Annotated in this window: 62 protein-coding genes (1 of these 62 only partly in view); 61 read left to right on the forward strand and 1 reads right to left on the reverse strand. The window is 48.8% G+C overall.

The genetic code is table 11. From position 1 onward, the window contains the following. The first annotated feature begins 336 nt into the window (after window positions 1-336). The 16 genes from flgM to BUA14_RS17490 all read left to right on the forward strand — a co-directional run bounded on the left by flgM (window position 337) and on the right by BUA14_RS17490 (window position 15,133). Window positions 337-612 carry a flagellar biosynthesis anti-sigma factor FlgM gene (flgM, locus tag BUA14_RS17415; RefSeq protein ID WP_072773786.1) on the forward strand — a complete coding sequence of 92 codons (276 nt, stop codon included), beginning with the start codon at window positions 337-339 and terminating at the stop codon, window positions 610-612. Window positions 613-638: 26 nt separating this feature from the next. Beyond that, entirely contained in the window at window positions 639-1,118 is a 480-nt protein-coding gene (locus BUA14_RS17420; protein WP_072773787.1) for a flagellar protein FlgN, read from the forward strand. Between the two features lie 12 nt (window positions 1,119-1,130). Next, window positions 1,131-2,882 (forward strand): flagellar hook-associated protein FlgK, encoded by a 1,752-nt coding sequence (flgK, locus tag BUA14_RS17425; protein ID WP_072773788.1) that lies wholly within the window; start codon window positions 1,131-1,133, stop codon window positions 2,880-2,882. Between the two features lie 25 nt (window positions 2,883-2,907). Further along, window positions 2,908-3,891 (forward strand): flagellar hook-associated protein FlgL, encoded by a 984-nt coding sequence (flgL, locus tag BUA14_RS17430; protein WP_072773789.1) that lies wholly within the window; start codon window positions 2,908-2,910, stop codon window positions 3,889-3,891. Window positions 3,892-3,972: 81 nt separating this feature from the next. Continuing rightward, window positions 3,973-4,524 carry a DUF6470 family protein gene (locus BUA14_RS17435; RefSeq protein WP_072773790.1) on the forward strand — a complete coding sequence of 184 codons (552 nt, stop codon included), beginning with the start codon at window positions 3,973-3,975 and terminating at the stop codon, window positions 4,522-4,524. Window positions 4,525-4,544: 20 nt separating this feature from the next. Continuing rightward, window positions 4,545-5,003 (forward strand): flagellar assembly protein FliW, encoded by a 459-nt coding sequence (fliW, locus tag BUA14_RS17440; RefSeq protein WP_072773791.1) that lies wholly within the window; start codon window positions 4,545-4,547, stop codon window positions 5,001-5,003. A gap of 1 nt (window position 5,004) precedes the next feature. Then, window positions 5,005-5,238 (forward strand): carbon storage regulator CsrA, encoded by a 234-nt coding sequence (gene csrA, locus BUA14_RS17445; protein ID WP_072773792.1) that lies wholly within the window; start codon window positions 5,005-5,007, stop codon window positions 5,236-5,238. Window positions 5,239-5,347: 109 nt separating this feature from the next. Continuing rightward, window positions 5,348-5,746, forward strand: a complete 399-nt coding sequence (locus tag BUA14_RS17450) for a flagellar protein FlaG (protein WP_072773793.1) — start codon at window positions 5,348-5,350, stop codon at window positions 5,744-5,746. 267 nt (window positions 5,747-6,013) lie between these two features. After that, window positions 6,014-7,816 (forward strand): flagellin N-terminal helical domain-containing protein, encoded by a 1,803-nt coding sequence (locus BUA14_RS28775; RefSeq protein WP_072773905.1) that lies wholly within the window; start codon window positions 6,014-6,016, stop codon window positions 7,814-7,816. Between the two features lie 134 nt (window positions 7,817-7,950). Beyond that, complete coding sequence (gene fliB, locus BUA14_RS17460) at window positions 7,951-9,195, forward strand: flagellin lysine-N-methylase (RefSeq protein ID WP_072773794.1); 1,245 nt, start codon at window positions 7,951-7,953, stop codon at window positions 9,193-9,195. 10 nt (window positions 9,196-9,205) lie between these two features. After that, window positions 9,206-9,595, forward strand: coding sequence for a DUF8042 domain-containing protein (locus BUA14_RS17465; RefSeq protein WP_072773795.1), 390 nt, complete (start codon window positions 9,206-9,208; stop codon window positions 9,593-9,595). A gap of 205 nt (window positions 9,596-9,800) precedes the next feature. After that, entirely contained in the window at window positions 9,801-12,326 is a 2,526-nt protein-coding gene (gene fliD, locus BUA14_RS17470) for a flagellar filament capping protein FliD (protein ID WP_072773796.1), read from the forward strand. Between the two features lie 85 nt (window positions 12,327-12,411). After that, a complete protein-coding gene (fliS, locus tag BUA14_RS17475; RefSeq protein WP_072773797.1) occupies window positions 12,412-12,810 on the forward strand; it encodes a flagellar export chaperone FliS in 399 nt (132 codons plus the stop codon). Then, a complete protein-coding gene (locus BUA14_RS17480; protein ID WP_072773798.1) occupies window positions 12,807-13,139 on the forward strand; it encodes a hypothetical protein in 333 nt (110 codons plus the stop codon). Before fliS ends, BUA14_RS17480 begins: the two co-directional genes overlap by 4 nt. A gap of 39 nt (window positions 13,140-13,178) precedes the next feature. Further along, complete coding sequence (locus BUA14_RS17485) at window positions 13,179-13,556, forward strand: flagellar protein FlaG (RefSeq protein WP_072773799.1); 378 nt, start codon at window positions 13,179-13,181, stop codon at window positions 13,554-13,556. Window positions 13,557-13,648: 92 nt separating this feature from the next. Further along, the gene (locus BUA14_RS17490) at window positions 13,649-15,133 is read left to right on the forward strand and encodes a cell wall-binding repeat-containing protein (RefSeq protein WP_072773800.1); all 1,485 of its coding nucleotides are present in this window, start codon (window positions 13,649-13,651) and stop codon (window positions 15,131-15,133) included. Window positions 15,134-15,145: 12 nt separating this feature from the next. Here the strand turns inward: BUA14_RS17490 and BUA14_RS17495 are convergent, their stop codons facing one another. Further along, window positions 15,146-16,192, reverse strand: a complete 1,047-nt coding sequence (locus BUA14_RS17495; protein WP_072773801.1) for an HD-GYP domain-containing protein — start codon at window positions 16,190-16,192, stop codon at window positions 15,146-15,148. Window positions 16,193-16,402: 210 nt separating this feature from the next. On the opposite strand from BUA14_RS17495, the gene BUA14_RS17500 reads away from it, so the two are divergent. The 45 genes from BUA14_RS17500 to BUA14_RS17720 form a co-directional block, all read left to right on the forward strand. Continuing rightward, window positions 16,403-17,050, forward strand: coding sequence for a DUF4097 family beta strand repeat-containing protein (locus tag BUA14_RS17500; protein ID WP_084078698.1), 648 nt, complete (start codon window positions 16,403-16,405; stop codon window positions 17,048-17,050). Window positions 17,051-17,524: 474 nt separating this feature from the next. Further along, on the forward strand, window positions 17,525-19,714 hold the full coding sequence (locus BUA14_RS17505; protein ID WP_015945061.1) for a chemotaxis protein CheA: 2,190 nt from the start codon (window positions 17,525-17,527) through the stop codon (window positions 19,712-19,714). Between the two features lie 65 nt (window positions 19,715-19,779). Next, a complete protein-coding gene (locus tag BUA14_RS17510) occupies window positions 19,780-20,223 on the forward strand; it encodes a chemotaxis protein CheW (protein ID WP_014795285.1) in 444 nt (147 codons plus the stop codon). Next, the gene (locus BUA14_RS17515; protein WP_072773802.1) at window positions 20,210-21,424 is read left to right on the forward strand and encodes a protein-glutamate methylesterase/protein-glutamine glutaminase; all 1,215 of its coding nucleotides are present in this window, start codon (window positions 20,210-20,212) and stop codon (window positions 21,422-21,424) included. The genes BUA14_RS17510 and BUA14_RS17515 overlap by 14 nt, the downstream gene beginning before the upstream one ends. A gap of 5 nt (window positions 21,425-21,429) precedes the next feature. Further along, window positions 21,430-21,960, forward strand: a complete 531-nt coding sequence (gene flgC, locus BUA14_RS17520; RefSeq protein ID WP_015945059.1) for a flagellar basal body rod protein FlgC — start codon at window positions 21,430-21,432, stop codon at window positions 21,958-21,960. A gap of 7 nt (window positions 21,961-21,967) precedes the next feature. Further along, on the forward strand, window positions 21,968-22,312 hold the full coding sequence (fliE, locus tag BUA14_RS17525; RefSeq protein WP_005816234.1) for a flagellar hook-basal body complex protein FliE: 345 nt from the start codon (window positions 21,968-21,970) through the stop codon (window positions 22,310-22,312). A 126-nt stretch (window positions 22,313-22,438) separates the two neighbouring features. Next, window positions 22,439-24,052: a flagellar basal-body MS-ring/collar protein FliF gene (gene fliF / locus BUA14_RS17530; protein ID WP_178371729.1), complete on the forward strand. Its 1,614-nt coding sequence runs from the start codon at window positions 22,439-22,441 to the stop codon at window positions 24,050-24,052. 1 nt (window position 24,053) lies between these two features. Continuing rightward, window positions 24,054-25,058, forward strand: a complete 1,005-nt coding sequence (gene fliG / locus BUA14_RS17535) for a flagellar motor switch protein FliG (RefSeq protein WP_005816231.1) — start codon at window positions 24,054-24,056, stop codon at window positions 25,056-25,058. Beyond that, window positions 25,042-25,911, forward strand: coding sequence for a FliH/SctL family protein (locus BUA14_RS17540; RefSeq protein WP_072773803.1), 870 nt, complete (start codon window positions 25,042-25,044; stop codon window positions 25,909-25,911). The genes fliG and BUA14_RS17540 overlap by 17 nt, the downstream gene beginning before the upstream one ends. Beyond that, window positions 25,895-27,196: a flagellar protein export ATPase FliI gene (gene fliI, locus BUA14_RS17545; RefSeq protein WP_072773804.1), complete on the forward strand. Its 1,302-nt coding sequence runs from the start codon at window positions 25,895-25,897 to the stop codon at window positions 27,194-27,196. Before BUA14_RS17540 ends, fliI begins: the two co-directional genes overlap by 17 nt. 18 nt (window positions 27,197-27,214) lie before the next feature. Continuing rightward, entirely contained in the window at window positions 27,215-27,658 is a 444-nt protein-coding gene (locus tag BUA14_RS17550; RefSeq protein ID WP_072773805.1) for a flagellar FliJ family protein, read from the forward strand. Further along, on the forward strand, window positions 27,655-27,867 hold the full coding sequence (locus BUA14_RS17555; RefSeq protein ID WP_072773806.1) for a flagellar FlbD family protein: 213 nt from the start codon (window positions 27,655-27,657) through the stop codon (window positions 27,865-27,867). Before BUA14_RS17550 ends, BUA14_RS17555 begins: the two co-directional genes overlap by 4 nt. Further along, window positions 27,867-28,292 (forward strand): flagellar basal body-associated FliL family protein, encoded by a 426-nt coding sequence (locus BUA14_RS17560; RefSeq protein ID WP_072773807.1) that lies wholly within the window; start codon window positions 27,867-27,869, stop codon window positions 28,290-28,292. The genes BUA14_RS17555 and BUA14_RS17560 overlap by 1 nt, the downstream gene beginning before the upstream one ends. A 105-nt stretch (window positions 28,293-28,397) precedes the next feature. Further along, the gene (gene fliM, locus BUA14_RS17565; protein WP_026183958.1) at window positions 28,398-29,393 is read left to right on the forward strand and encodes a flagellar motor switch protein FliM; all 996 of its coding nucleotides are present in this window, start codon (window positions 28,398-28,400) and stop codon (window positions 29,391-29,393) included. Next, window positions 29,386-30,639, forward strand: coding sequence for a flagellar motor switch phosphatase FliY (gene fliY / locus BUA14_RS17570; RefSeq protein ID WP_072773808.1), 1,254 nt, complete (start codon window positions 29,386-29,388; stop codon window positions 30,637-30,639). Before fliM ends, fliY begins: the two co-directional genes overlap by 8 nt. A 52-nt stretch (window positions 30,640-30,691) precedes the next feature. Then, the gene (locus BUA14_RS17575) at window positions 30,692-31,054 is read left to right on the forward strand and encodes a response regulator (RefSeq protein WP_005816218.1); all 363 of its coding nucleotides are present in this window, start codon (window positions 30,692-30,694) and stop codon (window positions 31,052-31,054) included. A gap of 1 nt (window position 31,055) precedes the next feature. Continuing rightward, window positions 31,056-31,538 (forward strand): flagellar biosynthetic protein FliO, encoded by a 483-nt coding sequence (gene fliO / locus BUA14_RS17580; protein ID WP_072773809.1) that lies wholly within the window; start codon window positions 31,056-31,058, stop codon window positions 31,536-31,538. After that, on the forward strand, window positions 31,535-32,314 hold the full coding sequence (fliP, locus tag BUA14_RS17585) for a flagellar type III secretion system pore protein FliP (RefSeq protein ID WP_072773810.1): 780 nt from the start codon (window positions 31,535-31,537) through the stop codon (window positions 32,312-32,314). Before fliO ends, fliP begins: the two co-directional genes overlap by 4 nt. A 17-nt stretch (window positions 32,315-32,331) precedes the next feature. Then, a complete protein-coding gene (gene fliQ / locus BUA14_RS17590) occupies window positions 32,332-32,604 on the forward strand; it encodes a flagellar biosynthesis protein FliQ (RefSeq protein ID WP_072773811.1) in 273 nt (90 codons plus the stop codon). Window positions 32,605-32,622: 18 nt separating this feature from the next. Further along, complete coding sequence (gene fliR, locus BUA14_RS17595; protein WP_005816212.1) at window positions 32,623-33,405, forward strand: flagellar biosynthetic protein FliR; 783 nt, start codon at window positions 32,623-32,625, stop codon at window positions 33,403-33,405. Next, window positions 33,402-34,454 (forward strand): flagellar biosynthesis protein FlhB, encoded by a 1,053-nt coding sequence (flhB, locus tag BUA14_RS17600; protein ID WP_072773812.1) that lies wholly within the window; start codon window positions 33,402-33,404, stop codon window positions 34,452-34,454. The genes fliR and flhB overlap by 4 nt, the downstream gene beginning before the upstream one ends. Window positions 34,455-34,491: 37 nt before the next feature. Next, window positions 34,492-36,558: a flagellar biosynthesis protein FlhA gene (gene flhA / locus BUA14_RS17605; protein ID WP_072773813.1), complete on the forward strand. Its 2,067-nt coding sequence runs from the start codon at window positions 34,492-34,494 to the stop codon at window positions 36,556-36,558. After that, window positions 36,548-37,786 (forward strand): flagellar biosynthesis GTPase FlhF, encoded by a 1,239-nt coding sequence (gene flhF, locus BUA14_RS17610; protein ID WP_072773814.1) that lies wholly within the window; start codon window positions 36,548-36,550, stop codon window positions 37,784-37,786. Before flhA ends, flhF begins: the two co-directional genes overlap by 11 nt. Further along, entirely contained in the window at window positions 37,779-38,663 is an 885-nt protein-coding gene (locus BUA14_RS17615) for a MinD/ParA family protein (protein WP_072773815.1), read from the forward strand. Before flhF ends, BUA14_RS17615 begins: the two co-directional genes overlap by 8 nt. Window positions 38,664-38,710: 47 nt before the next feature. Then, complete coding sequence (locus BUA14_RS17620; protein WP_015945045.1) at window positions 38,711-39,355, forward strand: flagellar brake protein; 645 nt, start codon at window positions 38,711-38,713, stop codon at window positions 39,353-39,355. Between the two features lie 2 nt (window positions 39,356-39,357). Beyond that, window positions 39,358-39,954, forward strand: a complete 597-nt coding sequence (locus tag BUA14_RS17625; RefSeq protein ID WP_011460745.1) for a chemotaxis protein CheC — start codon at window positions 39,358-39,360, stop codon at window positions 39,952-39,954. Next, window positions 39,951-40,433, forward strand: a complete 483-nt coding sequence (locus tag BUA14_RS17630; protein WP_072773816.1) for a chemotaxis protein CheD — start codon at window positions 39,951-39,953, stop codon at window positions 40,431-40,433. Before BUA14_RS17625 ends, BUA14_RS17630 begins: the two co-directional genes overlap by 4 nt. Before the next feature lie 3 nt (window positions 40,434-40,436). Further along, on the forward strand, window positions 40,437-40,820 hold the full coding sequence (locus BUA14_RS17635; protein ID WP_072773817.1) for a hypothetical protein: 384 nt from the start codon (window positions 40,437-40,439) through the stop codon (window positions 40,818-40,820). A 26-nt stretch (window positions 40,821-40,846) separates the two neighbouring features. Then, window positions 40,847-41,593, forward strand: coding sequence for a FliA/WhiG family RNA polymerase sigma factor (locus tag BUA14_RS17640; RefSeq protein WP_005816198.1), 747 nt, complete (start codon window positions 40,847-40,849; stop codon window positions 41,591-41,593). A gap of 128 nt (window positions 41,594-41,721) precedes the next feature. Continuing rightward, a complete protein-coding gene (locus BUA14_RS17645) occupies window positions 41,722-43,371 on the forward strand; it encodes a flagellar hook-length control protein FliK (protein WP_143153479.1) in 1,650 nt (549 codons plus the stop codon). 9 nt (window positions 43,372-43,380) lie between these two features. Beyond that, window positions 43,381-43,935 (forward strand): flagellar hook capping FlgD N-terminal domain-containing protein, encoded by a 555-nt coding sequence (locus tag BUA14_RS17650; RefSeq protein ID WP_015945041.1) that lies wholly within the window; start codon window positions 43,381-43,383, stop codon window positions 43,933-43,935. Between the two features lie 55 nt (window positions 43,936-43,990). Then, window positions 43,991-45,271: a flagellar hook protein FlgE gene (locus BUA14_RS17655; protein ID WP_015945040.1), complete on the forward strand. Its 1,281-nt coding sequence runs from the start codon at window positions 43,991-43,993 to the stop codon at window positions 45,269-45,271. Between the two features lie 82 nt (window positions 45,272-45,353). After that, on the forward strand, window positions 45,354-46,343 hold the full coding sequence (locus BUA14_RS17660) for a flagellar hook-basal body protein (protein ID WP_015945039.1): 990 nt from the start codon (window positions 45,354-45,356) through the stop codon (window positions 46,341-46,343). Window positions 46,344-46,348: 5 nt separating this feature from the next. Next, the gene (flgB, locus tag BUA14_RS17665) at window positions 46,349-46,750 is read left to right on the forward strand and encodes a flagellar basal body rod protein FlgB (protein ID WP_015945038.1); all 402 of its coding nucleotides are present in this window, start codon (window positions 46,349-46,351) and stop codon (window positions 46,748-46,750) included. A 38-nt stretch (window positions 46,751-46,788) separates the two neighbouring features. Then, window positions 46,789-47,544: a flagellar basal-body rod protein FlgF gene (flgF, locus tag BUA14_RS17670; protein WP_015945037.1), complete on the forward strand. Its 756-nt coding sequence runs from the start codon at window positions 46,789-46,791 to the stop codon at window positions 47,542-47,544. Between the two features lie 18 nt (window positions 47,545-47,562). Next, complete coding sequence (locus tag BUA14_RS17675) at window positions 47,563-48,018, forward strand: chemotaxis protein CheW (RefSeq protein WP_015945036.1); 456 nt, start codon at window positions 47,563-47,565, stop codon at window positions 48,016-48,018. Window positions 48,019-48,037: 19 nt separating this feature from the next. Next, on the forward strand, window positions 48,038-48,880 hold the full coding sequence (locus BUA14_RS17680; protein WP_072773819.1) for a lytic transglycosylase domain-containing protein: 843 nt from the start codon (window positions 48,038-48,040) through the stop codon (window positions 48,878-48,880). Between the two features lie 251 nt (window positions 48,881-49,131). After that, entirely contained in the window at window positions 49,132-50,211 is a 1,080-nt protein-coding gene (locus BUA14_RS17685; protein ID WP_072773820.1) for a sulfate ABC transporter substrate-binding protein, read from the forward strand. Between the two features lie 62 nt (window positions 50,212-50,273). Then, window positions 50,274-51,122: a sulfate ABC transporter permease subunit CysT gene (cysT, locus tag BUA14_RS17690; protein ID WP_015945033.1), complete on the forward strand. Its 849-nt coding sequence runs from the start codon at window positions 50,274-50,276 to the stop codon at window positions 51,120-51,122. Window positions 51,123-51,136: 14 nt separating this feature from the next. After that, window positions 51,137-51,997: a sulfate ABC transporter permease subunit CysW gene (gene cysW / locus BUA14_RS17695; RefSeq protein WP_072773821.1), complete on the forward strand. Its 861-nt coding sequence runs from the start codon at window positions 51,137-51,139 to the stop codon at window positions 51,995-51,997. Next, window positions 51,994-53,067, forward strand: a complete 1,074-nt coding sequence (locus tag BUA14_RS17700) for a sulfate/molybdate ABC transporter ATP-binding protein (RefSeq protein ID WP_072773822.1) — start codon at window positions 51,994-51,996, stop codon at window positions 53,065-53,067. Before cysW ends, BUA14_RS17700 begins: the two co-directional genes overlap by 4 nt. 54 nt (window positions 53,068-53,121) lie before the next feature. Continuing rightward, window positions 53,122-54,357, forward strand: a complete 1,236-nt coding sequence (locus tag BUA14_RS17705) for an ROK family transcriptional regulator (protein WP_072773823.1) — start codon at window positions 53,122-53,124, stop codon at window positions 54,355-54,357. Window positions 54,358-54,415: 58 nt separating this feature from the next. Then, complete coding sequence (locus BUA14_RS17710) at window positions 54,416-55,168, forward strand: phosphoadenylyl-sulfate reductase (RefSeq protein WP_072773824.1); 753 nt, start codon at window positions 54,416-54,418, stop codon at window positions 55,166-55,168. Continuing rightward, complete coding sequence (cysD, locus tag BUA14_RS17715; protein ID WP_005816177.1) at window positions 55,165-56,046, forward strand: sulfate adenylyltransferase subunit CysD; 882 nt, start codon at window positions 55,165-55,167, stop codon at window positions 56,044-56,046. The genes BUA14_RS17710 and cysD overlap by 4 nt, the downstream gene beginning before the upstream one ends. Window position 56,047: 1 nt before the next feature. Continuing rightward, window positions 56,048-57,671: the 5' portion of a GTP-binding protein gene (locus BUA14_RS17720; protein WP_015945027.1), read on the forward strand. 173 nt of this gene lie beyond the right edge of the window; only the first 1,624 of its 1,797 coding nucleotides appear in the window; it begins with the start codon at window positions 56,048-56,050; the stop codon falls past the right edge of the window.

The following is a 57,671-nucleotide window of genomic DNA, read 5'->3' on the forward strand; positions in this document are numbered from 1 at the left end:
ATTTCACGATGCTGTGCTATAGGATATGCTCCTCACCGGCTAAGTGTGACGGATAGTTGCCCTGATTCGGATTTGCAACCGGTCTTAATCCGGCAAAGGGATAATATTTGCCCCAAATTACCAACCGGTTGATAATTTGGGGCAAATTCGATATGGTCAGGTGTCACCTGATAAATGGAATACAAAATTATTTCGACAAAGAGATGGTTATGATATCTGGAGAGAAACAGAGAAATCCTAACATCTGATGACTTAATCATGCTAAATAACCCCTCATCTTCTTAAAGAGAATGCCGATAATAAAGATAAGATAGTGTGTACGGGAGTGGATTCAATATGAAAATAGATGGAACATCAATGTCCTCGATCGGCAGCATCCAGGCAACCAACCGAGTGGCATCCATCACCCCAAAAGCTGCAATACCCGGTCAGGAACAGGATGGGATTAAAGTCTCCGGCAGGGGACAGATCTATCAAAGCCTCTTGCAGAAAGTCAGAGAGATTCCTGAAGTTCGTGAAGAACGGATTCGTGAAATTACAGAGCAGATCAATAAAGGTGAGTTCAAGATTGATGCCCAAGTCATTGCTGGTAAGCTGCTCGATCAGGAATGAGCGAACGATCAGAAGGAGGTTCTACGGTGCCTGAGATTAAGCAATTAAATGAAAATTTACAGCAACAAGCGGCTCTCTACCAAGAACTCAAACAATATGCCCAAATGAAGCAAGAGGCACTGCTCAGAAACGATCTTCAAGAAATTGAAGCCACGACTATCCGGGAAGAGCAGCTTCTTCTCGAAGCCACCCGTTTGGAAAAGGAGCGGCTTCTCTGGACTGAGCGGGCAGCCCGGTACCTGGGGAAAGCACCTGAAACCATTACCTTAAAAGAATTAGCTGAGCGTTTTCCGGAGTTAACCGATGTGAGAGCTGAACTGGAAAACGTAGTGATGAATTTAAAAGAAGTCAATGAACTCAATAACCAGCTTCTTAAGCAGGCCATGAAAGTGACGAACTTAACCGTTAGTATTATGACCGCACAACCCAACGGCAGCACCTATAACCGCCCTGGGGAAAAAGAAAGTGAATCCAAAACGGTTCGTTTTCTCGATCGAAGTATTTAGAGGAGGATTCGTATGCGCTCCACATTTTCCGGCTTAGAGTTAGCCAGACGGGCCTTGGAATCCCAGCAGATTGCTTTGGATACCACAGGGCATAATATTGCCAACGCCAACACCATAGGTTATACACGCCAAGTGGTTAATTTGCAGGCGACATTACCCGATAGCATCCCCGGCATGGGGCATTACTTAAGCATCGGTACAGGGGTCACCGTTCAGAGCATCGACCGGGCCCGGGATATTTTTATCGATCGGCAATTCCGCTGGGAGAATTCCAAACATGACTACTGGGCAACCCGTGAAAATACCCTGGCGCAGATCGAAGGGCTCCTCAATGAACCTTCGGATAACAGCTTGAGTAATGATTTGACCCAATTTTGGAGTGCCTGGAGTGTACTGGCCAATAATCCGGAAAATTTAGGCGCCCGTTCCGTCATTTTGGAGAGAGCGGCCACTCTCGCCGATACTCTCCATCATATCGATCAGCAGATTACTGAGGCACAAAAGAGCCTCGACTCCAGCGTGCGGGTTCAGATCGACCAGATTAATAGCTATGCCAACCAGATCCAGGAGCTGAATTTTCAGATTAAGAAGGTGCAAATCACCGGAGACAATCCCAATGACCTGTTGGATAAACGGGATGCCCTGATCGATGACCTTTCCAAGCTGGTCAATGTCCGGGTCGTGGAAAGCCGGGATCCTAACTTTACAGATCGGGAAGTCAATATCTTTAAATTGTACATCGGCAATGAAAAAGCCACCAACCAGATCCTGGTCGATGATACCAAGGCTTATCAGCTGGCGACACCCGAGACAACCGACGCAGACGGGTTACCCTTTGCCGAAGTGAAATGGGCTGCGGGGCATCCTCAAGCCGGTGCTTCCGTGGACTTGGGTGAAGGTCAAGGAGAGCTTCAGTCCAGCATCCTGATGCGGGGTTCCGGATTCGAGTATTCTGCAGGTGATACCAAAGCCACTGCTCATCTGGCCTATCTGCGGGATCAGTTTAATCAATTGGCCAGAGGTATCGCCGAAGCGTTGAATGCCATTCATAGGACAGGGATAGATAAGGAAGGCAATTTGGGGGAAGATTTCTTTACCTCTGCCGATGGAAACCCGATTAGCGCCGGTAATATTAAAGTGAATCAAGATCTCATCGATGACCCATGGAAAATTGCTACCGGAAAAGATAACTTCGGCGATGGAGAAATCGCCAAAGCTCTTAGTTCTCTTGCTACAGGATGGACAGGGCTTACGGATCTATACCTGAAGAACCCTGCAGGAAATACTGTTCTTATCGATCCGGCCACTGGAGCGATAACCACGGATACGGCCGCTGGACGGCCTATGGCTTGGGCAACGAGTGCGGATACTCCATTGGAGTACCCTGTAGGACACCCTTTAGAAGGAGACCCCATTCTTATCGATCCGGCCACTGGGACCATAACCACGGATACGGCCGTCGGGAGACCTGTTGTCCTGGCTCAGACTCCGCCTTTATCGGCATCTTCCATCGGTGATTATTATGGGGCAGCTCTCGCCGAACTGGGGGTCGATGCCCAGCAAGCCACCCGGATGAAGGAAAGTCAGGCCGTCCTTGTCACCCATATGTATAATCAGCGGCAATCCGTGGTCGGAGTAAACATGGATGAAGAAATTACGAACCTGATCAAATTCCAGAAGAGTTATACTGCGGCAGCGCGGATCGTGACCATGCTGGACAGTATGCTGGATACTATCGTCAATGGCATGGGTGTTACCCGTTAGAACAATGGAAGGATGGTGAACCGCTTTGCGAATTTCCAATAATATGCTTTCCCGCAATCTACTTCTTAATCTCTGGGCGGCTCAAGGCCGCATGGATAAACTGCAGAATCAAATGTCCACTGGACAAAAAATTAACCGTCCCTCTGACGATCCCGTGGGGGCGGAGAATTCTCTGCGTTTTAAAAGCAACATATCCTACCTGAACCAACTGAAGGCCAATGCCAAGGAGGGCATAGCTTACATGGATACTACAGATGACACCATGGCTGAGATGACGGAGATGATCCAGCGGGCCAAGGAATTGGCTTTGCGGGCCTCCAATACGGGTACCGTGAGCGATGAGGATCGTAAAAAGATCGCCATTGAAATCGATCAAATCCGGGAGCATGTCATTGAGTTAGCCAATACCAAAGTAGGTACCAAATATATTTTTGGCGGGACAGCCAATGTAGAACCCTTTCCCAAAGGAGCTACCGGCTGGCAAGGTTCCGATGATACGAAGAAATTCCAGGTGGGCGGCGATTTAAGTATCGAAGTCTCAGTCAACGGGCATGATTTGTTTGGAGCAGGCTGGGAATATGTCGAAAAGACCCCTTCCACCGATCCTCCCACCTACGAGTACCAGGAGACCGGTGCTTCAGGGATTGCCATGTTTGATACCCTGGCTCAATTGAGCAAAGCCCTGAACGAGTCGAACATCAATGGAGTGGATGATGGCACGGGGACAGAGGAAGACGGCGTGCAGGTCTTGCTCAGCAAGCTGGAGCTGCAAGCGGATCACATCTCCGATGTGCGCGCTCAACTGGGTGCACGGCAAAATCGCATGGATTCAGTCTATACTCAGCTCGATTCCACCGCTGCCAATCTTGGTGATTCACTTGCTACGGTTCTTTACGCTGATATCGCGGAGACTCTGGTGAACTTTAAGACTCAGGAAAGCATTTATGAGGCTGCCCTTGCCGTGGGAACGAAGATCATTCAGCCTTCCTTGGCAGATTTTATGAGATAAATGGGAACTTAGGTAAATGGCGTTAAAATGAATAAAGGATAGAGCTGATAAAACATTGATCGCCAAAGGGGGGTGTCGTGTTTGCTCCAACTCAGCATGAGGAGTTACCCCATTCGCCTGGAGTATACGATCCAGAATGCCCGGTTAGCTATGAAGAAACATCTTCCCATGGTTGAGATGGAGAACATCCCTCCCCAGCTGCAGATCAGCCAACCGGCCGGGAAATTGACCATTGACAGTACCGACTATTACCATTCCATAGGCCTTAAAACCTGGGCCGCTCTTTCCCGGGAGAACTATGATCGCGGCAGACAGGCCGCCTTGGAAGGGATCGCCGCTATCGTGGAAAAGGGCAACCGCTTGGCGCAGATTAGTAATCCGGCCACTAATGCCATTGCCGACATGGCTTTTGAATCCTGTTTCGCGGCAAAAGGCGAGCTCAGCTTTGAACCCATCATTGCTCCCTCTGTCCGCTATGAAGCCAGCCCGGCTCAGATCGAAGTTATTCCGGGCAAAATTAATTACAACTTGGTAAGGGGCAGAGTCGATGCCGATTACCAACCTGGAAAAGTGGGCATCCAGGTGACTCAGTATCCCCGGCTCGATATTTCCGTAGTCGATGTTAGAGTATAGCTTTTCAAGGAGGAAACGCAATGAAGATAGAATCCACACGATTTGGCACCCTTGAAGTGACTTCCGAGCAGATCATTCATTTTCCCCATGGAATTCCAGGCTTTCTCGTCGAGAAAGCCTTTGTTCATTTGCCCCATGATGAAGACAGTCCTTTTTCCTTCCTGCAATCCACGGCAGAAGCGGATTTGTCCTTTCTGCTGGTGGATCCTTTCCCCTTCATTCCGAAGTATGAGTTTGTCCTTGATGATGAATTGGTTAGGGAATTGGAGCTTTCCGAAGAGAACCCTCCTCAGATTTTTTTGATTGGCACCGTAAAAGAAAAAATCACTGATATGACCGTCAACCTCCTGGCACCCATCGTCGTCAATAGAGGTAAGGGTATCGGCAGACAGATTATCTTGGACAAAACGGAGTACTCTATCCGCCACAAGCTTTTTCCTGAGGACCAAGCTCAGGGAACTCCTGAAGGAGGCGAGTAAGATGCTGGCACTCACCCGCAAAGCAGGAGGGCGCATCGTCATCGGCGATAACATCGTCATCACCGTCGTCGCTATTAAAGGAGACAGTATCCGCCTCACCATCGATGCCCCGAAAGAGATCAAAATCTACCGTGGGGAAATCTATGATGCCATTGCTGCGGAGAATAAAGAGGCGGCTATCCCTGCGGATTTATCAGAGTTGACTGTTTTAAAGGAGCTTCATATCAAAAAATAGACTAAAAGAGAGGAAATCAGGCAATTACCTGATTTCCTCTCTTAAGTATTGTTCTTGTTTTGCCGATAATCTAAATAAGATAGCGTAAAAAGGGAGAAGGGGTGGTCATATGGATGTGGTTGCAGCAAAACAAGTGCCGGCACAAGTGAATATGAACAATTATCTATCCAATCCGGAGGTGGCAAAGCCTGATGAACTGTCAATGAATAAACCTGCAGCGCCCAATAAATCGGAAGCAGGGAAAAATCAATCCCAATCTGAAGACAAGGGAAAAGAAGAGCTGACCCGTGAGGATGTTTACGACTTGACCGAACATCTCAATAAATTTATGGTCAAGGTCAATGCGGATCTGCGATTTGAAATGCATGAGGGAACCCAGCGGCTTATGGTCAAATTTATCGATATAAAAAATAATCAGGTGATCAAGGAATTCCCGCCCCATGAGTTGCTGGATACGCTGGCGGCCATAAGGGATTACGTTGGTATACTGTTGGACAAGAGAGTTTGATTTGCCTGTAGGAATGAGTGTTTGTATTAAACCTTATAATTGCCAGATACAGAGTGAAATATTAAGAAAAGAAGAGAAAAATTCAGAGAAATAGCGTTTTGAGACACTATTTGAAGTACTAAGAGCTAAAGAAAGCCAAAGATTTTACGATACTAATAGTAAGCGGGATAGATGTTTCCCCTGCCGGCCGGAGGACGGAAACCTATCATCTGCAGAATACATGCATGGGCAAGGATGCCCGGCATCAAAATCAAGGAGGAAAAAACTATGATTATTAATCACAATATGTCGGCTATTAATACCTATCGCCAACTGACCGTCAACAATGGTCAAACCAGCAAGTCCCTGGAAAAGCTTTCTTCAGGTCTGCGTATCAACCGCGCCGGTGACGACGCTGCCGGTTTGGCCATCAGTGAGAAGATGCGCGGTCAGATCCGAGGACTTGATCAAGCTTCCCGTAATGCCCAGGACGCTATCTCTCTCATTAATACGGCCGAAGGTTCCTTAAACGAGACCCACAGCATTCTCCAGCGGATGCGGGAGCTGGCTGTTCAAGCTTCCAATGATACCAACACAGAAGATGACCGCATGGAAATCCAAAAGGAAATCAACCAGCTTACCTCTGAAATCAACCGGATTGGCAATACCACTGAGTTCAACACCATGAAGCTTCTGGACGGCACCAAGGCCATTACAACGGAAACTACTGCTGCCACGACAAAAGATATTGCTACGATTGTGGCTGGAAAAGGCGGAGATGTTACCGTAAATAAAGCCGTAGGAGTAACCGCGGGTACCGGATGGGATGAAGCAACTACTCAAGTTACTATCGGGGTAGATAGTAATGCCGATGAAAAGGTACAGTGGGATAAGATTGATTTAACAGCAGCCGGAGGCGCAAAGGTAACCCTAACAAAGGCGGCCGGCGGTGACCTGAAAATTGCAATAGCTGCAACGGATAAGGACGGAAATGAAGTTGCCCATGAGATGACCGTCACGGCCAAGAATCTGGAAGCCGCGGCAAAGAATGGGGTGTACAAGGCCGAATTCCACGGAGTATCCTTCGATTTAGATGTGGATAAGTTTAAGGAAATTGCCGACGGTCAAACGACTGAGATTGATTTGACTACGAGATTTGGCACTACCGATGATGAGAAAGACGTTAAGGGTACCTATGGCTTGAAAAGCGATTATAAGAGTGGGTATGCAGATTTTACCAACTTTAAAATTGATGGAGCCAACGCTGCCTTAGCTGGAGTAGCTAAACTGGAAGTTGAACTTGGTGGCGCTGGAACTGAAGTTACTGTAAAAGGATATGCTGCGGACGGCACCACCGTGTTATTAAATGATAAAATAACACTTCCGACTGCTCTTGACTCTGGCGACAGCTTTTCCTATGAGGAAAATGGCATTAAATTCACTTTTGACATAAGTGATGATGCAGCCGGAGATCCTGTTTTGGCCTTTAAGACCAATCAAATTGATATTTCCGATCTGGCTGCTACCTTTGGCTCGAAGAAGGTTGTGGATCAGGAAGCAACAACTACAGTAACAGCCGATAATTCCCTGAAGATGCAGACCGGTGCTAACGCCGGGCAGGCGATGGCTATTGACATCTCGGATATGAGATCCGTTGCTTTGGCCGTATCCTCCACTACAGCTTCTGCTACTAAAGAAGTAATTGACAGCATGGGAGAAAAGGTAACAGCCCATTATACCGCAGTATCTAATGTTACTAAAGGAACCGACAATGAGGCTATCGAATATGCTCTTGATGTCTCCACAGCAGCTAAGGCTTCCGCTGCCGTTAAGGTGATTAACGACAGCATTACGGCTGTATCCGCTGAACGTTCCAAGCTGGGTGCGTTCACGAATCGTTTGGAGCACACCATCAACAACCTGGGAACCTCCAGTGAGAACCTGACAGCTGCTGAGTCCCGCATTCGTGACGTGGACATGGCGAAAGAAATGATGAACTTCCAAAAGAACAACATCCTTTCTCAAGCAGCTCAGGCTATGCTGGCTCAAGCTAACCAACAGCCCCAGGGCGTTCTTCAATTACTCCGTTAATTCGGCAGGGAGATTTCTTAAGGTAAATTCACATAGGAAAATCATGTTTAAGGAGTCAGGGACGCTTGTCTCTGACTCCTTTTATATATAGTAGTATACAAATCCGCAGTTTAACCGGTGAGGAGAGCTAGACTATGTCAGATAATATCCGCAAATTACTCCAGCCCCAGTATCTCAGCACATTCCAATGCATCGGCCCTGCCTGTGAGGACAGCTGTTGTATTGGCTGGCGGGTTCAGATAGACAAAGAGACGTATCAGCGGTATCGGGAATGCCTGGATACGGATCTCCGGCCCCAAATGGATGCTAAAGTCAAACGCCACCGCACCAATGCCGGAGAAAGTAATTACGCCAAAATCAAGCTCAATAAAGATGGCAGATGTCCCTTTATCGATGCCGACAAGCTGTGCTCCATACAGCGTAAACTAGGGGAAGACTATTTGTCTGTGACCTGCTCCACCTATCCCCGTATGGTCAATACGGTCAATCATGTGCTGGAGAAATCCCTTACCATGTCCTGCCCGGAGGCTGCTCGCTTAGCCCTTTTGGATCCCCGGCTGATGTCCTTTGATGAGACGGTGGAAGAAGGAAGCAGGCGCCGGCACGGCGGCAGGGTTATCGATACTGCTGATTATAAGACCATCTATACTCCTTTGAAGTATTTCTGGGAGCTCCGGGTCTTTATCATTGCTTTGATTCAGAATCGCGCTTATCCCCTCTGGCAACGCTTGATTATTTTGGGTTTGTTCTGCCGTCAGTTGGAGGCATTTATTGATGAAGGGAAAGTGCAGGAGATACCGCTTTTGATCGGACGCTATATCAATTATCTTGAGCAAGGTGATTTTAGGGAGGAATTGAATGCTGTCCCCCATGAGCTGACCATTCAAATGGAGCTGATGAAGGAGATCGCCGATGAGCGTGTGGCCTCCGGTGTGACGAGTAAGCGTTTCATGGAGTGCTTTGCGGAATTTCTCTTGGGTATCCAATATACTGCCGGGTCTGCCAAGGAAGAAATCGGTCAGCGTTATGCTCAGGCTGCTCAGGACTATTATCACCCTTTGATGGAACAGCATGAGTACATTTTAGAAAATTATTTGGTGAACTATGTCTTTAAGAACCTCTTTCCCTTTGATGGAGAGAAGCGTGTCTTTGATAATTACGTAAAGTTAATTGTTCACTATGCGATGATAAAACTGTTCCTCATCGGGATGGCCGGGTGCCATAAGGAGAATTTTAACACCGATCATGTAGTGAAACTCATCCAATCCTTTTCGAAAACAGTGGAACATAATGCTGCTTATCTTAAGAACATTCTAACTTTACTCAGGGCCAACGGCTTTAACACTATGCCCTATATGGCTATTTTGATTAAGAATTGAGCTGGTGGATATGAATCAGGGGACCAGTCAAAGGGCTCAAATTATCCATTATAGCTTGGAGCTTCTGCCGACGATTGAAGAAGCGCTGTTACATATGCAGAAGCAGCTCGAGGAGCTTCGCCTGGAGGAATCAGCGGTATTATTGACGGATGTCTCTCAGGCTATTGGGAAGATCGTCCATTATTCCCTGCCCATGCTCAATGAGAGCCGTGATCAGTTCATGATGGATGCCATCATAGGCCTTCGTGAGAGCATGGAGTTAATTGCGGATGCCTATGAGGACAGCAATCTGGCGGGGATACAGGACGCTTTAAGGGGAAGGCTCATACCGGCCTTTGTTCATTGGCGGTATGAGCTGCTTAAAAGCCTTGGGCCGGCGATAGCAGAATGTTGCAATTAAGATGGCAACACCTGTCCCAAATACGAAAGTGCTTTCGTATTTGGGACAGGTGTTGATGGCTGCGTAGAATCTGGGCTGGTTAACCTTAATCTACATTAAAATATCTTCAAACCCTTCAGAAAAAATGATTTTGATCCGATACTATAAATGGAAGTAAGCATTTCCGCTCTGAGAGGAGTGGGGGAATAAGCGGGAGGGTGACTTTATGCGTACATATGGCTTAAGCGGTTCCGGTATGGATATAGATCAAATGGTCAAAGACATCATGAAGGCCCAGCGTGTTAAATACGATAATTTATATAAAACGAAAACTCAGCTTGAGTGGCAGAAAACCGACTATAATGCCATCTATAAGACCTTGAACCAGTTTCGGAACACTATTTTTGATTCAAGAATGCAAAGCAATCTGGCCATGAGAAAAGTAACCTCCAATAATACGGCGGTGACAGCCACAGCCACGGCAGGTGCGGCTAAGATCAGCCATACTATTGCGGTGAATCAATTAGCGGCAGGAGTGCAGCGGGCCAGCAGCGCTGCGATTACTACCGGAGAAAGCAAAGAAAACCTGGTGAAGCAGCTGGGTATTCAGCCTAATGCTTTCACGGTGAAGCTCAAGAATGGAGAGGCCTCCGCTGATATCGTGGTTGATCCCAGCGCCAGTATTTATGAACTGGTTAATAGTATCAATAAAGCCAATATTGGGGTAACGGCCAGCTATGATGCTACCATTGACCGTTTCTTTCTGGCCACTACCCAGACAGGAGCCCAGGCAGGCTTGGATTTCTCCGGTAATAGTTCCCTTGGGTTGGATTTTCTCCAGAATAAATTAAAAATAAATACTGGGTCCTCAGTGACAGCAGCAGGAATAAGCAGCTCGGCGGCGATTGAGGCTGATGGCGGCGTTCCTATAGGCAATGCGTTTTCCGGGCTGACAGGGTCGTTCCAGCTGAGTATCAAGAATGCCAGTCAAGGGACTGAAGCCAATATTCAGATTGACTTGACCACAGATACCTTGAATACTATTGCCCAAAAGATTTCCAGTGCGACGGGAGTCGAGGCTGAGGCCGTCTACGATCCTGCGGAGAGACGGTTTACGATCAAGGCAAAAATAGAGGGCGAGGTATTGGATCTTTCTGCGAATACGGGGCTTGCCGCTCAATTTCTTACTGCAGATCTAAAACTCGGCGATGATGTAAGCGGACTTGGCAATATAAGCGGTGAAGGAGTGAAAAGCACTGCTCCTATCGTTGAAGCGACGGATAATATTGTTTTAGCCGAGCTTTTTGAAGGATTATCAGGAAGCTTTGACTTGAAGCTAAGGAATGGAGAAAATACGGAGACCATTACCATCGATACAGCCACGGATACCCTGGCTACGCTAAAGGCGAAAATTGAGGGCGCAGCAGGGATCAATGCTCAGGTGAGCTTTGACAGCACCTCCGGCAAGCTGACGATTGGTGTGACAGATGAGGGGACTTTGAGCTTTGCGGGCAGCTCCGAGGCAGGGCTGGGATTCCTGACGAAGAACTTGCGCTTGGTGAACACCGTTCAAATTACTAAGGAAAATCAAGCTGAAAGCACTTCCGCAATGTTTGCCGATTTGGGGGATCGGGAGATTTCCGGTCAGTTTGATGATATGTCCGGCGGCAGTTTCGTTATCAGGGTAAAGAATGGTGCGGGGGAAGTGGAGGAAATAGGGGTTGATACCTCTGTAAATACTCTTGACGAGCTTTTGGGAATGTTCAATGCAAAGTTCGGAGCGGGTACCGCCGAATACCTTGATGGAAAAGTGACTCTTAAAGCCCCGGACAACGACACCTTTGACTTCAGCGGCAGTGATCCTGCGGCTATTGACTTCCTGACCAATAAACTAAACCTGAATATCATATCCCAGAAAGGGCAGGATGCGGAGGTTACCCTTGATGGAGCCAGTTTTGCCCAATCCAGTAATGTTTTCACTGTGTCAGGGGTGACCTATACCTTAAACAACACCACTGAAGCTGGAAAATCAGCGAGCATAGTTGTTACACCGGATAACGATAAAACAGTTGAAGCGGTAAAGAAGATAGTGGATGAGTACAACAAGGTTCTTGAATTGTTGAATTCGGAAGTGAATGAGGCGAAATACAGAGATTATCTTCCTTTAACAGATGAAGAAAAGGGAGCCCTGACAGATGATCAGATCAAGGCGTGGGAGGAGAAGGCCAAAAGCGGTCTTTTAAGGCGGGATCCCATTCTCACCGATCTTATCTATAAGATGAGAAATAGCTTCACCGATAATATCAGCGGTATGACCGGCGAATACCGGAATGCCTCTTCCATAGGGATCAGCACCTATTTGGGGGATGTCAGTGAAGGCGGTAAACTTTATCTGGATGAAGAAGAACTGCGCAAAGCATTGAGCGCCGATTCGGATATCGTCTATAAGCTTTTCAGTGTCGACGGTGATTCTTCCGCTCAGGATGGGGTGTTGACCCGCATCTATGATCAACTGAAATCTGCCACAGATAAACTTGTGGATAAAGCAGGCACCACAGCCTCGGCTCTTTATGATACGAAAAGTTATCTTGGTAAGCAGCTTGATGATATGGAAGATCGAATGGAAGCGATGAGCAAACGGTTGAGTGCTATGGAAACTCGTTATTATAAACAATTTGACGCCATGGAGGTAGCGCTTAACCAATTAAGTCAGCAGAGTTCTTGGCTGTTACAGCAGTTTTCCAACGGATAGAAAGGATTAGGCTGAACATATCAGTAATGCCGACAGATCGAGTCTTAAATGAATAGTATAAAATGTAAGGTTTGGAGGGTTTCATATGCTTAATTCCCAAGCAGCTATGGCCAACGCTTACAAAAATCAGCAGATCATGACTGCTTCACCAGAGCAACTGACCTTACTCCTCTATAACGGAGCCTTGCGCTTCTTAAATGAAAGCATCCAGGCTATGGAGGAGGGAGAACTTCAAAAATCCCATAACGCCAATATGCGCGTACAGGCTATTATCAGTGAGTTTGTAGTTACTTTGGATATGAATTATGAGATCTCCCAAAATTGGGCGGCACTTTATGAATATATCGAGCACTGCCTGATCGAGGGCAATGTGAAAAAGGATGTCCAACAGTTGAATAACGCTAAAGCAATCCTGGAGGATATGCGCAATACCTGGCAGGAAGCTATGAAGCTGGCTCAGCAGGCTAAGGTGGCCGGGGTATGATAGAGAAAACTCCGGAATCCCTATGGCGGGACTACCTTTTCCTCACCAAAGAGATGTTGAAATTTCTGGATAAACAGGATATGGAGCTGTTCCATGAGCTGATGAATCAACGGGAACGGATGCAGGTTCTTGTTGAAGAGACTCCGGATAATGGCTTTAAAAGTTCCCCTGAAGGAAGAAAGCTTTTAGCACAAATCCAGGAGGAAAACTGGTTGCTTATGAACCATTTTCAAGCGACTCATAGTAAAGCCAAGCACCATCATCAAGTAGCGGAAGCCTACTCCGGCGGGAACCAACAGCCTGTGAACCACCGAAACTGGGTGCGCTAACCCTAACTACTCAGTTCAATGCTGAAGGGAGGAATTCTCATGATGGTCATTGAGCCAATTCAGCCTAATCATCAGAAGACCATGATGCCTGTGGATGCCTATCCTGGCCAAAAACTGGAACGATCTCAGGAAATACCCCGGCCGGTTGTCGAGCGCAAAAATGAAATTCCCAATGCCCGGGAAGAGATTCCCCGTGAAGAAGTTGAGAAGGCTGTGGATAAATTGAACCGCTTTATGGGCTTGATCAATAAGGGGATGCGGTTCGAGGTTCATGAAGAGGACGAGGAGGAGATCCTGGTGCGGATCGTGGACCAGGACTCGGAGCAGGTTCTTAAAGAGTCCACACCGAAATGGGTGATGGAGCTGCTCCATAATCTAACCGATGTCGCCGGATTATTCGTTGACCAAAGAGTTTAAAGGATCCATTGATGATAACTGCCTCAATCCTTGGTTGACCAAAGGATTGAGGCAGTGCTTTTGTACAAGCTTTTTGAAAGGAGCAACTCAGAATGCGGAAAAGAATATTGGGATTAATTTCAAGTTTCGTTCTTGCGCCTTCAATTGCTTTCCCAGTCTATGCTTCAAACTCACCAGCAATAATCCGATTAGCAGGAGATGATAGATATGCTGTATCGTCGGCAATTGCTCAACAGTGGGGTCAGTCCGATTATGCAGTTTTAGCTTGCGGCAATGATTTTCCCGATGCCTTAAGTGCCGCTCCTCTTGCGAAGAAATATAAGGCGCCCATTTTGTTAACTGACACGAATAATTTGCCGGATACAACAAAACAAACCTTAATAAGTTTAAATGTTAAAAATGTTTTTATCATTGGTGGAACAGGGATTATTTCTGTGAATGTTGAAAATCAACTGAATTCAATGCAGATCCAAACAGTGAGGATATATGGGACAGACCGATATGACACTTCTGTCAAGATAGCGAAGCAATTGGATACTCCGACACAATTGGTTGTCTGCACCGGTAACAATTTTTCAGATGCGCTGTCAATGGCCCCAATTGCCGCTATAAAACAGCTCCCTGTATTATTAGTACCTAAAAATTCTCTGCCAGATTCAACGAGGGAATATATTTCTTCATTAAATGGTGTAATAAAGACCTATGTGATTGGTGACTCCAGCATAATTTCAGATAGTATTGTTGACCAGCTTCCCAATGCGGAAAGAATTACCGGTTCGAATAAGTATAGCCGTAATGTAGCTATTAATCAAAAATTTGATAGTACATTAGGGAAAGATAAAGTATGCTTAGCCACTGGAGAAGATTTTGCAGATGCTTTGACAGGGACTGTATTTGCTGCTGAAATGTCAGCGCCTATTATTCTGGTTAGAGGGGTTAATCCTAGTGAGACAAAAAGTTATTACTGGGCCGGATTAAGCGACATTAATACTGTTTATGTTTTGGGGAGCCCCGACAATATTTCGGACAATTTTATTAGTAATTTAGGGAATAGACAAGAAGAGGTCCGTCTATCAGAAACCTATTTATATCTATTTATTGACAGCAATAGTTTGGAATATGAATGGAAATCGCCGGCGGAAATCGAAGAAAAGAATCAATATTTCTCTTGGTTTTATCTGTTTGAGGATATTTATTATTTTAAAATGGGTGGAAGGCTTGAAGAATTTTTTGAAACAAAGCCGGGTGGATGGGTCGTTGTTCCAATCTCTACTATCCAAAAAACACTTTCCCAATATTTTGACGGTATCACTAGAAAAATGATTATTGATTCTTCACAATCATGGTACGATAAAGAACTTGACGCAGTCGTATATGGCGGTGGACGAGGCTCCAGACCTTACAGCCCATCAGTCATATCATATGAAGTAAAGGATCAAATTCTGACCATTGATTACATTCTTCTATATGATTACGACGATGGGACTATAGCAAATGATGCTGAGAAATATCGCCTGACCATTGAATTAAAGCCCGATGGGTCATATCGATACCTTTCCAACAAACAAATGCAATAACGAGGTAAAGTGTTATAAAACCTGCTCAATAAAGACTGTTCGCTCCTTGGCTAAATCCATATCCACAGGGACGCGCAGGGGCATATTAACCCTATTGTAGTAGATTCTTACAATAGGCCGGGGGCCTAGGTTCTGGCGGACATTGATCACGACGCCTACCTGCCCGGTAGACAAGCGGACAAGGGAGCCCAGAGGATAGACGGCCAAATTATTCGTGAAGGCTTGGACAACATGGGGATCGAAATAAAATCCCCCACCGCCATAAAGGTATTCAATGGCCAGATAATGAGGGATTTTTTCTTGACGGAGCTTCCGGTTATATTGTTCGCACACGGCTATAATCCGGGAACCAAAAGGGATAGCTTCCCCGGACAGATTTTTCGGGTAGCCCTCTCCGTTCCAGCTTTCATGATGGTGGAGAATATATTTGCAGACCTCTTGGGGCAGACCGGATTCTTTGGCGAGGTAATAGCCGTAAAGAGAGTGCTCTTTCCAGAGATTTTCCTGATGAAGTTGCATTTCAGCCATGTTGATCAGCTGAGGCATCTCACATAGCCCTATATCGTGAAGAAGAGCTGCCATACCGATATGATACAGTTCCCTTTCATCGACACCGAAAGAACCGGCGACAAGCAGACTGAGGACGCATGTTTCCACGCTGTGAGGCAATAAGAAATCATCATCGACAAGTTTGATGCGCATTAAGGAATCTAAAACGACGGAGTTGTCCAATAGTTTAAGAGCTGTTTGACAGGCGACTTGAGAAACCGTGAGCATAAAATCGGAGGTGTTTGCTTCCTCTTTCTCGGGGGCAAGGCGTGTTATCTCTGTTATAAGCCCTTTTTTGAGTTCTTTAACAAGTGAAGAGGTTGGTTCTATCAGTAAAGTATAACGCTCCGTAACGGTAACCGAGCGTATACCCCATTTCTTTATGGCAGCAATATGGGATTCGGTAAGTACTGTTCCATAATTCAACAAAAGATTATTGGTTGTTCCGTCGAATAAGGGTTCGGCCAAAACCATGCCTTCGGAAAGCTCAAAACTGTATAATCTAATCACCTTGCCGCTCCTTTTCAAGGGTTGAATACATTATTATCTATATGATAAAGCGGCAATGTAAATGCCGTATTATTTCTTCGTAAATTCTGTGTATGACCTTTAGGGTGTCTAGCTCAACTATTTTAACCGTTCGTCTATTGGGACTTGTTGTTGGTTTGATGTGTGGGTTATAATGGAAGTATAGCAAAGCAATGCAAGGGAGGTACTGTCGTGACCACCGAAGAGTTTCAAAAGCTGGTGCTGGAAAAGCTGGCGGGTCTCGAACAAGGGCAATCCAAGCTGGGAGAGGGCCAGGTCAAACTGGAGCAAAGGCAGGTCAAGCTGGAAGAAGGCCAGGTCAAACTGGAGCAAAGGCAGGTCAAGCTGGAAGAAGGCCAGGTCAAGCTGGAGCAAAGGCAGGCTAAGCTGGAGGAAGGCCAGGTCAAGCTGGAGCAAAGGCAGGCTAAGCTGGAGGAAGGCCAGGTCAAGCTGGAGCAAAGGCAGGCTAAGCTGGAGGAAGGCCAGGTCAAGCTGGAGCAAAGGCAGGCTAAGCTGGAGGAAGGCCAGGTCAAGCTGGAGCAAAGGCAGGCTAAGCTGGAAGAAGGCCAGGTCAAGCTGGAAGAAAGACAAGTCAAACTGGAGAAGAGAATTGACGAGGTCGAATCCACACTCACTGCCAAGATTGATGCACTGGATGCTAAGGTCGAACGGTACGGTCAAAGCCAGCAGGATGATGTGAAGGGTCTCTTGGAAGTGATGAATAAAAAACTGGACCATATTAGTGCGGTTCAAACCATTCAAGGCGAATCTATCAATATTTTGGCTCTTCGCCAACTGCAGACTGAATCCGAGCTGGCCGCCTTGAAAAAGGCTCTTTAAAAGAGCAAAGGAAAGTGAACCATAGGGAGCTTAGGTATATAGCCGGAGGTCTCTTATTTTTTGCTATTTTACATGGAAGATCGAGCCTCTTGAGTCAAAAAACACTTCGCTTATCGGAGTGTTTTATTTTTCCTGGGAGAAATTAGGATGAAGGTCCTATATAAACAGGACACGTTTATGAGTAAAATAGAATTTGTATCTGAGGAAAATGTAGTAATGTTTTATTTACACTTGAATTAAAGAAGTGTTAGTATTATTAACGTAAAAAAAAACATATATTGGTGAAATGCAAAGATTAGTTGATAGACTCCTTGCTTGGAGGAATTACAAAAAGCATGGCGAATAAAGAACAATGGGCGATTCTGCCCATAAGGCTTACACCGATTACATAATGGATTGGGTATATCATATTGGTTTAGTTCGGGTCATTTTTTCATGTAAAAGAGGAAGCAAAAGTTAGGGGTGGATCTGCATATGAGCCAGGAAGATAATCAAAACTTGGGAGTCGATTTGGGAGAATTTCTGGATTTTTATCTTCTCGATTCACAGGAGCAAATCGAAAAACTGGCAGCAGGGTTGCTGCAACTTGAAAAAGAAGGCAATAATGTCGGATTGATTAATGATCTCTTTCGTTCTGCACACAGCTTAAAAGGAGCCTCCGGAACCATGGGGTTTACTTCGATAGTGGCTTTGACACACTCAGCTGAGGATTTACTGGATCGGCTGCGCCAAGGCAAGATGGAAGTTTCGCTCCCCATGGTTGATGTTCTTCTGGCGGTTACTGATCGCGTCAAGGAGATGTTAAGCCAGGTGGAAAAGCGGGTGGAAATCACCGCAGAGTATCAGGATTTGGTGGATGAGATGCGGGCACTTATGAATGGCGAAACACCTGCTCCGGTTAAAGAGGCGGATAGTAACGATATGAAGGAGAATTTAACCTCAAATTATACGCGGGTAGATTTTCAACTGTCTCTTGAAGTGGCGGAACAGGTCAAAAGTTCACAGGATATGGGGCATGGAGTGTATCAAGTCGATATTAAATTTGCTCCCAATACCTTGATGAGGGCAGTTCGTGCCGTCATGGCCGTACAGCGGATGGAGAATCTGGGTAAAGTGGTTAAGCTCCGCCCCAGCGTGGAAGAGCTGGAAGTGGGCAGCGAAGAAGGCTTTGCCATGCTGATTTTATCTGATGATCCCCCTGAAGAAATTCGTGGGGAGATTCTCCTTGTTTCTGAGCTGGCAGAGGTTGAGGTTCATCCTTACCGCATAGGTGATGCTGTTGACGGTTATGGCAGCGAAGAAGTGGCGGCGGCTCAAGCTGCTGAGTTGCTCCCGGTTGTGGAAGCGGCTCCTTCCTTACCTGTGCGGCCTGAGGCGAAACCTGTACAAGCAGCACCGGTCATTCCGGCAGCGCCGGCTGCCCCTAAGCCCGCCGCCGGCAACGGCAACAATGCTGCCACAGACGGGAATAACCAGGTCCATACCATTCGGGTGGATACTGTACGTATGGATAATTTAATTAATTTAGTAGGCGAGATGGTAATTACCCGTACCCGCCTGGTTCAAATCGGTCATGAGCTCAAGGAACAGTATCGCATGGATGCCTTGGTGAATAACTTGAATGAGACTACTGTGTATCTGGGACGATTGATGAGTGACCTGCAGGAAAGTGCTATGCGTTTGCGCATGGTTCCTATCGGCACCGTATTCAGCCGCTTTCCCCGCTTGGTTCGGGACCTGGCCCGTAAGACCCAAAAGGAAATGGAGCTGGTCCTCCGGGGGGAAGACACGGAACTGGATAAGACAGTGGTGGAAGTTATCGGCGATCCCTTGATGCATTTAATCCGCAACTCTGTGGACCATGGCATTGAGACTCCGGAGGAACGCCGGGCGGCCGGTAAACCGGAACTGGGTACCATCACCTTGGATGCTTATCATGAAGGAAATCATATTGCTATCTTGATTTCCGATGATGGCAAAGGCTTGGACCTGAACAGGATCTACGAAAAGGCGCTGAGCCGTGGGCTGGTTGGCGAGCGGGAAGGCCTCTCTGAGCGGGATATTGCCAACTTGATTTTCTTGCCGGGGTTTAGTACGGCTGATAAAGTGACAGATATTTCCGGTCGGGGCGTAGGCATGGATGTAGTTAAAAAGGCCCTGAACAATTTGGGCGGAATGATCGACATCACCACCCGCCAGGGGCAGGGCACTACGTTTACTATTCGCCTCCCTTTAACCTTAGCCATTATTCAAGCGTTATTGGTTGAAGTCAGTACAGAGATTTATGCTGTTCCACTATCTTCGGTCTTAGAGACCTTGCTGGTAGAACGCAAGGATATTAAAAATGTGGGCGGATTGCCCATGGTTCAGCTGCGCGGTAATACACTTCCCCTGATCTCCCTCCGGGACAAATTCGAGCTTCCTGCTCCTGAAGCAGAGGCAGAAGAGGTCTTTGTCGTGGTCGTAGGGTTGGGAGATAAAGCGCTGGGTTTGATTGTGGACGGATTGCGCGGTCAACAGGAAGTGGTGATTAAATCCTTAGGTGACTTCCTTAATAACTTACCGGGTATTGCCGGAGCAACCATCTTAGGGGATGGCAAAGTTACCCTGATTCTCGATATCGGCAGTTTGATTCAGGATATCCTTGTAACAAGGAAGGGCTAAATATGTCAAGGCAGCTTGTTATGGAATAATAAGGTGCGAGCTGATTTATGAAGGAGGAGACTAAGATGGCAGAAGAACAATTGGTAACCTTCGGTCTGGGTTCCGAGGAATTTGGTGTGGATATTATGTGTGTACAGGAAATTATTCGTATACCGCCTATTACCCGGGTGCCTAAGGCCCCCGAATATGTAGAGGGAGTTATTAATCTGCGGGGCAATGTCATCCCCGTGGTGAGCCTGCGGACTCGTTTTGGGATGGAACGGGTGGAAGAAAGCGATTTAAGCCGGATTATCGTGTTGCAAGTCCAGAATAAAGTCTTTGGCATCCGGGTGGATGCGGTGACGGAAGTTCTGCGTTTGGATACCGAGTCCATCGAACCACCGCCGCCTGTTGCGTTAGGAATGGATTCCCATTTTATTCGTGGAGTAGGCAAGATAGGAGAACGCTTGCTGATTCTTCTCAACCTTGATCACATTATGGGTGGAGAGATGAATCATGAATCAGCCTAAATCCCCAATCACCGTTTTGATTGTGGATGATTCACCTTTTATGCGGTTAACTTTGCAAAAAATATTAAGTCAGGATCCGGAGATTAAGGTACTGGATACGGCCCGGGATGGCAAGGAAGGCATAGAAAAGCTTCAAGCCCTCCGCCCCCAAGTGGTGACCATGGATATTGAGATGCCCCAGATTGACGGGCTCCAAGCCCTGGGTGAAATCATGCGCTGGCAGCCTACTCCCATCATTATCCTTAGTGCTTTGACCACAGAAGGAGCACAGGCTAGTGTTAAAGCCTTGGAGGCAGGAGCTTTCGATGTGGTTGCCAAACCTTCCGGGGGACCGGGGGCGGATATTCAGGCTTTAGCCCGGGATTTAATCGATAAAGTGAAAGCAGCTGCACAGGTGAATCTAGGACGATTGGGCAAAAAGGGGGCCGTAAGCCGAATTTCGCCTGCTTCAGGAAGCCGGCCCCCCTGGACTGCCGGGGCTGCCAGTGAAAATACTAATCGTGCCGGTACAGGTATATATCAGAATCCGCCGCAAGGGGTATCCTCTCTGGGCAGTACGAGCTCAACCTTAGGAAGTGCGAAAGGACGTTCTTTGGATAGTGGAGAAGCCTTGCCCAAGTATCCTGTCGAGATTGTAGCGATTGGTACTTCTACCGGGGGACCGTCGGCTTTGCAAGCGGTCTTAACCCAGCTGCCGGGAAATCTCCCTGTGCCGGTATTGGTGGCGCAGCATATGCCGCCGGGGTTTACGGCCCCCTTGGCTCAGCGCCTTAATGGGATGTCCCCCCTCACTATCCGGGAAGGAGTTCATGGCGAGGCTCTGAAAGCAGGCACCATTTATTTTGCGCCTGCCGGTAAACAAATGCAGGTGCAGAGCCGTGGCTCCCAGCTCATTCTGCATATTGGCGATGAATCCCCGATTACCACCCTCTATCATCCGTCGGTGGATGTCATGTTCATGTCCCTGGCGAAGGAAGTCGGTAAAGGCACGTTAGGTGTGGTGATGACCGGAATGGGCAATGACGGACTTAGGGGAATGCGGGAGATCAAGGAACGGGGAGGCTATGCTATCGCAGAGGCTGAAGAGACCTGTGTGGTTTATGGTATGCCCCGGGCCATTGTGGATGCGGGGTTAGCCAATCGGGTGGCTCCTCTGGGAGAGATCGCCCGGCATATCGTTGAATGTGTGCAAAGGAGATAGGGACTATGGGTATATTTGGGTCAATGGATATCAGTGCGTCGGGATTAACTGCTCAGCGGCTGCGGCTGGACGTTATATCCAATAATATTGCCAATATCAATACGACACGAACGGGACAGCTGACCGAAGCGGGCAATCAAATCCCCTATCAGCGTCAGGTGGTCGTGTTTAAAGCCAGAGGTACAGAGTCCAGCTTCGCCGAGACCTTGAATCAGGCCCTGCAAGGCAGGTCGGTGAGCACCACGGCCTTGCTTCAGGGACAAACCACTTCAGGTGCCACCGGCAACGGTGTGGAAGTCCAGGCAATTGCCGAAGATACTCTGCCCTTTCGCTTAGAATATAATCCGGATTCCCCGGATGCGGCACAAACGACCGAGGATGGGATTCCTGCCGGTTATGTACGGATGCCCAATGTGAATATCGTGACCGAAATGGTGGATATGATTTCGGCTTCCCGGGCTTATGAAGCCAATGTGACCGCCTTGAACGCTTCCAAAGCCATGATGAGTAAAGCACTTGAGATTGGGAAGGGGTGATTAAGCCATGGCTTTTAATCCGATTGCACCTGTCCATCCTTTAATGCTTCAACAAAACCTGAATCCTATTCAGGAAAATAACCCTGTTGAAGGGAGCGGACCGCAAACTCCTGCCGGAGCGGCCAAAGTAGGCGCTGATTTCGGGCAGTTTTTACAGGAAGCCCTGCAAAAAGTAGACAACCTTCAAAAGGAAGCCGATGTAGCCAGTCTCGGCTTAGCCACCGGGCAGATTCAGGATCTTCATACCGCAGTAATTGCCATGGAAAAGGCCGGACTTTCTTTATCCTTAACTGTGGACGTCCGCAATCGAGCCTTGGATGCCTACCATGAAATCATGAGGATGCAAATATAAGGATGTACAAACATAAAGGTCTACATTAATAGTGTACGGTTTTTCACGAAGGAAATTAGGGGGTTAATGTAAATAGTATCTAATATATAATCAGATGATTAATGTTTGAGGAAAGGAGGAGCGATATTGAATTTTTCGTGGGCTGAAATTAAACAATCAATTCTTGGATTTTGGGGCAAACTCTCCCGCCCACAGAAGATCATTACCGTTGCCGCTCCTCTGGCTGTAGCAATTGCGCTGATCTCATTGCTTTACTGGGCAAGCAACCCCAGTTATGTAGCCATTTTTACGGAATTGACGGACATTCAAGCCGGAGAGATTACTTCGGAATTAGATGAATTAAAAGTTAAATATAAATTGGGAAGTAATGGTTCGGCTATTTTAGTTCCTGAGAAAGAGGCAGCGGGAGTTCGCTTGAAACTGGCCAACTCAGGTCTGCCTAAAGGGAGCGAATTCAGCTGGAGTGAGAGCCTAAATAAGACGCGCGTTGGGGAGACGGAATCTGACCGGCGGCTGCGTTACAACCTCGGTTTACAAACTGAGCTGGAGGCCACCCTGAAGACCTTAAGCAATGTCAAAGACGCCCGGGTCCATTTGAACATACCTGAAGAGACCTTGTTTATCGAGCAGCAGGAAGCCACAACGGCTGCAGTAACTCTGACTCTTAAAGAAGGCAGCTCCATTACGGAAGATCAGATCCGGGGGATCGCCAATTTATTGGCCGCCTCGGTAAAAGGACTGAAACTTGAAGATGTGACTATCCTGGACTCCAATGGCAATACTCTTTCCGATGTTCTGAACGAAGACAATCAGCCGGGAAAAATGACCGCTACCCAAATTCAGCTTAAGCAGCTCACCGAAGAAAATACCCGTAAATCTGTGCAAAGCATGCTGGACAAAGCATTTGGAGCAGGGAAAACTATCGTCAGGACGAATGCCACCTTGAATTTTGATCAAGTGACGACTGACACCGTAACCCATGGTCCCGGCTCAGTGCTCAGTGAATCCCATACCACAGAAAATACGACCAACACCTCACCTGGGGGAACCGCTCCGGGAGTCGACACCAATGTGCCGGGCTATTTGGCGCCGGACGGGACCTGGATTACTTCATCCTCTGAAAAAACTTCGGACACGCTCAATCATCAAGTGGATACGACCCAGGAACAACGGATTAAGAGCCCAGGCGATATTGCCCGACTCTCAGTTTCCGTGCTCCTGGATGCCGACAGCATCAGTGCCGATCAGATAGACGAACAGATAGAAAAGATCGAAGCCATCGTCGCTTCCGCTGCCGGAATTGATCGCGACCGCGGGGATGTGATTCAAGTTGCTGCTTTGCCTTTTGATAAGACAGGCGCTCTGGAACAAGAGCAGGCCTTGGCTGAAGCGGCTCGCAAGGAACGGCTGCGCACCTATATCGAATGGGGTGTGGGAGCACTTTTAGCCTTAGTATTCTTATTCGTTCTTTTCCGTATGCGCTCCAAACGCAAGCAAGATGCAGAGTCCCTGGAGCTTGGTCAAGCACTTCAGCCTGTTCCCCTGGCAGCGACGGAAGAGCTTCTGCTTGCTCAGCAGGAAGCTGAAAGGGAAGCTGAGCTTAAACTTGCCCAACAAAAGCAGAAATCTGCTGAAGAAATCCAGCGCCAGAAGATCAAGGAATCTGTGGATATCTATGTGCAGAACAATCCTGATGAAGTGGCACGTCTTGTTAAAACTTGGTTAGCGGAGGAAAAGTAAGATGAGCCAGCAGCTTACTGGGATTCAGAAAACAGCCATCCTGATGATTGCCTTAGGGCCGGATAAATCAGCCAAGGTGGTACAGCATTTAGCAGAGAATGAAATTGAACAGTTGACGCTGGAGATGGCCAATGTGCGTAAGATTTCAGCGGAACAGCGTGATAAGGTCGTCGATGAGTTTTACCAGATGTGTGTGGCCAATGATTATATCGCCCAGGGCGGTATAGATTATGCCCGGGAGGTTTTGGAGAGAGCCCTGGGTGAACAGCGGGCCTTTGAGATCATTACCCGCCTTTCTTCTTCCTTGAAGATGCGCCCCTTTGATCTGGTGCGGCGCACAGACCCTAAGCAGTTATTATCTTTTATTCAAGGAGAACATCCCCAAACCATCGCCTTGATCATGACCCATTTGCCACCGGATAAAGCGGCCATTCTCTTATCCAGCTTACCCCAGGAAAGACAGGCCGATGTGACCAAACGGATTGCTTTAATGGGCAGAACAAGTCCTGAAGTTCTTAAAGAGATCGAGAAGATACTTGAGCGTAAGATATCCAGTCTCGCTCCTACGGATTATACAACATCTGGTGGAATTCAAAGTGTCGTGGATATTCTGAACCGCAGCGACCCGGGCACCTTAAAGGTGGTCATGGATTCTCTGGAAGTGGATGACCCTGAACTGGCCGAGCAGGTTAAACGTCAGATGTTTGTCTTTGAAGACATCGTTATGCTTGATGACCGGGGAATTCAGCTGGTGCTGCGTGAAGTGGATATGAAAGATCTGGCCCTGGCCCTTAAGGGCTCTAATCCGGAAGTGGGGCAAAAGATTATGGCCAATATGTCATCACGGGCATCCCAAAACCTGCGGGAGGATATGGAATTTATGGGCCCGGTCCGTTTGAGGGATGTGGAGGAAGCGCAGCAGCGTATCGTCAAAGTAATTCGCCGCCTGGAAGAAACAGGTGCAATCGTCATTTCAAGAGGTGGCAGTGATGAGATTATATACTAGGACGAGAGTGGTTAAAAGCAATGCAGTAGAGGTCAGCGTGCCCTGTATTGTGGAATGTCGGACGGAAGAATTTCAACTCTTGGGCAAGCATCTTTCTGTAGTCCATGAGCGGAGTGGAAGCCTGTCTCAAGAAGATGAATTTCCCCGGCTTGAGGGTGAGGAAAAGTGGGAGCCTTTAACTGTCACAGCCGATGAAGCAGAGGATGAGAAAGCAAAGGAAATCATGGCCGAGGCCGAAGCCATCCGTACTCAGGCGCAGACAGAGCTTGAAAAGGCTCGGGAAGAAGCTGCGGAGATTTTGGAAAAAGCACGGGTGCAGGGGGAAGAAGCCGCCCTTAGGCTTCGCGAAGAGGTCTCTCACCAGGCTTATGAGGAAGGGTATGCCCGAGGCTTGGCCCAAGGGCTTCAGGAAGGCACAGCTCAGGGAGAACGGGAAGCTGAACGTATGAAAGCAGAAGCCCGGGATATCCTGTCCTTAGCCCAAAGGGCTGCCCATGAGGAATGGAGTAAAGTGGACGAGACATTGCTCCGATTGGCTTTGAAGGTTGCTGAGAGAATTCTTCGTGTCCGTATATTGGAACATCCTGAGCACTTGCTGCAACGTATTCGCGCTTTGTCCCTGCTCCCTGAAGAGCGGGAAGGCTGGAAACTTCATGTATCCACTGCGGATTATCGATGGCTTTCTCAATGTTCGGATGAGATTAATATCCCCTTGTTGGAAGATCAAACCTTAACCTCTGGAGATTGTTTCCTCGAATGCACCGAAGGTATTTTTGATGCTCGCGTAGAGGTACAGCTGGAACGCTGTGAACAACTCCTGAGAGAGGAGCTAAGGCATGACCGATTGGAATAATATGCTTCATAAAATGAGTGATTTGAATTTGATCGTTTCCCATGGCCGGGTGGCCAAAATCGTCGGACTGATGATTGAGTCCGATGGCCCGCGGGTCAGCGTAGGGGAATATTGCCGGATCCATACCCAGCAAGGGAAAGAGATTCCGGCTGAGGTGGTGGGCTTTCGCAACTCCACTACCTTACTGATGCCTTTAGCGGAATTGGAAGGAATCGCTCCGGGGGATCGGGTGGTCCCTCAGCAGCATAAACTGGAGGTCGGAGTCGGTCAGGCCCTTCTGGGCAGAATTCTCGACGGGCTGGGCAGACCTTTGGATGGACGCCCTATGGTTACCCAGAGGGATTACCCATTGCAAAATGCTCCCCCCAGTGCTTTTCTAAGGCCAAGGATCAGGGACCCCCTCAGTGTGGGAGTGCGCACAGTGGATGGGATACTGACCATTGGCAGAGGACAGAGAATTGGCATCTTCGCCGGTTCCGGAGTGGGCAAGAGCACCTTGCTGGGCATGATGGCCAGAAATACCACAGCCGGTGTGAATGTGATCGCTTTAGTGGGGGAACGGGGAAGAGAACTGCGGGACTTCATCGAGAAAGATCTGGGCGAAGAAGGCTTAGAGCGCTCCGTACTGGTGGTGGCGACCTCCGACCAACCCGCCTTGGTTCGCCTTAAGGCTGCTTTCACAGCCACGGCCATTGCCGAATACTTCCGGGACCAGGGACAGGATGTGCTCTTAATGATGGATTCCGTGACCCGTTTTGCTATGGCTCAACGGGAAGTGGGCTTGACCGCTGGGGAACCCCCGGCAACCCGCGGCTATCCGCCTTCAGTATTTGCAATGCTGCCCAAGCTTCTTGAACGCTCCGGGATGAGCGAGATTGGAAGCATTACGGGTATTTACACTGTCCTTGTGGATGGAGACGACCATAATGAACCCATCGCTGACACAGTCCGGGGTATCCTGGACGGACATATCGTCTTGACCCGGGAACTGGCCATGCAGAACCACTACCCCGCCATTGACACCCTTCAATCCGTGAGCCGGGTTATGAATGACATCATTGCTCCGGAACACAAGGAGCTGGCCGGAAAACTCCGGGAACATCTGGCAGTCTACCATGATGCCAAAGACTTAATCGACATCGGAGCCTATGTGACAGGCAGCAATCCCCGCATCGATGCCGCCATCCGGCATATCGAAGGAATCAATGGCTTCCTTCGTCAGGATGTGGAAGAGAAAGTTTCCTTCGACCAAATGCTTCAGCAGCTTCAGCAGGCCCTTAGGTAAGATAAGGAGGCGATTCGATTGGCCAAATTCAGATTCCGCCTCGAGGCAGCTTTAAGGCTGGCCGAACGCAGCCTTGAAGAGCAGCAGCGGCTTCTTGCTCAGGAAATCCAAAAGCATTTGTCTCTCCAAAAGGTCTGCCAGGATCAGGAAAATGTTTGGCAATTTGCTCTGCAGGGTCAAGAGGAGGCCTGCCGAACCTCACCCCAGGATCTGGGTCTATGGCAAAGTTTTACCCAAAAGCAGATCGAGCTTCTACGTTATATAGCGGAGGAAGTATCCCAACAGGAAAAAGTGGTTACACAGCAGCGGCAAAGGCTTCTTGAAGCCCACCAGGATACTGAGAAGCTGAAAAAGTTGAAGGAGAAACAAAGGGCGGTATTCAACCTTAAAGAACAGCGGCGTGAACAAGCTGTCCTGGATGAAGCAGGCCAAATAATGTTTGGACGGAGGAGTAGCTTATGATCGAAGTCACCCGCATCAATGGTAAAAAGCTGGTTCTTAATTCGGACCTGATCGAAAGCATGGAAGCAACCCCGGATACGGTCATCACCTTAACGGGAGGAAATAAATACGTTGTCACAGAAACGACGGAAGAGCTCATTCGCAGAGTGACGGAATATAAAAGGCATTGTCATCCGTTATTTCGAGAAGAAGGGGAGATGTCAGAGTAATGGACCGTAAGTTAATTATTGCAATTTTTCTTGCCGGATTTTTAGGATCGACGATTGGTGTCGTCGGCACCTTGGGTGCCCAAAAGCTGTTCTTCTCAGATAGCCCTACAGGACAGGCCGCCGTGATCAAGAAGGAAGAGGGTCCCGTTATATCCGTTGGAGAATTTACTGTCAATCTTCAGGGCGGAGCTTTTCTTAAGACCTCAATAGCTCTTGAAGGAATGAACGAAAAATCAGAAGCTGTGCTTACAGCTAAGGATGCCTTTATTAAGGATCGGATTAATACCGTTCTTTCCAGCAAGACCTTAAAGGATATGCAACCCGAGGTCCGTGAAGATCTGAAACACGAACTGATTACCCAACTTAATGAAGTCACAAGCAATCAGATTCAGGGGATTTTCTTCTTATCCTTTGTTTATCAGTAAGGATTCCAACTGGAAAATACTGCTTAACCGTGAAAAATACTGTTATTTTTGACATACCTGCTTTACTATAATACGTAAACAAGAATGTTTGAGAGGGGGGATCTTATGGGAGAGGTATTGTCACAAGACGAAATTGATGCCCTACTAAACGCGCTTTCTGATGGTCAAGTCGATGCTGAGGAAATTAAAACCACGAAAGTACAGAAGAAAGTCCGAGTTTACGATTTTAGACGACCGAACAAATTTTCCAAAGATCAGATTCACTCCCTCCAGAATATTTATGAGAATTATTGCCGGTCCTTGACCACCTACTTGTCGGGGCATCTTCATTCGGTTATTGAGACTAAAGTGAGTTCCATTGAGCAGATAACCTATGATGAGTTCATCCGCTCTTTGCCCAATCCGACGATCCTCAGTTTATATACTTTGAATCCCCTGGAGGGAACACTGCTGATGGAGATGAGTCCGGCCTTGGCCTTCGCGATCATTGACCGATTGCTGGGGGGGCAGGGACAAGGCTCGGAGAAGAATCGGGATCTGACGGAGATTGAGCGGACGATTATTTCCCATCGGGCGCAGCAGATGATTAATCTGATTGGCGAGGCCTGGTCTGAGGTTATTCCCAATGAGCCGGAGTACATAGTTCTGGAAACCAACCCTCAGTTTACCCAAATTGTTGCCCCCAACGAAATGATCATCCTCGTCACTTTAGAGGTTCAGGTGGGAGAAATGGTGGGAATGGTCAATATGTGTCTGCCTTATCTGGTACTGGAACCTGTCTTAGACAAACTCAGTACCTTGTTCCTCTTTTCTACTCAGGCCAAAGTGACCTCCAAGGAACAAGTTAACGCCATTCGTAGGAAGATCGAATGGGCAAAAGTGGATATGACCACCTTGCTGGGACATTCGGAGATTTTAGTTCGTGACCTTTTGGAATTGGCACCAGGGGATGTGATCCCGCTGATGCAAAACGTTAAAGAAGCGCTCCCTGTTTATGTTGGGAATTTTAGAAAGTTTAAAGGAATTCCTGGTCTGCATGGGGAACATCTCGCTGTTCAAATAACAGAAATCGTTGAGGAAGGAAGGGATCAGGATGGGTAACGGGATGCTTTCCCAGGAAGAAATCGATGCCCTGCTGGGAGGGAATCAGCAAACGGATCCCCCAGCGCAAAAGGAACCGGCGGTAGAGTTCAGTGATATGGAAAGGGATGCTATAGGAGAAATTGCCAATATCTCCATGGGAACAGCAGCCACAACCTTATCCCAGCTCTTAGGAAAGAAAGTTGAAATTACCACCCCTAAAGTAGATATGGCCAGTGCAGAACAAATTCGCAAGGATTACCCCATTCCCTCGGTGATCGTCGATGTCCGGTATAAAGCGGGAATTGAAGGGTCTAATCTTCTCATCCTTTCCCAACGGGATGGAGCGGTTATCGTGGATCTCATGATGGGGGGAACAGGGGAAAATCCCCCGACAGAACTCTCAGAGCTTAGCATCAGCGGCATCTCGGAAGCCATGAACCAGATGATGGGTTCGGCGGCTACCTCCATGTCCACCATGTTTAATTCTGTCGTGGATATTACGCCACCCCAGCTCGTCTTGAATGATATGTCTCCTCAAGATGACGACATTATTACTAATGTGCTTCAATCCCACGAAGAACTCGTGCGGATTTCTTTCCGGATGGTGGTGGAGGATGTCATTGACAGCATTTTAGTTCAAGTGATTCCCATTCAGGTAGCAAAAGGGATGGTTGGCAAGCTTCTGGGTTCGATGGGAGGAAGCGGTTCGAAACCGGAGCCCAAACCCGCCCCTACCCCTACTCCGGCTCCTTCCCTCCAGATGGAACAACCTCAGGCACCCGTCAGCGGCTATGGGCAGCCCGCGGCACCGGCCCCCGGTCACTTCATGCCTCAGGCTCAGCCGGAATATCCTCCTCAGCAGCAGCAAGGATATGGCGGGCCTGCTTATGGACATAATCAAGGCGGTTATTATACTCCGGGCTATGGGGTTCCCCCGACACCGGTACAACCGGCCCAATTTGTTCCTTTAAAGCCTGGTGATCCCCTTCATGGGCAGGAGAACCTCGAACTTATCCTGGATGTTCCTTTACAGGTCAGCGTGGAGTTAGGCAAAGCCAAGAAAACCATTAAAGAAATCCTTGAGTTGGGACCCGGCTCAGTCATTGAGCTGGATCGCCTGGCTGGAGAACCGGTGGATATGATTGTTAACGGTAAACTTATCGCCAAATGTGAAGTCGTTGTCATCAATGAAACCTTTGGGATACGCATTACCGATATTGTGCAGCCCAGCGAACGCATGACAAAGGCCATAGGGCTTCAATAAAACCCTAATAAAGATTTAAGATTTATTCCGTTTTTAATAAGGAGGAAAAATTGTGGGTGCTAATGTTTTAATTGTTGATGATGCTGCATTTATGCGGATGATGGTCAAGGATATCTTAACCAAGAACGGCTTCACAGTGGTTGGTGAGGCTGAAAATGGGGCTGTGGCCGTGGACAAATTTGTTGAGCTGACCCCGGATTTGGTGATCATGGACATTACCATGCCTGAAATGGATGGACTGCAGGCCGTTCGCGAGATTCGCAAGAAGGACCCTCAAGCCAAGATCATTATGTGTAGTGCCATGGGTCAGCAAGCGATGGTTATCGATGCTATTCAATCCGGGGCCAAGGACTTTATTGTCAAACCCTTCCAAGCAGATCGGGTGGTTGAGGCTGTAAAAAAGGCGCTGAAGTAAAATGCAATATACCGATGAAACACCCATTCAACCTCAGGTAACGGATGGAGTGAGTAATAGTGTATCCGATCCCTCCTACTGGGGGGGGATCATCGGGACGATTCTCGTCTTTCTCCTTATTCTGGTGGTTGCTTTATGGGTCATCCGCAAAATGAACCAAGCTTCTTTCCGGGGCATGCAGGCGCCTTGGGCGAGAGTTCTGGATCGGCAAATGCTCAATGCCAGCCAATCCCTTTATTTGGTGGAAATTGCCGGAAAGCTCCAGATCCTGGGGGGGACGGATCATCATTTGACGAAGATCGATGAGATCAATGACCCTGAGCTGGCGGCCGAGATCCTGGATGAGCTGGCCCACCGGCCCACTGAGCGTGTGGAGGGCATTCTATCCGGAATTGCCCAGCGCACCTTTGGCGGTAAACGTCGCCGGGGGAAAGAACCCTTCGCCGATGAGCTTGAACGTTTGCTTGAGGAGGTGGACCAATGACAGCCACCGTGAAGGCATTGGGTTCAGCAAAGAAGCGAAACGTGAAAGCTTTGCTGCTGTTCTTCTTGATTTTGGGCGGAATACTGGTCAATACAGATGCAGTTTTGGCCGCAGGCTTAACCCTTGATTTCGGGACGACAACGGCTGAGCAAACCAGTTCAACCCTGCAAATCCTGCTTTTATTGACCGTACTCTCCATCGCTCCGGCCATTCTTGTGCTGATGACCTCTTTTACCCGGACGATTATCGTCCTCTCCTTTGTGCGCAATGCCCTTGGTACACAGCAGCTGCCGCCCAATCAGGTACTTATCGGTCTTTCTTTATTCTTAACCTTTTTCGTCATGGCGCCCACTTGGAACGAGATCAATACCCAGGCGCTTCAGCCCTATATGCAAAATCAAATAACACAGGCAGAGGCTCTGCAGCAAGCGGAAGCCCCTTTAAGGCAATTTATGTTCGAGCAGACCCGGGAAAAAGATCTTACTCTGTTTGTCGGTCTGGCCAGAATGGAGCAACCGCAAACTTACGGGGATATCCCTACCTATGTCCTCATTCCTGCCTTTGTAATCAGTGAGCTGAAGACAGCCTTTCAGATGGGCTTTGCTATCTTTATCCCCTTTATGGTGATCGATATGCTGGTGGCTTCTGTGCTGATGTCCATGGGTATGATGATGCTTCCCCCCATGATGGTTTCCTTGCCCTTTAAGATTCTTCTGTTTGTCCTGGTGGACGGTTGGCACCTTGTCGTCCAGTCACTTGTCACAAGCTTCTACTAACCTAAGGATGTGTATGAATGAATCAGAGTGACGTACTTTATCTGGCCAAAGAAGCCTTGATGACTGCTTTGATGATCGGAGGTCCTGTATTGGGTGTGAGCTTGCTTGTGGGTTTAATGGTCAGTATTTTTCAGGCCATGACTCAGATTCAAGAGCAGACCCTGACCTTTATTCCCAAAATCCTGGCCATTGCTCTTGTCATGCTTTTATTGGGTCCGTGGATGCTTAATGTGATTACAGGGTTTACTACCAATCTTTTTAATGACTTAGCCATTTTTGGTAAATATTAATCATCGCGGAGGAGAGACATGGGCTTAGCAGAATTTTTGCAATGGAATCTCACGCTGTTCCTCCTTATTCTCTCACGTTGGGCAGGCATGATTATGCTGGCTCCGGTGTTTGGAGCCCGCGGGGTTCCTGCCATGGTCAAACTGGGCTTAGCGGTAAGCATTTCGATCATCCTCTATCCGCTCATCATGGCCGCCGGCCCCCAGATTCCCAGCGAAACACTGCCCTATGCAGCACTATTAATCAAAGAAATTGTGGTTGGCCTTGTGATCGGCTTTGTCATTTATGCCATTACTGCCGTATTAGAAGGGGCAGGCCAATTGATTGACATGCAGATGGGCTTTAATATGAGCGGAGCCATCGATCCGATCTTTGGTGTGCAAAGCGCGATGATGGGTAATTTTCAAATGATTTTGGCCATTATGCTCCTCCTGGCTACCAACTCCCACCATTATCTTATTGCGGCTATGGTCAAGAGCTATACTTATGTCCCGATTAATCCGGGGGCTCTCCCCCAAGGACTTAATTATTATATCTTTCTCATTCGGGAAATCTTCACCTTATCCGTACAACTGGCCCTCCCTGTCATCGGTGCGTTGGTTCTGACGGATATCGGCGTAGGGCTCTTGATGCGCACTGTACCCCAGATGAATATTTTTACGGTCATCTTTCCCGTTAAGATCATCTTTGGCTTTACTATTCTTTTTTTGGGAATCGGCTTTTTTGGCGAAACAGTCAACATGCTCTTTGAGCGGGCCATGACCTGGCTTTTAGAGCTGTATAAAGGGTGGCAGGGAACATGAGTGAAAAAACGTTTCAGGCCACGCCCAGGCGCAGGCAGGAAGCACGCAAGAAAGGCCAGGTCTTTAAGAGCACGGAAATGGTTTCCGCACTTATGCTGGTCAGCTTTATTGGGTTGTTAAAGTTCTATGTGCCCACCATGCTGGAAAAGGTTAGCCAGGTCTTTCCTTATGTCTATGGGCTATCGGCGGAATGGACCACCCGCTCTGTCGCCAGTCTGATGGTGGATCTTCTCTGGCTGGGCATTCAAATTGTCGCTCCTTTGTTTGTGGTGGGGGCAGTTATCGCCACCGGTGCCAATTACCTTCAGGTGCGCTCTCTTTTCACGGTGGAGCCTTTAAAGCCCCAACTGAGCCGGATTAGTATGATTAGCGGTGCTAAACGGATGTTCGGCATGAAAGCCTGGGTGGAGCTGATCAAATCCCTGCTTAAGGTCACCTTTATCGGCTATTTTGTTTACGCCACCATCCGGGATAATTTTGAAATCTTTCCGGTCATGGCCCGTCTCACGGTTGGCCAGGGGGCGATGTTCATCGGCGGTTTGATCATCGAGATGGGTTGGAAAATTGCTCTGTCTTTTTTCATCATTGCGGCCATCGATTTTCTCTACCAGTGGTGGGATTATGAGAAAAATCTCAAGATGTCCCACGAAGAGTTAAAGCAGGAATATAAGCAAACGGAAGGGAATCCTCAGCTTAAAGGGGAAATTAAAAGAAAACAAAGGGCCATGTCCATGCGCCGCATGATGCAGGATTTAAAAACTGCCGATGTGGTGGTGACCAATCCCACCCACTATGCTGTCGCCCTGCGCTATGATCCCAAGGAAAATTCGGCTCCGGTGGTGGTGGCTAAAGGCGCCGATGAAATTGCCCAACGGATTAAGCAACTTGCCAAAGACTATGGCATCATAACCATGGAAAATAAACCGCTGGCCCGTGCCCTTTTCGCTCAGGCGGAAATCGGACAGGCCGTACCTGCGGATCTCTATAAAGCCGTGGCAGAGGTTCTCGCCTTCGTGTACCGGCTTAAGCGAAAAAAATATACCGGTTAATTCTGTATAATACCAAGCAAGGAAGGAGGAATCATCCATGGCCGCAAATGCGCCCCGCCGCCTGCACATCAGTATTGATGTGCTCGCCGCTATTTTTATTGTCTCGATCGTTGTCATGATGGTTGTACCGATTCCTTCTCTGTTGTTAGATATTCTATTGACCATAAGTATTTCTGCTGCAGTTCTTACTTTAATGATTGCGGTATTCACCAAAGACCCTTTGCATTTTTCGGTGCTTCCCTCTTTGATTCTGATCTTAACCTTGTTTCGTCTCTCCCTTAATGTGTCGACGACCCGCTTAATTCTCGCCGATGGTCATGCCGGTGATGTTATCCAGCAGTTTGGCGAGTTTGTTGTCAAAGGCAGTGCGGTGGTCGGTTTTATCATCTTCGCCATCCTGGTTGTCGTAAACTTTATCGTCATTACCAAGGGTTCGGAACGGGTATCTGAAGTAGGGGCCCGCTTCACCTTGGATGCTATGCCGGGAAAACAAATGAGCATTGATGCCGACCTGAATGCCGGAATGATTACAGAAACCCAGGCCCGGGATCGCCGGCAAAAGATTCAGGCAGAGGCCGATTTTTATGGGGCCATGGATGGAGCCAGCAAATTCGTCAAAGGGGACGCCATCGCCGCTATTATCATTCTCTTTATTAACATTATTGGGGGATTTGTTACCGGAGTCGTTATGCGGGGTATGGACATCACGGAAGCTTTGCATACCTATACTCTATTGACTATTGGGGATGGACTTGTGACACAAATTCCAGCCCTTTTGATGTCTACGGCTACAGGTCTGGTGGTCACCCGGGCCGCCTCGGAAACCAACCTGGCTGAGGACCTCTCCAGCCAGCTTTTCCACACGCCGAAGGCTCTTTACATAACCGCAGGGGTAGCCATGGTCCTGGCCATGTTCGGGCTCCCTCTTTTGCCTTTGTTGATCGTTGCGATTGTCCTTGTGGCGCTGGGCAGAGTTATGGATAAAGGCAGTCAGAAAGCAGTGGTTGAAGAGAGCGCGGCGGCACGGGAAACAGCCCTTGAAGAAAGTAAAAAACCGGAGAATGTCCTTAATCTTTTAAATGTGGATAACATGGAGTTGGAGTTGGGGTATGCCCTGATCGCTTTAGTCGATGTCCAGCAGGGGGGCGATCTCTTAGACCGTATCGTCTTAATCCGGCGGCAGGTGGCCAGTGAATTGGGCTTTATCGTGCCGGTGATTCGCGTCAGGGATAATATGAATCTGCAACCCAATCAGTATTCGATTAAAATCCGCAGTGCTGAGGTGGCCGGGGGAGAAATCCTGGCCGATCACTATCTGGCCATGAGCAGTGGTCTGGGGGATGATAATATTCCGGGCATACCTACCAAAGAGCCAGCTTTTGGGCTGGACGCCAAGTGGATTAATGCTGTTTACAGAGAAGAAGTCGAGATGAACGGCGGGACGGTGGTGGATGCGCCCACCGTCTTAGCGACCCATTTAACCGAAGTGATTAAGAGCAATGCCTGGGAAATCTTAAGCCGTCAGGATGTGAAGACTCTTCTGGATCATGCTCGGGAGCAGGCACCGGCGGCAGTGGATGATGCCATGGAGCATTTGGATTTGGGGCAACTGCAAAAAATCCTTTCGAACCTGCTGAGAGAACGGGTTTCCATTCGGGATATGGTGACCATTTTGGAAACATTAGCCGATTATGCCTCAACCACAAAGGATTTGGACCGCCTTACGGAGTATGTTCGTCAGTCCTTAGCCCGGCAGATTGTTCAGCCTCTTCTGGGCATGGACAAACAGTTGCCGGTGCTTACTTTAGATCCGAAGCTGGAGCAGCTGATTCTGGACAGCATCCAGCCTTCGGATTTTGGGAGCTATATGACTCTGGATCCCCGTGTATTGCAGGAACTTATGCAATCCTTAGCCCGGGAGATGGAGAAAATGGTCTTAAAAGGGTATAACCCTGTTCTGGTCTGCGCTCCGGTAGTAAGGATTAATCTAAAACGGGTAACTGAGCGTCAGTTGCCTCAGCTTATGGTTCTATCTTATAACGAACTTGTGCATGGTGTGCAGGTTCAGGCAGTAGGGATGGTGACGACTGGAAATGCGAGTTAAGCGTTTTGTTGGCGATACAGTAGCCGAGACCATGGGCAAAGTGAAGAAGGAATTGGGCGCCGATGCCGTCATCCTTCAGACACGGCAATTTAAGGAAGGCGGAGTATTGGGGCTTTTTGGCAAACATAAAGTGGAAGTGATGGCGGCTATTGAAGAAGAGCCTGTGAGGAAAGAACAAGCTCCTGTCAAATCTTTATACCCAGCGAACCCTTATGGGGTTCGGAAGGAAAGCCCTTTGCCTATGGAACGACCCGCTTTTGATTCAAGAAAGGGAGCGGAGCCCCCTGCGCTGGAAAAGACTCCCCGGGTTGAGGTGAGTGCTCCAAAGGGGGCGGAACTCAATGCTTTAGAGGCAGAACTGCAATCCATGCGCAAATTGCTGGAAAGTATGAACCGCCAAATTGAAGGTTTGGATGGAGAGCAAAGCGTATGGCCTGTGCCTTTGCAGAAATGGGCCGATCTGCTCAAAGAGCGGGGCATAAATCCCAAGCTGATCAAGAGAATACTTCGCTCAGTTCAGCAAAATGTCCGTGAAGAGGACTGGGGAGAGGACCATCGGGTCAGGGCCTGCCTCAAGGAAACCATACGCCGGATCTGCAACAATACAGCGGCTATTCAGCCAGGAGTCCGCAAACCTAGGATAGTGGCGTTAGTCGGGCCCACAGGGGTAGGAAAAACCACCACCATCGGTAAATTAGCGGCAGGCTTCAGCATCGTCGATAAACGGCGGGTTGCTTTGATCACTGCAGACACTTACCGGGTCGCTGCCGTGGAGCAGTTGAAAACCTTTGGGGAGATTATTGGCGTGCCTGTGGATGTGGTCATGACTCCCTCCGGTCTTCGGGAGGCGATTCAGCGCCATGAGGATAAGGAGCTTATTTTTATTGATACGGCCGGACGCAGTCCTCACCATGATCTTCATATGTCGGAATTAAAGGCGTTTCTGGAGAAGGCTCAGCCGGAGCTGACCATGCTCGTTATGAGTGCCGCCACTCAGGCCGCGGATTTGGCCAGGATCTATGAGCGCTTCGAGCCTTTGACGACCCATCTGATTTTTACCAAACTGGATGAAACAATCGGCGGGGGCACTATTCTTAATCTTTTGGAAAGAACCGACCTGCCTGTTGCATATATTACCAATGGGCAAAATGTTCCCGATGATATAGAAGTAGCAACCCCAGAGCGTTTGACTCGTTATATTCTGGGGGAGGGGGATCGGCGTGAATGACCAGGCAAAAGTATTAAGGCGTATCGCCTCCCGACATAAACCTGACCTTACTGCCAATTCTGATTCCCAACACGATCTGCGTGTATTTGCTGTGACCAGCGGGAAGGGCGGCGTGGGCAAGACCAATTTCAGTGTGAATTTGGGCTTGGCATTGATTGATTTGGGCTATCGGGTCATTCTTCTGGATGGGGATCTGGGACTTGCGAACCTGGATATAGCCTGCGGCGTTACACCCCGTTATACTTTTGAGCATCTTCTCAATGGTGAAAAAGATATCGAAGAAATCCTGATCTATGGCCCGAAAGGGATAGGGATATTACCGGGGGGGTCAGGTGTCCAGGATTTAGCCAACATCGAGAGGGAGCGGCTGGAAGAGGTCGTCAGAAATCTGGGACGCCTAGAGTCCCTGGCAGATATTATTATCATTGATACAGGTGCAGGTTTAGGGCATACGGTGCTCAATTTCTTAAGGGCGGCAGATGATATCATCCTGGTTACCACCCCGGAGCCAACCGCCTTAACCGATGCTTATGGCCTGCTCAAGGCTTTACAAAAGGTTAAGGATGGCGTTACGGTCAATGTAGTGGTGAATCGGGTGCAAAGGGAAGCGGATGCCAAAGACACCTATGAACGCCTGGAGAGCGCCGCGAAGCGGTTCCTGAATGCTCCCGTCAATTTATTGGGGTGGGTCTATGAGGATATATCCGTGGGCAGAGCCATTATGAAACAAGAACCCATCGGAGTATCCTATCCGCAAAGTTCAGCTTATCAATGTATTCAATGGATTGCCGGTTCGGTGTCCGGACTTTATCTTAGTCCGCCGAGACAAGCAGGAGGAATTCGTGGCTTTTTAAAAAATCTTTTGCGAGCCTTTTAACTTTTCAATAGTTTTTCTTTTTTAATTCGGCTTAGGGGGTGAGGGCAGTGCAATATCTTGATAAATTAGTTTCCGGATTAGCTGTTGAGTTGCATGTTCCGGAAGGGGACTATGAAGGAAATTACAAGACACATGTCGATGAGATCGGCAAAACACGACTATCTGTATATGCACCCCATTACCAAGGGATGATCATTCCCCTGCAGGAGGGTACTCTTGTGGAGGTTACTTTTTGGGATGACGTGGCTTCCTACTCTTTTATGTCATCGGTTCTTCAGCGTGTCGCAACACCCATACCAATGTTTGTCCTGAAGATGCCGGATAGTATTAGAAGGGTCCAAAGGAGGAACTATGTGCGGGTTTCCGCCTCCTTCCCGATAACCTATCAAGTGGTGGAGAGGGAAGGATTAGGGGACCTGCTGAAGGGGAATATGTTGGATCTGAGCGGCGGCGGAATGCGTTTTCAAGCCAAAGTCAAGTTGGACAAAGGCTCCATCCTCTATGCCAATCTTGAATTACCCTGCGGTATCATCGGAACTCCGGGCCGGGTATGTCGGGTAGAGCCTATTGAAGACACCAAGTACTTTTCCGTGTCCGTAGATTTCTATCAAATTTCCGAACGTGATCGCGATCGCATCATCCGATGTGTTTTTGATATTCAAAGAGACTTGCGTAAGAAAGGATTGATCTAAGCATGGAAATTAATCAAATGCAATTGGATGCGTTGCGAGAGATCGGAAATATTGGCTCAGGACACGCCGCGACAGCATTATCCACTATGCTCAGCCGCCGCATTGAAATGTCCATTCCCGAGGTTAAAGCAATAGAATTTGAGAAGGCTCCTATGGTGATCGGTCATCTGGAGGTCCCCCAGGCCGTTATCTATGTTAAAGTCGAAGGGGATGCTTCGGGTAAAGCGGTGTTCTTCTTTCCTCTGGAAAGTGCGGAAATACTGGTACAAGCCTTATTTGGTTCCAATGAATCCTTTAACCTCTTTGATAATGAGATGGCTCAATCGGCCCTCAAAGAAGTGGGCAATATCATGGTGAGTTCATTCCTCATCGCTTTAACTGAGTTTTCAGGAATCCCTCTGCAACCTTCTGTGCCTGCTTTAGCCGTGGATATGGTGGGGGCAATTTTTGATGCGATTCTCCTGGAAGATGGCATACTTGAGGATACGGTTCTCTTTATTAATACTCAGCTTACCGGGATACCGCAAATTGAAGGAAAGTTCGTATTCTTGCCTGATGAGGGATCATTGATAAAACTGCTGGGAGCTTTGGGACTATGAGCAATGTAATTAGTGTTGGTATGGCTGATTTGAAAACGGCAAAAGCGCCTAATATTTTAATGACGGCAGGATTAGGCTCTTGTATTGGTATATGTGTTCATGACCCGATTCAGAAGGTCGGGGGTATGGCTCATATTATGCTGCCCACGGCGGGGAGTGCCCCTGGCGGAAACCCCGCTAAATATGCCGATACAGCGATGGATCTTCTGGTGACGGAAATCCTTCGTTTAGGTGCCTCCAAATCCCGCCTGCGCGCCAAAATGGCCGGAGGCGCCCAAATGTTTTCCTTTCCGGGAAAACCGCCGGTGTTAAAGATAGGGGATCGCAATGCGGAACAAGTGATTGTGGAGTTAAAGCGTCTGGGGATTCCCCTCCTCGTCTCCGACGTCGGGGGAAGTTTTGGGCGAACCATCCATTTTGATGTGGGCACAGGTGATCTTAAGGTTCGAACCATTAACCATGGCGAAAAGGTGATTTAATAGATGATGGATAAATTACGGCTTTGGGCATGGTATTTTGCACTTGTCGTTTCAGCTGTCTTAGCATTAATTAGCTTTTATAGCGGGGAAAACTTTATTTTCATTGTCCTTAGTGCCATTATCGGTTTTACCCTTATCTATGGTATATGCATGGCCAGTATCACCATTTTTGAAAAGACCGGCATAGAAATGGAGCTGATTGAGCCGGGTAACCTTTTAGACATTGCCGTGGGGCAGGAAGATAACCTGAATTTCGGTGGCGAAAAGCCAGAAGAAAGACAAATTCCAGCTAGTAGGGCAGGGCAATTGAATCAGGAGTTTGCCGAAGGGGAACCCAGTGTTGAGAAACAAGCGGAAATAGTGAGAAGAATGGGTTGGGGTGACTAGGATTGTAAGGAAGGGGGGCCAACAAGATGTCGAATCCTTATGAAGCAGCCAATCGAGGTTCATGGAGAGTCGAGCAAATTGAAAAGTATTTGCCGTTAGTCAAGCGTATCTCCGGTCGGTTGCTTATTTCCTTACCTCAACATGTGGATGAAGACGATTTGATCGGCTACGGTGTGTTTGGATTGTTGGATGCCTTAGAGCGTTTTGACCCTGTTCGGGGAGTGAAATTTGAAACTTATGCTACGCTGAGAATCCGGGGAGCGATTATCGATGGCTTGCGGACGATGGATTGGGTACCTCATTCGGCAAGGCAGAAAATCAAGCGCATCCAGGATGCCTTTGCCGAAGTGGAGGCACGGCATGGCCGGCCTGCCAGCAATGAAGAGGTAGCTGTTTTGCTGCAGATGGAGCTGCGGGACTTGGATGCTGCCCTGCATCAAGGACAAATGCTGACCTTGACTTCGCTTGATGAGGTGGCTGTAGGTGAGGAAGGGGAAGCCTATACCCCCAGGACACAATTGACGGACCCCATAGCTCAGGAAGCCTTTCAGGAGGTTGAACTTGATGAGCAAAAAAAGATCCTGGCCGACGCTATCGAAAAGCTTCCTGAGAAGGAGAAACTGGTCGTGGCCCTATATTATCAGGAAGATCTTACCCTGAAAGAAATCGCTGTGATTATGAAACTTTCGGAATCAAGAATCTCACAGCTTCATTCCCAAGCCATCCTGCGCCTAAGAGGCCGCCTCAGCCGCCAAAAGAAGAATTTATTCTAATAAGAAATGGATGAAAAATGGGAACAGGTACCGTTTTTCATATTATGCTTATTGGCTAAAAAAAATTAAAGTTTTACCAAGTTTTTGCCGATAAGCTATATAGATTCAGTATTGGTGGAGGTGATGCCATGACAGGAATTAATGCCCTATCCACGCGGGGAGCCATCACAAGCACTGAAGATGGATCTTCCTTCACAAGTGGTTCACAGTCAGGTGCAGATTCAGCTGCGATGATGTTTGCAGCAATCTTTGGCGGTTGGCTGAACCAAGTCGGTGGACAGGGACAGGACTCTGGCAACCAGAGTCAGGAACCGGCAGGCAAGGATGCCAATTCCGGACGTCACGCCTTATTGGGTTTGGATGGGTTACAAGGACTTATGGGGATACTTCAGGGAAACGAAGGTTTTCAAGAGGTTTTAGCGCAAGGTTTACAACGAGAAGGGGAACAGGGAATCAACTCCGAACGACTGGAGATGTTCATGACCCAACTGGATGGAATGCGAAGCAAGACTCTCTTGGATACAATGCAAGTTCAGATCCTCCCATCAAGCTCTCCAGGCATATTAGAGGATGTACAGCTGTCAGGGATGACAGAACAGCCTCAGGGGAAGACTTCCCCCCAGTCGGAGTTGGATTTATATAAGAACGTGATATCCAATTTACTTAAAGAAATGTCAGGGGAAATCAAGCTTAAGCAGCAAAATCAAGCTGAGGCTAATCCTTTAGCTCAGCAAAAATCAGAACTTGCTGCTCAGCGCTATAACAGTGGTTTATTTATCGCCATGGATGGCGAAGGGCAAGAGCCCAGTGTAATGGCGACTCAGGCCAAGACAGATACGGCACTTATGAATACAGTACCGACTGACATGACTCTGACAGACACAGCGAAAACAGCAGCGAATACTTTTGTCCAGAATAATCAGGGGACATTGCTGGCAGCCTTATCAGGTAAGTCGAAGTCTGATCCCGATGGAACAGGAGCAGATGAGACCGGATTAGATGAGAACCAGGTTAAACCTGGAGCTGGGAATGGGCCTGAAGGAAGACCGGCTAAGAACCCGGAGATTCTCAGCTTGAATCAGGAGAACTCTGAGGATACCATACTCATGAAACAGGAAATAGCAAAAAGCATCGCATCACCCCATGGTGTAATGGGAGAAAAGTTGGCAGAAGGCGGCTTGGTTCCTGCAAAAGGGACAGCTGTCAAAGGGCTTCAGGATGATGAACAGCCTATAGAAACAAATAAGGGGAATAAATCTATTTTACCGGATGTTGCAGCAGGCAATCTAACCCATCAAGCCAAAGATATCGCTCAAGTCCAAGGGAAAGTTGCCGATAAAGGTGATCAGCCCATATGGACCCAAGTAGCCCGGGACATCTTTGACAAGGCTTATCTGGCCCGCCCCCAACTTCGCGAATTGACCATTCAACTACACCCCGCCCATTTAGGAGCAATTAATATCGCCATGAATTGGGATGAGGGACAAGTTCATATGCGCATCGTGGCTTCGGATGGGGGAACAGGACAGCTCCTCCAACAGAACCTGTCTGAACTGAGAGACAGTCTGACTCAGTTGGGCATCCAATGCGGACAGATGGAGATGGGCTTAGGAGAGCAAAAAGAAGGTGCACAGGAACATCAGGGCCGGGAAGGCTCAGGCCACTCCCAGGAGAGTGGCGATGATGTTCTAGAGTCGCTTAATAGTGAAGAGCTTGAGAGAATACTGAGCAATGATGAAGTGATCCCAGGCGCTAGTCGGATTAATATCAAGGCTTAGGAGGAAACTATGGGGAATACAGTTGATACAAATTATAGTAAATACTCTTCCACCTCAGAATCCAAACAAAGCAGCGCAGTCTCTGACGCTACAAAAGAGGTTCTGGGTAAGGATGATTTTCTGAAGCTGTTGGTTGCTGAACTGACCAATCAGGATCCGCTTTCACCCATGGATAACAAGGATATGATTACCCAGATGGCTCAGTTCAGTTCCCTGGAGCAAATGAATAACATGTCTAAAAGCATGGAAAACCTGGTCGGTGCCTTTGGGGCCCTATTCCAGAATTCTCTGCTCAGTCAGGGAGCTGCTCTGATCGGCAAGCATGTAGAAGGAGCGAATATCGATGGCAGTGGCTTTGTGAATGGGATCGTCGAATCTGTTCAATGGCTGAATGGCAATCCCCAGTTGGTATTGGTCCTGGAGGACGGAAGTAAGGCTGCTGTAGATATGAGTGACATCACCTATGTCGCCGACCCTAAGGAGCCGGATCCCGACCCCGATCCTGTACCTGAAGATGATACGTCTGAGGATGACATTCCTAAGGATGATATTCCCGAGGATTAACGAGGATATCAGTGGAACGAAAAAGTTTAAATAAAGGAAATGGGGGAATATCCCGATGCTACGTTCTTTGTATTCAGCTATCTCAGGTTTAAAAAACCACCAGATAAAAATGGACGTTGTGGGCAATAACATCGCCAATGTCAACACCACAGGCTTTAAGCGCAGCCGTGTCACCTTCTCCACCATGCTGAGCCAAACTATGAAAGGGGCCGGATCGCCCTCAGCGAATCAAGGGGGAACCAACCCCGCACAGGTCGGCCTGGGTTCCATGGTGAGCTCCATCGATCAGATCATGACTACTGGAAGCTCACAGAACACAGGCAAAAGTACGGATGCCATGATTAATGGAAGAGGTTTCTTTGTCTTTAGGAATGCAGGACAGATCGTTTACGGCCGGGCCGGTGCCTTCTCTCAGGATCAAAATGGCTACCTCACTGATCCGGGGACAGGGGCTTTCGTTCTGGGGCAAATGTGGGGAGCTAATGACAGGGAGATTCTCGAATGGGGAAGCGCACCGCTGACACCCTTACGGTTCAATATAGGCTCATACCCGCCTGAACCTGAGGGGGGAATAATTAAGATTAATCTCGGAGATTTTGTGCAGAACGGGAGCAACTATGAGTATGTCAATCCGGCATTAATCGGTGCTTCAGCGACAGTTCCCGATGGTGGAACGCTTGACTCAACGACGGGTAAAATAACCTTTACTAAGGATCCGGCGGATGAAGCTAGTGGGGACCCTCCTGCCATTGAGATTACCGATATTGACTACGATAAGCTTACGATTCCGGCGGGGGATTTTGTGCAAAAGGGAAGCGTTTATGTCTATGAGAATCCGGACTTAGTCGGTGCTGATCTAGAGGACATAACCGATGGCTCCTTTGATCCAAAAACGGGAACAATAACCTTGAATGCGGCTCCGCCATCTGCCGGTGTTGAGATTGAGGGTGTAGATGGGAGACTCCGGGCAAAATTAGATGAAGTCACTATCGATGGCAACGGTATTATTAGCGGGATATACAGCAATGGCAAAGGATCTGCGTCCCGTCGCATCGGTCAGCTGGCCATTGCTAACTTTGCTAATGATGCAGGCTTGCAGAATGTTGGTAACAATTTTTATGCGGCAACCAACAACTCCGGTATAGCAGACATCGGTGCTGCTGGAACAGCGGGACGGGGAAATATCATTCCCAATTCCGTAGAGATGTCCAATGTGGATCTTTCTCAGGAGTTTACGGATATGATCGTCACCCAGCGTGGATTCCAGGCGAATTCAAGGGTAATCACCGTATCGGACTCCCTGCTTCAGGAGCTGATCGACCTTAAACGCGGATAATAGGCTAAGGACTTGGGTATAAGGATAAAACCTTATGCCAAAGTCCTTTTCGGCATTTCTTTTCTGAGAGGAGGCACAGGATTTGCGCATTCTGAATACAGCAGCTACTGGGGTCCGGGCTCAGCAGACAGCTTTGGATGTACTGGGCAATAATATGTCCAATGTCAATACACCGGGATATAAGGCTCAGCGGGTGAATTTTGCCGAAGCTTTGGCTGCAGAAATGCGGCCGGCTGAACGTGAATTTAATGGACAGCCTGTGGGAGAGCGGATTGATGTGGGAGCCGGTGTGATTTATCCGACCATAGACACGGATTACCGGCAGGGAATCATCCGGGAGACAGAGAACCCCTTTGATCTGGCTATTGACGGGGAAGGCTTCTTCCCTGTGCGGACAGCCAATGGGGAGAGCCGCTATACCCGGGTGGGAAACTTTGAGTTGGATAGTCAAGGCAAGTTGGTTAATTCCGACGGTTATATTCTGGAAGTAAAGATTCCAGCCGATGCCATGGATTTGTATGTGGATGAGACAGGCAATATAACGGGATTTATCGATGACGAGGAAAGAGTTTTGGGCCGGGTTGTGGTCAATGATCCGGAGGGAGAAGGGTACCCGGTAGGACCAATTGATATGGATGAATTGGGCCGTCCCTTGGATTGGAATGGAGATATTTTACCCACAGCCTTTGCCGTTCCGGAAGGGGCTGAAGATGTCCAGATCAGCACGGAAGGAATTCTTAGTGCCACTATTGACGGAAGCCGCCAGACTTTGGGGCAGATCAATATAATTACCTTTGCTAACCCGGAAGGGTTAGTCAGGGACGGAGATAATCTCTATTTTGCTCCCGACGCGGCCGGAGTGACCGGGGACGAATTGGTTGGCACGCCGGGCAGCCAGGTGGAAGAACGGACCTTGGGTAAGCTCAAGACCCAGTCTTTGGAACAATCCAATGTGAACCTTGCTTCAGCCATGACGGAGATGATCCAGGTGCAGAGGGCCTATCAGCTCAATGCCCGTATGATTACCAACGGGGACCAAATGTGGAGCATGGCTAACTCCTTAAGGAGGTAAATTAGATGTCGGATTGGTTGAATACACCGGTTATTAATATTCTGGAAAAAAGTCTTGATGCGTCCAGTCTGAGGTATAAAGTCCTGGCGAATAATGTTGCCAATGTGGATACTCCGGATTTTAAACGTTCTGATGTGGATTTTGACCTGCTCCTTGGTGAAGCTATGGGTCAGACCGGAGGGGAGCTCCCCCTTAAAGTAACATCAGAGCGTCATCTCCAAAAAACTGGATTTAATTCCAGTGGGGTTGTGCAAGATCAAGGAACGACCTATCGAAACGACGGCAATAATGTGGATATCGATAAGGAAATGGTCAATGTGGCTGAAAACGGGATTTATTATAATTCCGTCACCCGGGCAATTTCCGCGCAATTGTCCCATTTGCGTACCGTGATCACCCAAAAGTAAAACTTTGTGCGATAGAAAGATGATGAAGGTGACGATCCATGATTAAAGGATTATATACAGGGGCGGCGGGAATGCTTGCTGCTCAGACCCAAAGCGAGATTATCGCGGATAACGTCGCAAATATCAGGACTCCGGGTTATAAAGGGGAGGAGTCCAGCAATAAAGCCTTTCCCGAAATGCTCATGATGAGAACAAACACGGAAAACGAAATCCCCGGCAATACATTAATCGGCGGTATAGGTACCGGGGTTGTCGTCGATCAGATTACGCGGATGAATGTTCAGGGAGTTCTGCAAACCACGGACATTCCTACGGATCTGGCCCTCACTGCTGAGGAAGTTTTCTTGGTGGTGGATACCCCCAACGGTGAGCGCTACACCCGTAATGGACAGCTGCAACTGAATTCTGAAGGAATGCTGCAAACAGCCGATGGCTATCCTGTTCTTGGTGAAGAGGGGCCCATTGGACCGTTAAGCAAGAATTTCCAGGTGGATGCTCAGGGGGGAATCACCGATCAGGGGGTCACTATGGACCGCTTGCGATTGGTGCAAATCCCGGCGGTCGGCCTTCTTCGCGAAGGACAGTCTCTGTATGCCTCTAATCAGCCGGTACAGGACTTTGCCGGTAATGAGGCCGTGCTTCAGGGGACGCTGGAGGGATCCAATGTGAATTTGCCAGGCCAGATGGTTAAGATGATCACAGTGATGAGAGCCTATGAAGCGAATCAAAAGGTGATCCAAACCCATGATGCAACTTTAGAAAAGGCTGTTAACGAAATTGGTAGAATTGTATAAAGTGAGGAAGTGGCTGTCATGGGAAATCAAGTGGTTATATTTGGACTAGGCCAGGAAGAGTATGGAATGCCCATTGAAATCGTCAGAGAAATTACCCGGTTAGGGGATATTCGCCCGATTCCCAAGGCCCCTGACTCGGTCAAGGGATTAATCAATCTGCGGGGGTCGGCGATTCCATTGATTGATTTACATGTTCGTTTTGGTGTGGAAAAGAATCGGACCATTGCCAAGGACGTGGAAGCCGCCAAGGAAGACTTTGCCTTGATTACGGAAGTCAATGGCGATCTGGTAGGATTTGCGGTTGACCAGGTGAGAGAGGTTCGCATCCTGGACAATATAGCACCGCCGCCTCCCTTAGTTACAGCTCCATTTATTGGCGGTATCGTGAATCTTCCCGACCGTATTATCATGGTGTTGATTCCTGACCGGATCTTAGCTAAAGATGAGCTTGAGGGAATTGCTAAGCTCGTCTGATATCAGGAGGGGATAATCGGTGAATACGGCAGAACTAGTGCTGCTTTACCAGCTTCAAAGTATGAATCAGGCCTGGCAGGATACTTCAAGGAGTGAGTCCGGAAACAAGGGTGGCTCCCAAGCTCTCCTCTTTGCCACCTTGCTCCAGTCCGCCCTTTCAGGAAATGATGGCTCCAGCTCAGGATTAGCTTTGGAAGCTTTTGCCGGACAAGAATTAGGGTCCGGTTCTGAGCAAGAATCGCAGTCAACTGAGAATTCACAACTTCTTGCCGCAATGTTACTGGGAAGTCTTTTTTCCGGAAAGGATTCTCTCTTATCTGAAAATCTTCTCTCATCCATGAGCCTTACCGGAATGGGGCAAAATTCATGGACCTCTTTGACCTCGGCATATAATCCTTACTCCGGTATAGTAAACTCTCTCCAAGCAAACTCCTTAAGTTCTCAGCGGAGTTCAGATTACCGTTCCGATCAGCCGGCTATAGAACAGCTTATCGCGGAAGTAGGGCAGCGCCATGGGATAGACACGAATCTGATCCGGCAAGTGGTGATGGCTGAATCCAGTTTTAACCCCCATGCGGTATCATCAGCGGGAGCTATGGGTTTGATGCAGTTGATGCCTGGTACGGCAAAGACTTATGGTGTGACCGATCCTTTTGATCCGGCTCAGAATCTTGATGGGGGAACCCGTTTTTTAAAGGATTTGTTGGTGCGGTTTAAAGGAAATGTCGCGTTTGCCTTAGCTGGCTATAATGCAGGCCCAGGGGCTGTAGATAAATACAATGGGATTCCACCTTACAAGGAAACGCAAAATTACGTAAAAAAGATACTTTCTGCATTAGGAAAAGTAGATACACAAGCATAAAAAATCAGGCGCATGAGGATCATGCGACCTGATTTTTTTTATATTGATCACTGCTGCTGTCAGCGGTTTAAAGAGATAACACCCGTCACAAAAAAATGGTGAGGGGATTTTTGTATTTTTATAATCAAGTAAACAGATAGAAATTGTTATATTTTTTCAAAAACCTATTGACTTGGTTGAAAGTCCCTATTAAAATTTAACAAAACCTATAGGATTACTATATATTAATGAAATCTAAGGGGGAAGTGAAAGTGAAGAAATTTGAGAACCTGAAAGTAAAATCTGCAACCGGGAAAAAATTCGGGACAGCCGTTCTGATTGCGGCGTTGATTGTTGCTCTGACCGGATGCGGTGGCAAGGCGACGCCTGCCGATACAGCCGCCGGCGGCAAACCGCCGGTATCTCTGCTCAATGTCTCCTATGATCCCACCCGTGAGCTTTATCAGGAGTACAATACAGCTTTCAGCAAGTACTGGAAAGAAAAAACCGGCCAGGATGTGACCATCCAACAGTCCCATGGCGGCTCGGGCAGCCAGGCCAGAACGGTTATTGACGGCAATGAAGCGGATGTGATCACATTGGCATTGGCCTATGATATCGACTCCATCAACTCTCAAAAGAGCCTGCTCAATCCGGAATGGCAGAAACGTCTGCCCAACAATTCCACGCCCTACACCTCCACCATCGTCTTTCTGGTGAAGAAGGGCAACTCTAAAAATATTAAGGATTGGAACGATCTGGTGCAGCCGGGAGTATCGGTGATCACTCCCAACCCGAAAACCTCCGGGGGTGCCCGTTGGAACTACCTGGCAGCCTGGGCCTATGCCCTGGAACACAATAATAATGATGCTCAAAAAGCCAAAGAATTTGTTGAAGCTCTCTATAAAAACGTACCGGTACTGGATTCAGGGGCTCGGGGCTCCACCACAACCTTTGTGGAGCGGGGGATCGGTGATGTGCTGCTGGCCTGGGAAAATGAGGCCTTCCTCTCCTTAAGGGAATTTGGGGAAGATAAATTTGAAATTGTGGTTCCTTCCCTCAGCATCCTGGCCGAGCCGCCGGTAACGGTAGTGGATTCCGTGGTGGACAAGAAAGGCACCCGGGAAGTGGCGGAAGCTTATCTGGACTATCTCTACAGTGATGAAGGCCAGGAAATTGCCGCCAAGAACTTCTACCGGCCCAGAAATGAGGCTGTGGCCCAAAAATATGCCGCTCAGTTCCCCCAAATCAATCTCTTCACGATTGATGATGTGTTCGGCGGCTGGGCCAAAGCCCAGCAGGAGCATTTCGCCGACGGCGGCGTCTTTGATCAAATTTATGTAGAGAAATAAGCTTAAGGCGGTTCCAGGCCAGGAGTCCGGAACCAGCCCATCCTGTTTGATGAGGTGAAACCATGCAGACATTATCCTCCCGCTTCAGTCTGAAACAATACAGCGTTCTGCCGGGATTCGGGATCACCATGGGTTTATCTTTGATGTATCTCAGCCTCCTGGTTTTCATCCCCATCGCTATGGTGTTCCTGAACAGCTCTCAGCTGGGTTGGGGGAAATTCATGGAGATTGTCCTATCACCCAGAGTCCTGGCCTCCCTGAAGATATCCTTTGGCGCCTCCTTCTTGGCGGCCACTGTCAACGCGGTCTTCGGGCTGCTGTTGGCCTGGGTTCTGGAGCGATATACCTTTCCGGGCAAGAGAATCGTTGATGGCTTGATCGATCTGCCTTTTGCTCTGCCTACGGCTGTAGCTGGTATTTCCCTGACTACTCTTTATGCCCCTAACGGCTGGATCGGCCGGCTTTTTGAGCCCCTGGGGTTAAAGATTGCCTATACCCCTTTGGGAATTACCATCGCCCTGATTTTTATCAGCCTGCCTTTTGTGGTGCGGACAGTTCAGCCGGTTCTGCAGGGCATGGACCGGGAAGTGGAAGAAGCGGCGGCTTGTTTGGGGGCTACCCGGTTTCAAACCTTTCGTAAAGTGATTTTACCGGTTCTACTGCCGGCGGTCATCACCGGCTTTGCCCTGGCTTTTGCCCGCTCTCTGGGGGAATACGGCTCAGTTGTCTTTATTTCCGGCAATATGCCCATGTACACGGAAATCACCCCTCTGCTGATTCGGACCAAGCTGGAACAATACGATTATGCCGGTGGTACGGCCATTGCCGCTGTGATGCTGGTGATCTCCTTTATCATGCTGCTGGTGATCAATCTCATTCAGTGGTGGTCAGGCAACCGGGATAAGGGCTGATAAGGAGAGAGAAGATGAAGAGTAAGAAAAACAGTAAGAAAAACAGAACTCCCGGGTCCCACGCTCAAGGGATTCAATGGCTGCTGACCGGCATTGCTTTGCTGTTTTTTATCACCATGCTGATCTTACCCCTGATCCTGGTGTTCACCAAAGCCTTTGAAAAGGGGGCGGGAGTCTATCTGGCCGCCATTCAGGACCCGATGGCCCTGAAAGCTATTCAGCTGACCCTTCTCACCGTAGGGATCGCGGTGCCTGTCAATACAATTTTTGGCTTGGGAGCCGCCTGGGCAGTGGCCAAGTTTCAGTTTAAAGGCAAAAATCTGCTTCTGACCCTGATTGATCTGCCTTTTGCCATTTCCCCCGTGGTTGCAGGATTAATTTTCGTGCTGCTGTTCAGTACCACCCATGGCCTGCTGGCTCCGTTTTTGACGGCCTGGGGACTGAAGATCATTTTTGCCCCTCCCGGGATTATTTTGGCCACTTTATTCGTCACTCTGCCCTTTGTGGCTCGGGAGTTGATCCCGTTGATGGAGGCCCAGGGAACGGCAGAAGAGGAAGCGGCTTTGACCCTGGGGGCCAGCGGCTGGCAGACCTTTCTGCGCATTACCCTGCCCAATATCAAATGGGCTCTGCTTTATGGGATCATTCTGACGGCAGCCAGAGCGGCCGGGGAATTCGGGGCGGTCTCCGTGGTCTCCGGTCATATCCGGGGGCTGACCAATACCATGTCCCTCCACGTGGAGATCCTGTACAACGAATATCAGTTTTCCGCTGCCTTTGCGGTGGCCACCCTGTTGACGGTAATCGCCATCATCAATCTTTTTGTCAAAAACATTGCCGGTTGGAAAATCAAACGGATGGAGGAAAAATCATGAGTATCGAAGTTAGCCAGGTCAGCAAGACCTTTGACACCTTTACGGCTTTGCATGAACTCAATCTCAAGATCCATACCGGTGAACTGGTGGCTCTGCTCGGTCCTTCCGGTTCCGGCAAAACCACTTTGCTCCGGATTATCGCCGGTCTGGAACCCCCGGATACCGGCAGTATTATTTTCGACGGGGAAGACAATACGGAAAAAAGTACCCAGGACCGCAAAGTGGGCTTTGTGTTTCAGCATTATGCCCTTTTTAAAAACATGACGGTCTTTGAAAATATCGCCTTTGGTTTAAAGGTCCGGCCGGCCAAGCTCCGCCCTAGCAAAGAAGTGATTCGCCAAAAGGTTCAGGAACTGCTGGCCCTGGTGAAGATGGAAGAGCTGGCTAACCGCTATCCGGCTCAACTTTCCGGTGGTCAGCGCCAAAGAATCGCTTTGGCCCGGGCTCTGGCGGTGGGGCCCAAGGTTTTATTGCTGGATGAGCCCTTTGGAGCCCTGGATGCCAAAGTCCGTAAAGATCTGCGGCGCTGGTTGAGAAAGCTTCATAACGAATACCCGATTACCAGTGTTTTCGTGACTCATGATCAGGAAGAAGCTCTGGATGTGGCCGATCGCATCGTTATTCTCAATGAGGGAAAGATCGAGCAGATTGGGACTCCGGAAGAGGTTTATGACAATCCGGCCAATCCCTTTGTCTACAACTTCCTGGGCAATGTCAATTTGTTTCACGGCCGGATGCACGACGGCAAAGTGGAGCTGGGCTCCCTGCAACTGGAGGCGCCGGAGCATGCCGGAATCGGCAACGCAGACATTGTCAGCTATATCCGACCCCATGACATTGAAATTTGTCTGGAGGATGAAGGCAAAGGCTTTATTGCCGCGGAGATTTTCTTTATCCGGGCGGTGGGACCCATCGTCAATCTGGAATTAAAGCGTTTGGATAACGATGAGTATATCGAAGTGGAAATCAGCAAAGAGGTCTATAGAAGTCTGCAGCTGAAGGCCAAGCAGAATGTCTATCTCCGGCCCCGGGATTTCAAGGTGTATGTTCCTGAAGATTATGTTATTTGATATATTTTTTTACGGACTTGTTGCTAATTCGGTTAAAAGTTCTGGAGAAAAGAGATGAGGACAGGAGTGCTGATTTATAAAGATGTTTTAAGCAGCTTGAGTCCGGAAGCTAAAAAGATATTGGGCCTGATCCTGCATAAGGGAGCGATGACCAAAAGTCAACTGGCCAAAGTGGCGGGATTAAAGCCTACCACCTTGAACCGGATGATGCTCCCTTTGGAGAAGGCGGATCTCATCCTTCCCACGGAAACCGGTGAGTCCACCGGCGGTCGGAAGCCGGTCATTTATGATGTAAATCCCCGCCGCTATTATGTGATCGGGATTGATATTTCCCGCCTCTACTCCCAAGTTGTTTTGACCAACCTGAAAATGGAGCTGATCGAGAAAGACCGCTTTGATATGGACCGGAATTCTTCGCCGCAAGCCACTCTGAACCGGATTCTGGACTGGATAGGAAGGGTTATGGAAAAGCGGGGGCACGGATATGTGATCGGCGTTGGGATCGGTACGGTGGGGCCTTTGGACCGTCAAAGCGGCATCATCCTCAACCCGGAAAACTTTGAGGCCCAGGGTTGGGAAAATATTCCCCTCAAAGCTATCGTGGAAGAACGAACGGGCTTGCCGGTCATCATCGATAACGGTGCCAATGGGGCGGTTCTGGCAGAAACCCGTTACGGGAGCGGCAAAGGGATGAAAAGCGTGATCTATTTGAATTGCGGGGTGGGAATCCGAACCGGCGTCATCTCCTCAGGAACTCTGGTCAGGACAATCAATGATGCAGATGATACCTTTGCCCATATGGTGATCGATGTCAACGGTAAACCATGTCATTGTGGCAATCAGGGCTGCGTTGAGCGCTACTCCTCGATTTACGCTATTATGGAAGCCCTTGCTGAGGAAATGACCCCTGAGGAAATGCCCCAAGGGAAGGACCGCCGAAATCACAAGGCCGATCGCCCGGTCTCCTATCTGGAGCTCTGCCGGGAGGCTGAGGAGAATGACACCACCGCCCGGCAAGTGCTGCAAAATGCCGCTGTACGGATGGGTACGGGGTTGGCTAATTTCATCCAGCTGCTCAATCCGGGGCTTGTGGTTCTGAGCGGACCGCTTATTTTGCATTCTCAGCTCTTCTATGAGGTCTGTGTAGAGGCCGCCAAGCGAAGAAGACCTTGGGATAAAGGGGGGCACCTGGTGTTCAGCCGGGGCGGAGCCTTTGAAGAGAATGCCATCTCCATCGGTGCGGGCGCTCTGGTGGTGGAGCATTATTTGGAACCGGAGACTTTTGGGTGAAGAACCGGACAGCTTTATGACTGGGTGGGGAATATAGAAAGGGAGAAGGAGAAATGAAATGGACAGATCGGATCTCAATTTGGATCTTGATAAGATAAACCGAGCCTTTGCCGGGGAAGACCCCCGCAAGCTTTTGGCCCATGTGGTGGAAAAAATCGGTCCGGCGCGGATTGCTCTGGCTTCCAGCCTTTCCATTGAGGATCAAGTGCTGACCCAGATGCTATTAAAGATCGATGCCCGGGCCCGGATCTTCTTTATCGATACAGGCCGGAATTTTCAGCAGACTTATGATCTGATGGAAGAGACCATGGGTCGCTATGAGTTTCATTATGAGGTATACGCGCCGGAGAATTCGGAGCTGGAGCCATTTCTGGCGGAATATGGCCCCAATGCTTTTTATGATAAGGTCGAACTGCGCCAAAAATGTTGTGAGCTGAGAAAAGTCAGGTCCTTGCAGCGGGTCTTATCTACCGTAGACGGCTGGATTTGCGGACTGCGCAGGGAGCAGAGCCCTACCCGCCAGGAAATCGGTTTGCTGGAATGGGATTCCCGCCACGCTATCTATAAAGTGAATCCTCTGGCGGCCTGGAGCGAAGAGCAGGTTTGGGCTTATATCCGCCGGGAAAACATTCCCTACAGTTCCCTATACAACAAAGGTTTCCGCAGCATTGGCTGTCAGCCCTGCACCCGGGCGGTGGCCCCCGGGGCGGATGTACGCAGCGGCAGGTGGTGGTGGGAAGACCCCTCTAAAAAAGAATGCGGGCTGCATCCATCCCTGAACCCGCCTGCAAAGGAGGAAGAAAAGCGATGAACCATCTGGATAAGCTGGAAGCGCAAAGCGTCTATATCCTGAGAGAGGCTTACCGTGAATTTAAAAATATCTGCATGCTCTGGTCCATCGGCAAGGACAGCACCGTTCTGCTATGGCTGGCCCGCAAGGCTTTTTTCGGGCATGTACCCATTCCCCTGGTGCATATTGACACCCACTATAAAATACCGGAAATGATTCACTACCGGGACCAACTGGCCCGGCAATGGCAGCTGACCATGATTTACGGGGAGAACAAGGAGGCCTTGGACGGGGGCAGAACCTTTCCGGACGGGAAAACGGACCGGATCAGCTGCTGTCAGGCGTTGAAAACGGAAGCCTTGAAAAATACCCTTTCCGGGGAATGGCCCCGCTATATTCTGGATCTGGAAACCGGCCAATATCGACCGGATGGCAGCCGGGAAAAGTACACCGGGGTGATTGTGGGGGTACGGGCGGATGAGGAAGGAAGCCGTTCCAAAGAGCGGTATTTCTCCCCCCGGGATCAGGAAAATGATTGGGATGTGGGGGATCAGCCCCCGGAATTCTGGAATCAGTTCAAAACCGATTTTGCCCCCGGCACCCATATCCGAATTCATCCCCTTCTGGACTGGACGGAGCTGAATGTCTGGGAATATATCGAGCGGGAGAAGATCCCGGTGACATCCCTTTATTTTGATCAGGGGGAGGGCAAACGCTACCGTTCCCTGGGCTGTTATCCCTGCACCTTACCGGTGGAATCACCGGCCCGCAATGTGGAAGAAATTATTGAGGAGCTGCGCAGCGGCAAGTTTGCCAAGATCGCCGAACGGTCGGGACGGGCCCAGGATAAGGATGACGGGGGCGGACTGGAAACCCTGCGGAGAGGCGGGTATATGTAAGATGGACAACAGAGAACAGATGAACATCGTGATTGTGGGCCATGTGGACCACGGTAAAAGTACGGTGATCGGCAGGCTGCTGGCGGATACCGGTTCCCTGCCCGAGGGCAAGCTGGAAGCGGTACAGGAATACTGCCGCAAGAATGCCCGGCCTTTTGAGTATGCCTTTCTGCTGGATGCGTTAAAAGACGAACAAGCTCAGGGGATTACCATCGATACGGCCCGCAGTTTTTTTAAAACCGGCAAAAGGGACTATATCATCATCGACGCCCCCGGTCATATCGAATTCCTGAAAAATATGGTGACGGGAGCTTCCCGGGCGGAGGCCGCTCTGTTGGTCATCGACGCTAAGGAAGGAATCCGGGAGAACTCCAAACGTCACGGCCATATCGCGGCCATGCTGGGCATCCGCCAGGTGGTGGTGCTGGTCAACAAAATGGATCTGGTGGATTTTGACCGGCAGACGTTTGAGACTATCCGCCGGGAATTCGGTGAATTTTTGCATAAGCTCAACATCCAGCCGGTTAATTTTATTCCTCTCAGCGCCTTTAACGGAGACAATATCGCAGTCCGTTCCCAGCGCACTGCGTGGTATGAAGGGCCGACCGTCCTGGAACAGCTGGACAGCCTGAGCAACCGCAAAGGCAACCAGGAACTTCCTTTGCGGATGCCGGTTCAGGATATATATAAATTTACGGCGGCCGGAGATGATCGGCGCATTGTGGCCGGAACGATCCTCAGCGGCACCATCCGCAGTGGGGATGAAGTGGTTTTTCTCCCCTCCCGGAAAAGAAGCGTGATCCAGAGCATCGAAGGATTTAATGTCTCTCAGCGGAATATGGCCTATGCCGATGAGGCTGTGGGGCTGACTCTCAAGACCCAGATTTATATCAAACCCGGGGAATTGATGGTCAAAGCCCAGGATAAACAGCCCCAGATGGGGTCCCGTTTCAAGGCCAACATCTTTTGGGTGGGCAAAGCGCCTCTGATTAAAAACAAAACTTATAAGCTAAAAATCGGCACCCTGAAAATTGGGGTGAAGATGGTGGAAATCCTTAACATCATTGACGCGGCGGAGCTGAATATCGACACCTTCAAAGACCAGGCGGAAAAGCATGATGTGGCGGAATGCATTTTTGAGACCGCCAAGCCCATTGCTTTTGATCCGGTGACAGAAATGGAGCAGACCGGGCGCTTCGTGATTGTGGATAATTACGAAATCTCCGGCGGGGGAATTATCCTGGAGCAGGTCGATGATGACCGCAGCAGCCTGCAGGAGCATGTGCGGCAGCGGGAAACTCAGTGGGAAAAGGGACTGATTCAGCCGGCACAGCGGGCGGGGATCTATGGACATAAAGCCAAGTTCATCGTCCTGACCTCCGGCAGTGCCGACCATGGCCCGGTGATCGAAACCATCGCCCGGGAACTGGAACAAACCCTCTTCCGGCTCAATTACAAAGCCTATTATCTGGGGGTCAGAAACCTTCTGCACGGTTTGGCAGCGGAAGAGACAATAAAAGACTGGAGCAGGGACCGGGAGATCAGGCAGGTCGGTGAATTAGCCAGAATCCTCACCGACTCCGGGCAGATCTTTATCACCACGGTCTTTAATCTGGAGGATGATG

This window comes from Desulfitobacterium chlororespirans DSM 11544 (assembly GCF_900143285.1).
GTDB lineage: Bacteria > Bacillota > Desulfitobacteriia > Desulfitobacteriales > Desulfitobacteriaceae > Desulfitobacterium > Desulfitobacterium chlororespirans.

Bases quoted from the DNA above. Each gene is read 5' to 3' on its own strand.
- flgM (WP_072773786.1), top strand. From the start codon at position 337: ATGAAAATAGATGGAACATCAATGTCCTCGATCGGCAGCATCCAGGCA.
- flgK (WP_072773788.1), top strand. From the start codon at position 1,131: ATGCGCTCCACATTTTCCGGCTTAGAGTTAGCCAGACGGGCCTTGGAA.
- fliW (WP_072773791.1), top strand. From the start codon at position 4,545: ATGAAGATAGAATCCACACGATTTGGCACCCTTGAAGTGACTTCCGAG.
- csrA (WP_072773792.1), top strand. From the start codon at position 5,005: ATGCTGGCACTCACCCGCAAAGCAGGAGGGCGCATCGTCATCGGCGAT.
- BUA14_RS17450 (WP_072773793.1), top strand. From the start codon at position 5,348: ATGGATGTGGTTGCAGCAAAACAAGTGCCGGCACAAGTGAATATGAAC.
- BUA14_RS28775 (WP_072773905.1), top strand. From the start codon at position 6,014: ATGATTATTAATCACAATATGTCGGCTATTAATACCTATCGCCAACTG.
- fliB (WP_072773794.1), top strand. From the start codon at position 7,951: ATGTCAGATAATATCCGCAAATTACTCCAGCCCCAGTATCTCAGCACA.
- BUA14_RS17465 (WP_072773795.1), top strand. From the start codon at position 9,206: ATGAATCAGGGGACCAGTCAAAGGGCTCAAATTATCCATTATAGCTTG.
- fliD (WP_072773796.1), top strand. From the start codon at position 9,801: ATGCGTACATATGGCTTAAGCGGTTCCGGTATGGATATAGATCAAATG.
- fliS (WP_072773797.1), top strand. From the start codon at position 12,412: ATGCTTAATTCCCAAGCAGCTATGGCCAACGCTTACAAAAATCAGCAG.
- BUA14_RS17480 (WP_072773798.1), top strand. From the start codon at position 12,807: ATGATAGAGAAAACTCCGGAATCCCTATGGCGGGACTACCTTTTCCTC.
- BUA14_RS17485 (WP_072773799.1), top strand. From the start codon at position 13,179: ATGATGGTCATTGAGCCAATTCAGCCTAATCATCAGAAGACCATGATG.
- BUA14_RS17490 (WP_072773800.1), top strand. From the start codon at position 13,649: ATGCGGAAAAGAATATTGGGATTAATTTCAAGTTTCGTTCTTGCGCCT.
- BUA14_RS17505 (WP_015945061.1), top strand. From the start codon at position 17,525: ATGAGCCAGGAAGATAATCAAAACTTGGGAGTCGATTTGGGAGAATTT.
- BUA14_RS17510 (WP_014795285.1), top strand. From the start codon at position 19,780: ATGGCAGAAGAACAATTGGTAACCTTCGGTCTGGGTTCCGAGGAATTT.
- BUA14_RS17515 (WP_072773802.1), top strand. From the start codon at position 20,210: ATGAATCAGCCTAAATCCCCAATCACCGTTTTGATTGTGGATGATTCA.
- flgC (WP_015945059.1), top strand. From the start codon at position 21,430: ATGGGTATATTTGGGTCAATGGATATCAGTGCGTCGGGATTAACTGCT.
- fliE (WP_005816234.1), top strand. From the start codon at position 21,968: ATGGCTTTTAATCCGATTGCACCTGTCCATCCTTTAATGCTTCAACAA.
- fliG (WP_005816231.1), top strand. From the start codon at position 24,054: ATGAGCCAGCAGCTTACTGGGATTCAGAAAACAGCCATCCTGATGATT.
- BUA14_RS17540 (WP_072773803.1), top strand. From the start codon at position 25,042: ATGAGATTATATACTAGGACGAGAGTGGTTAAAAGCAATGCAGTAGAG.
- fliI (WP_072773804.1), top strand. From the start codon at position 25,895: ATGACCGATTGGAATAATATGCTTCATAAAATGAGTGATTTGAATTTG.
- BUA14_RS17555 (WP_072773806.1), top strand. From the start codon at position 27,655: ATGATCGAAGTCACCCGCATCAATGGTAAAAAGCTGGTTCTTAATTCG.
- BUA14_RS17560 (WP_072773807.1), top strand. From the start codon at position 27,867: ATGGACCGTAAGTTAATTATTGCAATTTTTCTTGCCGGATTTTTAGGA.
- fliM (WP_026183958.1), top strand. From the start codon at position 28,398: ATGGGAGAGGTATTGTCACAAGACGAAATTGATGCCCTACTAAACGCG.
- fliY (WP_072773808.1), top strand. From the start codon at position 29,386: ATGGGTAACGGGATGCTTTCCCAGGAAGAAATCGATGCCCTGCTGGGA.
- fliO (WP_072773809.1), top strand. From the start codon at position 31,056: ATGCAATATACCGATGAAACACCCATTCAACCTCAGGTAACGGATGGA.
- fliP (WP_072773810.1), top strand. From the start codon at position 31,535: ATGACAGCCACCGTGAAGGCATTGGGTTCAGCAAAGAAGCGAAACGTG.
- fliQ (WP_072773811.1), top strand. From the start codon at position 32,332: ATGAATCAGAGTGACGTACTTTATCTGGCCAAAGAAGCCTTGATGACT.
- fliR (WP_005816212.1), top strand. From the start codon at position 32,623: ATGGGCTTAGCAGAATTTTTGCAATGGAATCTCACGCTGTTCCTCCTT.
- flhB (WP_072773812.1), top strand. From the start codon at position 33,402: ATGAGTGAAAAAACGTTTCAGGCCACGCCCAGGCGCAGGCAGGAAGCA.
- flhA (WP_072773813.1), top strand. From the start codon at position 34,492: ATGGCCGCAAATGCGCCCCGCCGCCTGCACATCAGTATTGATGTGCTC.
- flhF (WP_072773814.1), top strand. From the start codon at position 36,548: ATGCGAGTTAAGCGTTTTGTTGGCGATACAGTAGCCGAGACCATGGGC.
- BUA14_RS17625 (WP_011460745.1), top strand. From the start codon at position 39,358: ATGGAAATTAATCAAATGCAATTGGATGCGTTGCGAGAGATCGGAAAT.
- BUA14_RS17630 (WP_072773816.1), top strand. From the start codon at position 39,951: ATGAGCAATGTAATTAGTGTTGGTATGGCTGATTTGAAAACGGCAAAA.
- BUA14_RS17635 (WP_072773817.1), top strand. From the start codon at position 40,437: ATGATGGATAAATTACGGCTTTGGGCATGGTATTTTGCACTTGTCGTT.
- BUA14_RS17640 (WP_005816198.1), top strand. From the start codon at position 40,847: ATGTCGAATCCTTATGAAGCAGCCAATCGAGGTTCATGGAGAGTCGAG.
- BUA14_RS17645 (WP_143153479.1), top strand. From the start codon at position 41,722: ATGACAGGAATTAATGCCCTATCCACGCGGGGAGCCATCACAAGCACT.
- BUA14_RS17650 (WP_015945041.1), top strand. From the start codon at position 43,381: ATGGGGAATACAGTTGATACAAATTATAGTAAATACTCTTCCACCTCA.
- BUA14_RS17655 (WP_015945040.1), top strand. From the start codon at position 43,991: ATGCTACGTTCTTTGTATTCAGCTATCTCAGGTTTAAAAAACCACCAG.
- flgB (WP_015945038.1), top strand. From the start codon at position 46,349: ATGTCGGATTGGTTGAATACACCGGTTATTAATATTCTGGAAAAAAGT.
- flgF (WP_015945037.1), top strand. From the start codon at position 46,789: ATGATTAAAGGATTATATACAGGGGCGGCGGGAATGCTTGCTGCTCAG.
- BUA14_RS17675 (WP_015945036.1), top strand. From the start codon at position 47,563: ATGGGAAATCAAGTGGTTATATTTGGACTAGGCCAGGAAGAGTATGGA.
- cysT (WP_015945033.1), top strand. From the start codon at position 50,274: ATGCAGACATTATCCTCCCGCTTCAGTCTGAAACAATACAGCGTTCTG.
- cysW (WP_072773821.1), top strand. From the start codon at position 51,137: ATGAAGAGTAAGAAAAACAGTAAGAAAAACAGAACTCCCGGGTCCCAC.
- BUA14_RS17700 (WP_072773822.1), top strand. From the start codon at position 51,994: ATGAGTATCGAAGTTAGCCAGGTCAGCAAGACCTTTGACACCTTTACG.
- BUA14_RS17705 (WP_072773823.1), top strand. From the start codon at position 53,122: ATGAGGACAGGAGTGCTGATTTATAAAGATGTTTTAAGCAGCTTGAGT.
- BUA14_RS17710 (WP_072773824.1), top strand. From the start codon at position 54,416: ATGGACAGATCGGATCTCAATTTGGATCTTGATAAGATAAACCGAGCC.
- cysD (WP_005816177.1), top strand. From the start codon at position 55,165: ATGAACCATCTGGATAAGCTGGAAGCGCAAAGCGTCTATATCCTGAGA.